The 57,671-nt window shown below is 47.5% G+C and carries 44 protein-coding genes and 1 pseudogene (2 of these 45 running past the window's edge); 38 read left to right on the top strand and 7 right to left on the bottom strand.

Annotated features, from left to right (window positions below; translation table 11 throughout):
- The 12 genes from SNR34_RS03980 to SNR34_RS04035 form a co-directional block, all read left to right on the top strand.
- On the top strand, window positions 1-227 hold the 3' portion of the coding sequence (locus SNR34_RS03980; protein ID WP_486181186.1) for an immunity 26/phosphotriesterase HocA family protein. Its footprint begins 223 nt before the window's first position; 227 of the gene's 450 nt are visible here — the last part of the coding sequence; its start codon lies off the left edge, out of view; it ends in the stop codon at window positions 225-227.
- Window positions 228-285: 58 nt separating this feature from the next.
- Window positions 286-1,326, top strand: coding sequence for a phosphoribosylformylglycinamidine cyclo-ligase (purM, locus tag SNR34_RS03985; RefSeq protein WP_486181187.1), 1,041 nt, complete (start codon window positions 286-288; stop codon window positions 1,324-1,326).
- Window positions 1,326-1,946 carry a phosphoribosylglycinamide formyltransferase gene (gene purN / locus SNR34_RS03990; protein WP_236420608.1) on the top strand — a complete coding sequence of 207 codons (621 nt, stop codon included), beginning with the start codon at window positions 1,326-1,328 and terminating at the stop codon, window positions 1,944-1,946. The genes purM and purN overlap by 1 nt, the downstream gene beginning before the upstream one ends.
- A 240-nt stretch (window positions 1,947-2,186) precedes the next feature.
- Complete coding sequence (gene purH, locus SNR34_RS03995; protein ID WP_236420609.1) at window positions 2,187-3,734, top strand: bifunctional phosphoribosylaminoimidazolecarboxamide formyltransferase/IMP cyclohydrolase; 1,548 nt, start codon at window positions 2,187-2,189, stop codon at window positions 3,732-3,734.
- A gap of 408 nt (window positions 3,735-4,142) precedes the next feature.
- On the top strand, window positions 4,143-5,408 hold the full coding sequence (gene purD / locus SNR34_RS04000) for a phosphoribosylamine--glycine ligase (protein ID WP_486181188.1): 1,266 nt from the start codon (window positions 4,143-4,145) through the stop codon (window positions 5,406-5,408).
- Window positions 5,409-5,912: 504 nt separating this feature from the next.
- Complete coding sequence (locus tag SNR34_RS04005; RefSeq protein WP_486181189.1) at window positions 5,913-7,238, top strand: hemolysin family protein; 1,326 nt, start codon at window positions 5,913-5,915, stop codon at window positions 7,236-7,238.
- 83 nt (window positions 7,239-7,321) lie between these two features.
- A complete protein-coding gene (locus SNR34_RS04010) occupies window positions 7,322-8,404 on the top strand; it encodes a hemolysin family protein (RefSeq protein ID WP_236420612.1) in 1,083 nt (360 codons plus the stop codon).
- Window positions 8,405-8,610: 206 nt separating this feature from the next.
- The gene (locus SNR34_RS04015) at window positions 8,611-9,564 is read left to right on the top strand and encodes a ring-cleaving dioxygenase (RefSeq protein WP_486182394.1); all 954 of its coding nucleotides are present in this window, start codon (window positions 8,611-8,613) and stop codon (window positions 9,562-9,564) included.
- Window positions 9,565-9,575: 11 nt separating this feature from the next.
- Window positions 9,576-10,187 carry an alpha/beta hydrolase gene (locus SNR34_RS04020; RefSeq protein WP_343262224.1) on the top strand — a complete coding sequence of 204 codons (612 nt, stop codon included), beginning with the start codon at window positions 9,576-9,578 and terminating at the stop codon, window positions 10,185-10,187.
- Window positions 10,188-10,382: 195 nt separating this feature from the next.
- Window positions 10,383-11,261 (top strand): alpha/beta fold hydrolase, encoded by an 879-nt coding sequence (locus tag SNR34_RS04025; protein ID WP_486181190.1) that lies wholly within the window; start codon window positions 10,383-10,385, stop codon window positions 11,259-11,261.
- A 79-nt stretch (window positions 11,262-11,340) separates the two neighbouring features.
- On the top strand, window positions 11,341-12,633 hold the full coding sequence (gene ilvA / locus SNR34_RS04030) for a threonine ammonia-lyase IlvA (RefSeq protein WP_236420621.1): 1,293 nt from the start codon (window positions 11,341-11,343) through the stop codon (window positions 12,631-12,633).
- Window positions 12,633-13,226: a GNAT family N-acetyltransferase gene (locus SNR34_RS04035; protein WP_486181191.1), complete on the top strand. Its 594-nt coding sequence runs from the start codon at window positions 12,633-12,635 to the stop codon at window positions 13,224-13,226. The genes ilvA and SNR34_RS04035 overlap by 1 nt, the downstream gene beginning before the upstream one ends.
- Before the next feature lie 90 nt (window positions 13,227-13,316).
- Here SNR34_RS04035 and SNR34_RS04040 read toward each other — a convergent pair whose 3' ends face one another.
- Complete coding sequence (locus tag SNR34_RS04040) at window positions 13,317-14,279, bottom strand: hypothetical protein (protein ID WP_236420623.1); 963 nt, start codon at window positions 14,277-14,279, stop codon at window positions 13,317-13,319.
- A gap of 271 nt (window positions 14,280-14,550) precedes the next feature.
- Here SNR34_RS04040 and SNR34_RS04045 point away from each other — a divergent pair, with 271 nt between their 5' ends.
- Together SNR34_RS04045 and SNR34_RS04050 are read left to right on the top strand one after the other, a co-directional pair.
- Window positions 14,551-17,754: a stalk domain-containing protein gene (locus SNR34_RS04045; protein WP_486181192.1), complete on the top strand. Its 3,204-nt coding sequence runs from the start codon at window positions 14,551-14,553 to the stop codon at window positions 17,752-17,754.
- Window positions 17,755-17,916: 162 nt separating this feature from the next.
- Entirely contained in the window at window positions 17,917-18,804 is an 888-nt protein-coding gene (locus SNR34_RS04050) for an AraC family transcriptional regulator (RefSeq protein WP_486181193.1), read from the top strand.
- A gap of 120 nt (window positions 18,805-18,924) precedes the next feature.
- Here SNR34_RS04050 and SNR34_RS04055 read toward each other — a convergent pair whose 3' ends face one another.
- Window positions 18,925-19,746, bottom strand: coding sequence for a DUF1129 domain-containing protein (locus SNR34_RS04055; protein WP_486181194.1), 822 nt, complete (start codon window positions 19,744-19,746; stop codon window positions 18,925-18,927).
- Between the two features lie 426 nt (window positions 19,747-20,172).
- Between SNR34_RS04055 and SNR34_RS04060 the strand changes: the two genes are divergently transcribed.
- The 3 genes from SNR34_RS04060 (at window position 20,173) to SNR34_RS04070 (ending at window position 22,439) form a co-directional block, all read left to right on the top strand.
- Complete coding sequence (locus SNR34_RS04060; protein WP_486181195.1) at window positions 20,173-20,400, top strand: hypothetical protein; 228 nt, start codon at window positions 20,173-20,175, stop codon at window positions 20,398-20,400.
- 261 nt (window positions 20,401-20,661) lie between these two features.
- Complete coding sequence (locus tag SNR34_RS04065) at window positions 20,662-21,495, top strand: alpha/beta hydrolase (RefSeq protein WP_236420628.1); 834 nt, start codon at window positions 20,662-20,664, stop codon at window positions 21,493-21,495.
- Between the two features lie 158 nt (window positions 21,496-21,653).
- On the top strand, window positions 21,654-22,439 hold the full coding sequence (locus SNR34_RS04070) for a DODA-type extradiol aromatic ring-opening family dioxygenase (RefSeq protein WP_236420629.1): 786 nt from the start codon (window positions 21,654-21,656) through the stop codon (window positions 22,437-22,439).
- 134 nt (window positions 22,440-22,573) lie between these two features.
- Here the strand turns inward: SNR34_RS04070 and SNR34_RS04075 are convergent, their stop codons facing one another.
- Window positions 22,574-22,789 carry a hypothetical protein gene (locus SNR34_RS04075; protein ID WP_236420630.1) on the bottom strand — a complete coding sequence of 72 codons (216 nt, stop codon included), beginning with the start codon at window positions 22,787-22,789 and terminating at the stop codon, window positions 22,574-22,576.
- 180 nt (window positions 22,790-22,969) lie between these two features.
- Entirely contained in the window at window positions 22,970-23,503 is a 534-nt protein-coding gene (locus SNR34_RS04080; RefSeq protein WP_236420631.1) for a DoxX family protein, read from the bottom strand.
- A gap of 353 nt (window positions 23,504-23,856) precedes the next feature.
- Here SNR34_RS04080 and SNR34_RS04085 point away from each other — a divergent pair, with 353 nt between their 5' ends.
- The 4 genes from SNR34_RS04085 to corA all read left to right on the top strand — a co-directional run bounded on the left by SNR34_RS04085 (window position 23,857) and on the right by corA (window position 28,091).
- Window positions 23,857-24,921, top strand: coding sequence for a DUF3048 domain-containing protein (locus SNR34_RS04085; protein ID WP_486181196.1), 1,065 nt, complete (start codon window positions 23,857-23,859; stop codon window positions 24,919-24,921).
- 267 nt (window positions 24,922-25,188) lie between these two features.
- On the top strand, window positions 25,189-25,803 hold the full coding sequence (locus SNR34_RS04090) for a DUF47 domain-containing protein (RefSeq protein WP_236420633.1): 615 nt from the start codon (window positions 25,189-25,191) through the stop codon (window positions 25,801-25,803).
- A 13-nt stretch (window positions 25,804-25,816) separates the two neighbouring features.
- The gene (locus SNR34_RS04095) at window positions 25,817-26,815 is read left to right on the top strand and encodes an inorganic phosphate transporter (protein ID WP_236420634.1); all 999 of its coding nucleotides are present in this window, start codon (window positions 25,817-25,819) and stop codon (window positions 26,813-26,815) included.
- Between the two features lie 316 nt (window positions 26,816-27,131).
- Complete coding sequence (corA, locus tag SNR34_RS04100; protein WP_236420635.1) at window positions 27,132-28,091, top strand: magnesium/cobalt transporter CorA; 960 nt, start codon at window positions 27,132-27,134, stop codon at window positions 28,089-28,091.
- A 174-nt stretch (window positions 28,092-28,265) separates the two neighbouring features.
- On the opposite strand, the gene SNR34_RS04105 is transcribed toward corA, so the two are convergent.
- A complete protein-coding gene (locus SNR34_RS04105) occupies window positions 28,266-29,351 on the bottom strand; it encodes a DNA alkylation repair protein (protein WP_236420636.1) in 1,086 nt (361 codons plus the stop codon).
- Between the two features lie 166 nt (window positions 29,352-29,517).
- Entirely contained in the window at window positions 29,518-30,129 is a 612-nt protein-coding gene (locus SNR34_RS04110) for a tyrosine protein kinase (protein WP_343262201.1), read from the bottom strand.
- Between the two features lie 456 nt (window positions 30,130-30,585).
- On the opposite strand from SNR34_RS04110, the gene SNR34_RS04115 reads away from it, so the two are divergent.
- From SNR34_RS04115 to SNR34_RS04125, 3 genes are read left to right on the top strand one after another with little or no spacing between them, the layout of a single operon-like run.
- Complete coding sequence (locus SNR34_RS04115) at window positions 30,586-30,876, top strand: YerC/YecD family TrpR-related protein (RefSeq protein WP_017690665.1); 291 nt, start codon at window positions 30,586-30,588, stop codon at window positions 30,874-30,876.
- A 4-nt stretch (window positions 30,877-30,880) separates the two neighbouring features.
- Window positions 30,881-31,660 (top strand): sirohydrochlorin chelatase, encoded by a 780-nt coding sequence (locus SNR34_RS04120; RefSeq protein ID WP_339276082.1) that lies wholly within the window; start codon window positions 30,881-30,883, stop codon window positions 31,658-31,660.
- Between the two features lie 23 nt (window positions 31,661-31,683).
- Window positions 31,684-31,836 (top strand): hypothetical protein, encoded by a 153-nt coding sequence (locus tag SNR34_RS04125; RefSeq protein ID WP_486181197.1) that lies wholly within the window; start codon window positions 31,684-31,686, stop codon window positions 31,834-31,836.
- A gap of 1 nt (window position 31,837) precedes the next feature.
- On the opposite strand, the gene SNR34_RS04130 is transcribed toward SNR34_RS04125, so the two are convergent.
- Window positions 31,838-32,554, bottom strand: coding sequence for an NPP1 family protein (locus SNR34_RS04130; RefSeq protein WP_339276085.1), 717 nt, complete (start codon window positions 32,552-32,554; stop codon window positions 31,838-31,840).
- A 485-nt stretch (window positions 32,555-33,039) separates the two neighbouring features.
- On the opposite strand from SNR34_RS04130, the gene SNR34_RS04135 reads away from it, so the two are divergent.
- The 14 genes and pseudogenes from SNR34_RS04135 to SNR34_RS04200 all read left to right on the top strand — a co-directional run.
- Window positions 33,040-33,921 (top strand): diacylglycerol kinase, encoded by an 882-nt coding sequence (locus SNR34_RS04135; protein ID WP_236420639.1) that lies wholly within the window; start codon window positions 33,040-33,042, stop codon window positions 33,919-33,921.
- A 317-nt stretch (window positions 33,922-34,238) separates the two neighbouring features.
- Window positions 34,239-34,433 (top strand): hypothetical protein, encoded by a 195-nt coding sequence (locus SNR34_RS04140; protein WP_486181198.1) that lies wholly within the window; start codon window positions 34,239-34,241, stop codon window positions 34,431-34,433.
- Between the two features lie 251 nt (window positions 34,434-34,684).
- Window positions 34,685-36,307, top strand: coding sequence for a 23S rRNA (uracil(1939)-C(5))-methyltransferase RlmD (rlmD, locus tag SNR34_RS04145; RefSeq protein WP_486181199.1), 1,623 nt, complete (start codon window positions 34,685-34,687; stop codon window positions 36,305-36,307).
- Window positions 36,308-36,779: 472 nt separating this feature from the next.
- Window positions 36,780-36,920, top strand: a complete 141-nt coding sequence (locus SNR34_RS04150; RefSeq protein WP_486181200.1) for a hypothetical protein — start codon at window positions 36,780-36,782, stop codon at window positions 36,918-36,920.
- A 161-nt stretch (window positions 36,921-37,081) separates the two neighbouring features.
- Window positions 37,082-38,869 carry a hypothetical protein gene (locus tag SNR34_RS04155; protein WP_486181201.1) on the top strand — a complete coding sequence of 596 codons (1,788 nt, stop codon included), beginning with the start codon at window positions 37,082-37,084 and terminating at the stop codon, window positions 38,867-38,869.
- A gap of 373 nt (window positions 38,870-39,242) precedes the next feature.
- On the top strand, window positions 39,243-40,121 hold the full coding sequence (locus SNR34_RS04160) for a DUF4007 family protein (protein ID WP_486181202.1): 879 nt from the start codon (window positions 39,243-39,245) through the stop codon (window positions 40,119-40,121).
- A 10-nt stretch (window positions 40,122-40,131) separates the two neighbouring features.
- Window positions 40,132-43,608 (top strand): hypothetical protein, encoded by a 3,477-nt coding sequence (locus tag SNR34_RS04165; RefSeq protein WP_486181203.1) that lies wholly within the window; start codon window positions 40,132-40,134, stop codon window positions 43,606-43,608.
- Between the two features lie 4 nt (window positions 43,609-43,612).
- Window positions 43,613-44,488, top strand: a complete 876-nt coding sequence (locus SNR34_RS04170) for a hypothetical protein (RefSeq protein ID WP_486181204.1) — start codon at window positions 43,613-43,615, stop codon at window positions 44,486-44,488.
- An 85-nt stretch (window positions 44,489-44,573) separates the two neighbouring features.
- Window positions 44,574-45,458, top strand: coding sequence for a DUF6997 domain-containing protein (locus tag SNR34_RS04175; protein WP_486181205.1), 885 nt, complete (start codon window positions 44,574-44,576; stop codon window positions 45,456-45,458).
- A gap of 139 nt (window positions 45,459-45,597) precedes the next feature.
- On the top strand, window positions 45,598-47,436 hold the full coding sequence (locus tag SNR34_RS04180) for a hypothetical protein (RefSeq protein WP_486181206.1): 1,839 nt from the start codon (window positions 45,598-45,600) through the stop codon (window positions 47,434-47,436).
- Window positions 47,429-48,973: a methylation-associated defense system protein MAD7 family protein gene (locus SNR34_RS04185; protein WP_486181207.1), complete on the top strand. Its 1,545-nt coding sequence runs from the start codon at window positions 47,429-47,431 to the stop codon at window positions 48,971-48,973. The genes SNR34_RS04180 and SNR34_RS04185 overlap by 8 nt, the downstream gene beginning before the upstream one ends.
- On the top strand, window positions 48,970-54,300 hold the full coding sequence (locus tag SNR34_RS04190; RefSeq protein WP_486181208.1) for an FtsK/SpoIIIE domain-containing protein: 5,331 nt from the start codon (window positions 48,970-48,972) through the stop codon (window positions 54,298-54,300). Before SNR34_RS04185 ends, SNR34_RS04190 begins: the two co-directional genes overlap by 4 nt.
- A gap of 170 nt (window positions 54,301-54,470) precedes the next feature.
- Window positions 54,471-55,555 (top strand): annotated as a pseudogene (locus tag SNR34_RS04195) (IS3 family transposase).
- Between the two features lie 45 nt (window positions 55,556-55,600).
- On the top strand, window positions 55,601-57,671 hold the 5' portion of the coding sequence (locus SNR34_RS04200) for a sensor histidine kinase (RefSeq protein ID WP_486181209.1). It continues 29 nt past the right edge of the window; 2,071 of the gene's 2,100 nt are visible here — the first part of the coding sequence; its start codon is at window positions 55,601-55,603; its stop codon lies beyond the right edge, outside the window.

Raw genomic sequence — 57,671 nt, forward strand, 5'->3', positions numbered from 1 at the left:
GCGTCATTTTCGCTTCGCCGGCCTATATCCGAAGTGGAGATTGGAAGATCATTGGCAACATTCCTCTGACGCAAGAAAAAGAACAACTGAAAGTGTTTGAATGCGCCGGGCATTTATATTGCGGGGATGAGTATGTTCGGCATTTGCAGCAGGAGGAGTACGGCAAGTTCAACACGCTGGGTGTGGCCGGTTTTGAATTGGTGCAAATTCATTTGTCAGGGATGTAACGGTGGCAAGAACGATTGGAAATGTGATCTATAGAACCAGATGAAGGGTGCGATGGTAGTGTCAGAAGCATACAAAAATGCCGGTGTCGATATCGCGGCAGGTAACGAAGCGGTAGAACGGATGAAAAAACACGTGAAGCGGACCTTCCGTCCGGAAGTGATGACCGACCTGGGGGGATTCGGCGCCCTGTTTGGCTTGAACAAAGACAAATACGAAGAGCCTGTGCTCGTATCCGGCACAGACGGTGTAGGGACCAAGCTTAAAATCGCGTTTGCCATGGACCGCCATGATACCATCGGGATCGACGCCGTGGCCATGTGTGTGAACGACATCGTCGTGCAGGGTGCGGAACCTTTGTTTTTCCTCGATTATCTGGCCTGCGATAAGGTTATTCCCGAGAAAATTGAAGCTATTGTGGCCGGGATCGCCGAAGGCTGCCATCAATCGGGTTGTGCGCTGATCGGCGGCGAAACGGCGGAAATGCCGGGCATGTACAGCGAGGGCGAGTATGATATCGCCGGTTTCACGGTAGGTATCGTGGACAAGGCAAAAATCATCAACGGCTCTGCGATTGCGCCTGGAGACACGGTGATCGGACTGGCGTCCAGCGGCGTGCACAGCAATGGATTTTCCTTGGTGCGCAAGCTTCTCCTCGAGAAAGCCGGACTTGGCCTTCAGGATCACATTGAAGAGCTGGGCGGCAAGCTCGGTGACGTTATTTTGGAGCCAACCAAAATTTACGTCAAACCACTGCTTTCCTTGCTCGAAAAAGTGAACGTCAAAGGCATGGCCCACATTACGGGCGGCGGGTTCATCGAGAACATTCCGCGGATGCTGCCAGGCAGCGTGAACGTGGATATCGAATACGGCTCTTGGCCGATCCTGCCGATCTTCGACTTGCTTCAGAAAACGGGCGACGTTTCGAACCGCGACATGTTCACCACGTTTAATATGGGAATCGGTCTCGTGCTCGTCGTGAACGAGGCGGATGCCGCTCAGGCTCTGGAAGAGCTGAAAGCATCCGGAGAGGAAGCATACGTCATCGGCCGTGTAACTGAAGGGGATGCACGAGTAACCTTCACGGGAGCGGATGTTTAATGGCTCAATACCGCATTGCCGTATTTGCTTCTGGCGAAGGGACGAACTTTCAGGCCTTGGTCGATGCGGCACGGAACGGGGAGATCGAAGCTTCCGTTGACCTGCTGGTCTGCGACAAGCCTGCTGCACGGGTCGTGCAGCGGGCCGAAGAGGCAGGCGTGGCCTGCCATCTGTTTACGCCGAAAAACTATGCATCCCGCGAAGACTACGAAACGGAAATCGTGGATGTGCTGGAATCCCGAAACATCGATCTCGTCGTCCTGGCCGGCTACATGCGCCTGCTGACTTCGGTCATGGTGGATCGGTATGCAGGCCGGTTAATCAACATCCATCCGTCCTTATTGCCGGCTTTTCCCGGCAAGGATGCGATCGGCCAGGCAATGGATTATGGCGTGAAGGTGACGGGGGTTACGGTGCATTTCGTGGATGGAGGCATGGATACCGGGCCGATTATTGCCCAGCATCCTGTACCGATTTTGCCTGGGGATACGCCGGATTCGGTTAGTGATGCCATTCATGCTGCCGAGAAGCAGCTCTATCCTGAAGTGGTGTCCTGGTTCGCCCAAGGTTTGGTCCAACTTGAAGGCCGTCAGGTTACGATTCAATCACGAATGGATTAAACGGATAAGCGGACATTTTGGTACATTGACGCCGAATAAGCGCGCACCAGAGAAATGATGGATTTTTGCGCATTCTCCGGCGTCAGGATTTGATCATCGCAAGAAATTTCCCGTGAGTGGCGGTCTGTCTTCTATGAAAGCACGGCAATCGACGTTTTCTAATATTTCTCGGGAAATAAATCGGCTCACGTTTCACCAAGAAGCGCGTGAAGTCCGGAGACAATAAAGGAGGAGCAAATTGTGAGTATCAAAAGAGCGCTGGTCAGCGTATGGGATAAAACGGGCATCGTGGATTTTTGCCGCGAGCTGTCGCAAATGGGCGTGGAAATTATTTCGACGGGTGGTACAAGCAGCCTGTTGGCAGAGGAAGGCGTGCCTGTCATCGGCATTTCCGACATTACCAACTTCCCTGAAATTATGGATGGCCGGGTTAAAACCCTGCATCCGGCGGTTCATGGCGGATTGCTCGCAGTTCGTGACAACGAGGAGCACACACGTCAGATGGAGGAATTGGGCCTGGGCTACATCGACTTGGTCGTCGTGAACCTGTACCCGTTCCAACAAACGATTGCGAAACCTGACGTATCCTATGAAGATGCGATCGAAAATATCGACATCGGCGGTCCAACCATGCTTCGTTCCGCAGCCAAAAACCATGCTTTTGTCACCGTCGTCGTAGATGCGGGGGATTACGGCAAAGTATTGGAAGAAGTACGCGGCAATGGAGATACGACATTGGAAACGCGCAAACAGCTCGCAGCAAAAGTGTTCCGCCACACGGCGGCTTACGATGCCCTCATCTCCGATTATCTGTCCAATATCAATGGTGATCCGCTTCCGGAGCGCCTGACGGTGACTTACGAGAAAATCCAGGACCTGCGTTATGGCGAAAACCCGCATCAACAAGCGGCATTCTATCGCAAACCGCTGGCAGCAGCCGACACGCTTACATCTGCCGAGCAATTGCACGGCAAAGAGCTGTCTTATAACAACATCAACGACGCGAATGCGGCGCTGCAAATCGTCAAAGAATTTGAAGAACCTGCGGTGGTCGCGGTTAAACACATGAATCCGTGCGGCGTGGGCGTAGGCGCAAGCATTTTCGAAGCTTACGGCAAAGCCTATGCGGCTGACCCGACTTCGATCTTCGGCGGCATCGTCGCAGCAAACCGCATTATCGACAGCGATACGGCCGCGAAGCTGAGCGAGATTTTCCTCGAAATCGTGCTCGCACCAGACTTTACTCAAGAAGCTCTCGAGATTTTGACGAAAAAGAAAAATATCCGCTTGCTCAAAACCGGCGAGCTGAGCGCGGCGCGCCATCGCGAAAGCCAGTTCGTTGTAACCTCCATCGACGGCGGCATGATCGTACAGCAAAGCGATGTTCACTCCATCGAAGCAACCGAGCTGCAGGTCGTGACGGATCGTGCCCCTTCCGAAGAAGAAATGAAGCAGCTGCTGTTCGGATGGAAAGTGGTGAAACACGTCAAGTCCAACGCGATCGTGCTTGCAGCGAATGACATGACCGTGGGCGTAGGCGCAGGGCAAATGAACCGTGTCGGTGCAGCCAAAATCGCGATCGAACAAGCCGGCGATCTGGCCAAAGGTGCCGTGCTCGCATCCGATGCGTTCTTCCCGATGGGCGATACGCTGGAGCTTGCGGCAAAAGCTGGCATCACAGCGGTCATTCAGCCGGGCGGTTCCATCAAAGACGAGGAATCCATTAAAGTGGCGAACGAATACGGCATTGCCATGGTCTTCACGGGCGTGCGCCATTTCAAACACTAGAATATAAACGTCACAATGAAGATGAACAAGCATTCCCGGCTTGTTCATCCTCATTTTCGGCTTAAGGTACGATGTCTGACGACACTAGCGGCCGAATGTGTTTGGACGGGGAACGAGTTGTTTACGAAGTGTACTTCTATATAAGTTGAACTAGACATTTACACGATAACGGAGAGGGCAGAAAGAATCTGGAGAAGCGAAGCGGTCGCTTAAAGCTTTCTGTAAGAAAGCTGCATCGGAAGCATAAGCTTCACCGGATTTTCCCTTTGAACAAAGGGGATCAAAAAAATCTGGGGATAACAGTGATCGGAAGATGGTTCTGACCACGTAGTGACTCCGTGTAAAAATCATCGGTTCAACTTATATAATTTGAATTGATCCTGTTATTTTCATGGAGGGGAACAACGAATGGATATATTGGTCGTAGGCGGCGGAGGCCGCGAACATGCCATCGTGTGGGCTTTGGCTAAAAGTCCCAAAGCAGGCAAAATTCACTGCGCGCCGGGAAATGCCGGCATTGCCGAGCTCGCCGAATGCCACCCGATCGCGGTGCATGAATTCGACAAGTTAACGGCGCTCGCCGTGGAACTTCAAGTGGGCCTGGTGGTCATCGGACCGGATGATCCGCTGGCTGACGGCATCGTGGATGCGTTTGATTCGACAGGCATTCCCGTATTCGGCCCGCGCCGCAATGCGGCAGAGATCGAAGGAAGCAAAACGTTTATGAAGGATCTGCTGCACAAATACAGCATTCCGACGGCGGCGTACGAGAAATTCGACAATTACGAGCAGGCGCAGGCGTATCTTGATCAGCAGCCTGTCCCGATCGTCATTAAGGCGGACGGGCTGGCTGCAGGAAAAGGCGTGACGGTTGCCCAGTCCCGCGAGGCAGCGAACCAGGCGCTGCGCAGTATCATGGTGGACAAGGTGTTCGGCGAAGCCGGAGCCAAGGTCATCATCGAGGAATTTCTGGCAGGCCAAGAAATGTCGATTCTGGCGTTTGTCGACGGGGAAACCGTTCGCCCGATGGCGGCGGCCCAGGATCATAAGCCGGTATTCGACAATGACGAGGGACCGAACACGGGCGGCATGGGAACGTATTCGCCACTGCCGCATATCGCTTCCTCGATCATCGAAGAAGCGGTGGAAACGATCATCAAACCGACGGCCAAGGCAATGGTGGCCGAAGGACGCCCGTTTCGCGGGGTGTTGTTCGCGGGACTGATGATTACGCCGGACGGCAGACCGAAGACGATCGAGTTCAATGCCCGCTTCGGCGATCCGGAAACTCAAGTGGTATTGCCTCGCCTGAAGAGCGATCTGCTGGACATTTTCTGGGCTACCGTGCACGGCAAGCTGGCGGATATCGAGATTGAGTGGAGCGACGAGGCCGCTGTGTGCGTCGTGCTGGCATCCGGCGGTTATCCTGGCCCTTACCCGAAAGGCATCGTGATCGAAGGTCTGGATCAAGTACAGGATGCCGTCGTATTCCATGCAGGCACGGCTCGCGGCGAGAACGGCGAGTGGCTGACGAACGGCGGTCGCATTCTTGGCGTCGTCGGCTTGGGTGCGGACATCGCAGAAGCCCGGAACAAAGCATACACCGAGGCGGATCGCATCCGTTTCGAAGGCAAACATCAGCGTTCCGACATTGCGGCCAAAGCGCTGGTATAGTGAACGAAATGTGAAAGAAAGCCCAGAAGACAAAACGTGTCAAAAACGTTTTGCATCTTTTGGGCTTTCTGCATCGTATAGATAAGTTAAAGATGTTTGGCGAGTGATTGAGCCTTTTAAGTTCTAGAACCATAGGTCATATATATAAGAAAATATCTACATATAGCTGAGGAATTGTGAACAAAATAGTGAACGGATCGATGGAACATTGGCCCAAACCATAACGTGCAACTGGATGGTTTGGTGATGAACATGCTATACTACTCTGAAATAATGAATATGTTTTGGCGAGGAGGTGGATATCCATTGGGTAGGCGATACTGCATACTGTCGAGATGGCTGATCTAGGTTGGCCCCTATGACTTTTCGATTTCATATAGCTTGTAGAACCCATGGTGAAATATTTTTTTGAATAATACAGCCTGTTCTTTGTTAACTTCATGAAGTTAACGGTTAGCGCTGTAACTATATCTGGAGGTGAATCCCTGTCTACCGGGGAAGTCATTGGACATAATTACCGTCATTAATTTGGCATTACTCATTTTTTTGATTGCAGCAACTGCATTTTTCGTAGCATCCGAATTCGCTGTGGTTAAAATTCGGCCGTCACGCGTGGATCAGCTTGTGGCTGAGGGGAACAAAAAGGCCGTGTTGGCCCGTAAAGTCGTTTCGGATCTGGATTATTATCTCTCGGCGTGTCAATTGGGAATCACGGTCACGGCACTCGGTCTTGGCGCTTTGGGTAAACCCGCGGTGGAGAGATTGTTGTACCCGGTGTTTGATTGGCTGAGCATTCCGGCGTCGTTCTCATCGGCAGCTTCCTATGCCATTGCTTTTATACTCGTAACCTTCTTGCACGTTGTTGTCGGGGAGATGGCACCGAAGACGCTGGCCATTCAGTTTGCCGAAAAGCTGACCTTGTTGCTTTCGCCGCCGCTGTATTGGTTCGGGAAAGTGATGTATCCGTTCATCTGGGCGCTCAACGGCGCTTCCCGCGTAATCCTTCGTATGTTCGGCGTCAAGCCGGCAGGGCATGAACAGGCTTACTCCGAAGATGAAATCAAGATCATCATGAACCAAAGCTACGAAGGGGACGAAACCAGCCAGACCAAGCTGGCCTATCTGGAAAATGTATTTGTGTTCGACGAGCGTGTCGCCAAGGACATTATGGTACCAAGAACCGAGCTCGTCACGCTGGATCAGAGAATGAATTATGATGATATTATTCCTTTATTGGATGAATATAATTATTCCCGTTACCCCGTCACCGAAGACGGCGACAAGGACCGGATCATCGGCGTGGTCAACGTGAAAAAGATTTTGCCTGACATGGTTGCCAGCAGGGAACATCAACTTGTTGATTTTCTGCGCGAAATCCCATTTGTATCCGAACTCACCAGCATCCAGGACGCCATGATCAAAATGCAGCAAGAGCGGGTTCATATGGCCGTTGTTGTTGACGAATATGGAGGTACGTCCGGGATTATCACGATGGAGGACATCCTGGAAGAGCTTGTTGGCGAAATCCGGGATGAATTCGATGCCGACGAGGTCGCGGACATTCAGGAAACCGGGGATCAAAAGTATCTGATCAATGGACGTGTGCTTTTGGATGAGCTGGAGAGGCAATTCGGCCTTCAGTTCGAAGGCAATGAAGAATTGGATACCGTCGCAGGCTGGATTCAGTTTCAAAAGGGTGTGCAGGTGGAGAACGGCGACATCGTGGTACAAGGCGAATATGTCTGGACCGTGGTCGAAGCCGACAACTTCCAGATCAAACAACTGATGCTGGAACGTGTGGCGGGCGTTGAAGCCGAGCAGCAAGCCTGATCTTTTTCGGAATAATCACATGTTCACATTAAAAATACGATGGTAAAACTTTGGAGGTGAATCCCTCTGACGGAGGGAAATCATTGGACGGAATAATAGCGTTAAACTTATTTTTGGTCGCGGTATTCATTGGATTGACGGCGTTTTTCGTAGGGGCCGAATTTGCGATTCTGAAGGTGCGGATGTCCCGGATTGACCAATTGATTGCGGAAGGAAACAAACGGGCCGTCGTGGCGAAAAAGGTAGCCCATCAGCTGGATTATTATTTGTCCGCGTGTCAATTGGGAATTACGATAACAGCATTTGTTCTCGGGGCGCTCGGTGAACCCACCGTTGAGAAAATGCTGCATCCGCTGTTCGAGCGGCTGGCCGTGCCTGAGGCATTGGCGACCGTGCTTTCCTATGGTATTGCTTTGGCGGTAATCACGTTCCTGCACGTCGTGATCGGCGAACTTGCACCGAAGACGATGGCCATCCAGTTCGCGGAGAAAATGACGCTGATGTTTGCCGGTCCGCTTTACTGGTTCGGCAACATCATGAAGCCTTTCATCCATGCCTTGAACGGATCAGCACGTTTGCTGCTCGGCCTATTTCGCATCAAGCCGGCCGGGCACGATACGGTTCACTCCGAAGAGGAGTTGAAGATGATCATGGCACAGAGTTATGAGAGCGGAGAAATCAATCAGACCGAGCTTGGTTACTTGAAAAACATCTTCGCTTTTGATGAGCGGCTGCTGCAGGAGATCATGATTCGCAAGGAAAAAATCGTTACGGTGGATAAAGAGATGCCGCTGGAACGCATGCTTGAAATTTTGAATCGGCATGAATATACGCGTTATCCGGTGACCGCGCCCGGCGATTCGAACCGTTTTGTCGGGTTTATCAATACGAAGGAGATGTTGACCAGCGTCGCCGCAGGGCGAGCTTTCGAGATTGATGCATATGTGCATGACATGCCCGGTTTCTCCGAACAGGCTCTGATCAGGGATGTCTTGATTCAGATGCAGCAGAGCCGCGTGCACATCGCCACAGTGCATAATGCAGAAGGGGATACGGTGGGTCTCGTGACGATGGAGGATATTTTGGAGGAAATCGTCGGCGATATTCGGGACGAATACGAACACAAGGATCTCGTGCAGCCTCCGAAAAAGCTTAAGTTGACGTAAAGTTGCGCCAATAAAATCAGGCTCTCGCATAAGGCGAGGGCTTTTTTTTTGCGGATAAATCTTAATTTTAAAATAAATGCTTGCATTCTGATGGAATATGGATTAATATGAATTTAAAGAATCTTAAATTAAAGATAAATAACAACAAGCCATTTGGTTCAAGCTAAGATAACCGATCCATATTAAACCAAACCAAGGGAGTGGAGATTATGTTCAGAACGGCAGGCATTCACCACATTACGGCATTCGTGAACGATGCTCAGAAAAATGTTGATTTTTACGCAGGTGTACTCGGACTCAGACTGGTGAAAAAAACGATTAACTTCGACGCGCCGGACGTGTACCATCTGTATTACGGAAACGAGAATGGGGCACCAGGCACGATCATTACGTTTTTCCCTCATCCTAATGCGATGAGAGGCATCATCGGCTCCGGCCAAACTGGCGTGACCGTTTATACGATCCCTGTGGGTGGTCTGCCATTCTGGGAAAAACGCCTCGCTTCCTTCGATATTCCGTTCGAACGCAAAACCCGGTTCGGCGAGCAGTATATTCGTTTCTTCGACAAAGGCGGTTTGCTGCTTGAGTTGGTGGAACGCGAAGAGGGCGCACCAAGCAAATGGTCGTTCAATGGCGTAACGCCGGAATATGCGATCAAAGGATTTGGCGGCGCGGTATTGTATACATCTGTACCAGACAAAACGATTCAAGTGCTGGAAAAAATGCTCGGTCTGGAACAAATCGGCGAAGAGGACGGCATCATTCGTCTGCGGGCGAGCGGGGACATCGGACAGATCATCGACGTCCAGTCCACCGGCATCCAGCGGGGCGTCGGCGGCGCGGGTACGGTGCATCACATCGCATGGCGCGCCAAAGATTACACTGAACATGAACAGGTGCAGAAACAACTTGATCAAGCCGGATATAATCCAACGCCAATCATTGACCGCCAATACTTCAATGCCGTCTATTTCCAAGAACCGGGAGGCATCCTGTTCGAGCTGGCTACCGATCCTCCAGGATTTGCACGGGATGAGCCCCAGGAAAGCATGGGGACGAAACTGATGCTGCCTGAATGGTATGAACCGCACCGCGAGCAGATCGAACAGCTGCTGCCGCCGATTGAAGTCCGCGAATGGAAAGGAGATTCCCAATCATGAGTACAACTACGATGAAACATATCTATAAAGCAGGTTCCCGCCCCGATGCGCCAACGCTGCTTTTGCTGCATGGCACTGGAGGTAACGAAAATGATCTCATCGGCCTCGCAAGCCTTATCGCGCCGGGTGCAGCCATCCTCGGGGTGCGCGGCAACGTCTCCGAGAACGGCATGCCGCGTTTCTTCCGCCGGTTGGCGGAAGGCGTATTCGACGAGCCGGACTTGATTGCACGGACCGCCGAGCTGGGTAGTTTCCTCGATGCGGCAGCCGAGGAGTACGGCTTTGACCGCGCCAACGTATACGCACTCGGATATTCCAATGGGGCGAACATTGCCGCGAGCCTGATGTTCCATCAGGCGGGCGTATTTAAGGGAGCCATTCTGCATCATCCGATGGTGCCGCTGCGCGGCCTGGAGCTGCCTGACCTGAACGGCCTGCCGGTATTCATCGGCGCGGGCGAGAACGACCCGATCGTGTCCAGATCGGAGACGGAAGAACTCGCTTCGCTGCTGAGCGGAGCGGGAGCTGATGTTGAGATCCATTGGGAGCGCCAAGGGCATCAGTTGACGCGAACTGAAGCTGCTGCCGCTGCCGATTGGTTTAAGGCACAAGCTTCCTCTTGATCTGAATGGAGGGCAAGCTGCGAATACCGTAAATATCGAAACAGCCTGATCCGCACGGATCAGGCTGTTTTTTTTACCGTCCATTTGGCAGCGCGCCTTGTCGTTGATTAGGGAATATTTTATAATGGATCAAATGATAATGATTTTCAATTAGAAGCGGCGAGCAGTGAAACGTCGAATGGTGGGAGGAGAGCCATGGGTCATAATCCAAAGCTGCATTCGTTGGGAACAAGTTCGTTTATTACGACAAAGGATGGGCGCCAGCTTCATTATATGAGCAAAGGGAGCGGGGACCTGACGGTTGTATTCGAATCGGGCATGGGAGCCTCGCGATCGAATTGGGGATTGGTGGCGCCATTGGTCGCCGAGCATTGCCGGACAGTGGTATACGACCGGTCTGGCTTGGGCCGAAGTGACGCGGATTCCGAGGATCGCATTCTTCGCCGGCTGGCAGATGACTTGGGAGAGCTATTGTCGGCTCTTGGGCCCGGACCGTATATTCTGGTTGGACATAGTTGGGGTGGGCCGGTTGTGCGTACAGCGGCAGCGACGGATTTGTCACGTATCAAAGGACTGGTGCTGGTCGACCCTTCGGATGAGCATTGCGGGCTGTACTTTTCCAGGTTGACCAAAATCAGTTTTGCACTGAACGGCCTGCTGCTGCCTTTCATGGCGCGCATCGGTTTGCTTCGGCGAATGGGCAGTGTCCTTGGCGAGGCCCTGCCCGAAGACGTGAAACAGGACCACCTTTTTGAGGATTTTACGGTGCAGGCTGCACGAACGGCGGCAGCAGAAGCGAAAGCGTTTCTGGACGATTTGTCTTCGCTTCAGGTTGCTTCTCCCCGTCTGGGGAATGCGGAGGTCAGCATCATTTCGGGAACGAGGGCAGGAAAAGGCGAGCGCAAGATCAGGCCGGCGATTGTGGAGGCTCATCATCGGACCGTGAGCAAACTGCCGAATGCAAGGTGGATCGAAGCAGCGGAGTCGGGGCATATGGTGATATATACGGAACCTCAGTTAATCGTGGACGAAATTCTGCGCATGGGAAATGTTGCGGGTCTTGGCGCAGAATGAGCCAAAAGTGATACAATAATACGTAAATACAAACAATGCTTGCAGCTGCAAGCCAATATAAGCGGAGTGTGGATAAGAGATGAAACCAGTGGAACAGGAAGCAGCGGGAACGCCAAGCTACGCCCGTGCCCAAGTCGGCATGGAAGACATCGTGCGCGCGCATCATGTGCTTCGCGAAGTGATTGTGAGAACGCCGCTGCAGCGGGACGCTGTATTGTCGGCCAAATATAACTGCAATGTGTATCTCAAAAGAGAAGATCAGCAAGTGGTGCGTTCCTTCAAGATCCGCGGTGCGTACAACATGATTCGCAGCTTGTCTCCGGAAGAACTGGAAAGAGGCATCGTGTGCGCAAGCGCGGGCAACCATGCGCAGGGTGTTGCCTTCTCGTGTAACGCGCTGGGCATTTTCGGGAAAATATTCATGCCAAGCACGACTCCGAACCAGAAGGTGAAGCAAGTTCGACGTTTTGGCGGCAGCAATGTGGAAGTGGTGCTGACCGGCGACACGTATGATGATGCATATGAAGAAGCAATGCGTGCCTGCGACGAGCAGGGCATGACGTTCATCCACCCGTTCGACCAACCCAAAATCATTGCGGGCAACGGTACGGTAGCGATGGAAATCATGGAAAGCCTTGAGGAGAAAGCCGATTATGTATTCGTCACGATCGGCGGCGGCGGTCTTGCCGCAGGCGTGGGCACATATGTGAAGACGGTCAGTCCGGAAACACGCGTCATCGGCGTTGAGCCGCTGGGTGCTGCCTCCATGAGCGAAGCGATGTTCCGGAAGCAGGTCGTCACGTTGGACGATATCGACAAATTCGTGGATGGTGCTGCCGTTAAACGGGTGGGCGACCTCACCTTCGATATCTGCTGTGACACGCTGGATGACATCGTGAAAGTGCCGGAAGGCAAAGCCTGCACGACCATTCTGGAGCTGTATAATGAAAATGCGATTGTAGTCGAACCGGCCGGTTCGCTCACCGTGGCGGCTTTGGACCAGTACCGCGAACAAATCGCGGGCAAAACCGTCGTTTGCGTCATTAGCGGGGGCAACAATGACATCGACCGCATGCAGGAGATCAAGGAGCGCTCCCTGATCTATGAAGGGCTCAAATATTACTTCATGGTTAACTTCCCGCAGCGGGCAGGAGCTTTGCGCGAATTCCTCGTGGACGTTCTGGGACCCGATGACGACATTACCCGTTTCGAATATACGAAGAAACATGACAAAGAAAACGGACCTGCGCTCGTAGGCATCGAATTGCTGCGTAAAGAGGACTATCAGCCGCTGATCGAACGAATGAACCGCAAAGGCATCGCTTATACCGAACTGAACAAAAATCTGAACCTGTTCAACATGTTAATCTGATGAACCATTACGATCCGAACAGGTTGACTGACGGGGTACTGCGGGCTGCGGTCAAGGAAGACGCTGCACAGGTGATTCCGCTTTTGGTGCAAGCGATCGATGATATTGCGTACGCCTTGGCGGGCGAAGGGGATCACGAGCGGGCCATGCACATTTTGCGGGAGCTTTACGAGCAGGAGGACACACGAATCAGCTATCGCAACGTAACCGTGATGGAACGCGAAGGCCATGTTGCGGGCATTCTCGTTGCCTATGACGGCGGAGATGCGGACCGGCTCGATCAGTCGATTCTGAACCGCCCGGGCCGCAGCAAAGACGAGAAGTATCGGCTTGGGAAAGAAACCCGGCCCGGTGAATACTACCTCGACACGTTATCCGTGGACCAGGCCTATCAAGGGCAAGGCATCGGAAAGGCGCTCATGGCTGCTTTCGAAGAGCAGGCCAGGGCGCTCGGGCATTCGCGGACAGCGTTAATCGTGGAACGAGACAATGACCGGGCCAGAATGCTGTATGAACGGCAGGGGTACGTCAAAGACGACGTCTTAATCATTTCGGGTCATGAGTATGACCACATGGTCAAGCCGATCGAATAAACATTTGAATTCATGACGGGTACAAACGATAAAACATCGCCATGCGCCATAATGCGCCGGGCGATGTTTTTTTGAACCGCCAAGGATTCATCACTCCGAAGCCGGTACATGTTTTTCCAGCCAACGTTCCACCGCCGGTGTCTTTTCGAAGTTGGAAGCAGCGGCGACATCCAGGAAATCGGCGAGTTGTTCAAGAAACGGACTTTCTACGGAGGCGAGGCGTTCGATGACAGCCTTGTAACCTTTTTGAGCATTTGCGGTCATTTTGTTGGTTTCATAGTCGAATAAAGGCGTGTTGATCAATCCATAGAATGTATATTGGGTGTAGCTGTCAAACAGGCTTTGCACTTGGGCAGACCGTTTGGAATCCGGATATAGTTTCAGGAAATGCTCCTGACTGAGTGCACGCAACAGCATCTCCTGGTATCCGATGAGCAAATCGCCGTCTTCTGCCGGAATTTTGCGTGTCTCGGCAGCCATGATGTTGATGTAATCGGCGATATCCGGTTTGACGTATTGGTTGTATTTTTGGAATGCAGCGTAGTTCATGATCGGGTACAGCGCGCCTTCCAGCATGATCAGCTTGTACCCGTTATCCCGTGCTTCCTGCAGCAGATTATACGCGGCAGCATCGTCGATCCGGCTCATGAGCTTGGTGAAACTGTCCCCTGTTCGGTAAGCTTGCAGCAGCTTGGCTTGAACGTTGGGAACCAGCATGCGGTCTGTCATGGGCGACAGCGCCTTCAGCCGCGCGTTCTCCAGTTGGAGCACCATGAGCGAGGCGTGGTGGGACGTTACCCGTTTGATATTGGAGGCGAGATAGCGGTCAGCGGCGGGCAGGCCGTTCTTTTTTTTGAGCATGGATTGGTAGGTATTGTATATGGATGCGGATTGGCTTGCATGGGTCTTGTCCGTCTCATTGGACGTTGCGGCAGCGGCGATCCCCGCCACGGAAGCGAAACCGGGCTGCAGCATCAGAACAGCGGCTGTCACGGCGATGAGTGTACGCGTTGCGCGGCCTTTGTCAGATAGAGTAGAGAAGAATGAAGGCATGGAACGGATCCTCCTGTTATTTTCAAGATGATTACTATAACCTTACCCAATATTTGAAATAGGTTGGTCTCGGAATGGTAACAAAATGTCTTGTTATTTTAACCTTTGAACGGTAGATGATGGAAGCGTGTTTCTGCCAAAATATTTTTTGGGCGGGATCGGAAACTTTTGGAGGGATTCGAACGTCTATGAATTGTACAGGAATAAATAGGAATTTTCCGACGAAAACAACGATACACCTTTCAATTAACGGGAGAATGGGGATACAGGTATGAAGAAAGCAGGAGGAAACCAAGTCAAAAAGGTGATGTCCGCACTGGCCGTTTCGGCCATGTTGATGTCCGCATTGCCAGCGCCGGCCATTGATGCCGCAGCACCGATCAGCATTTACATCAACGATTCCGCGCTAAAGGCGCCGCAGCCGCCGGTCATGAAGGCAGGACGGGTGCTCGTGCCGCTCCGGTCCATCTTCGAAGGGCTGGATGCCAATGTGCAGTATACCAACAAAACCAAAACGATCAAGGCGACCCGCGGCGATCAGGAGGTCATCCTGAAGCTTGGTTCCAAGACGGCTTACATCAACGGGGAGCTGACCTATCTTGACGTGCCTGCGAGCACGATCAAAGGCAATACGATGGTGCCGATCCGCTTCGTAAGCGAGGCATTCGGAGAAAAAGTGTACTGGAATTCCCGCATGCAGCGCGTGGATATCAAAACGACGACAACACCGCCGCCAGTGGATAACACTTCGTATGCTGCCTGGAACATTTATGGTACCGTATCCGGAAACAATGGGGATGGTCGCGATGTGACCGTAAGTTTTACGCGTCCTGCTTCCGAGAACGGGGTATCCGAATACCGCGTCATGCTGGTTAAAACGCGCGACGTCAACAGTTTTAACGAATCGGCTGCCACGGCGGTGCCTTCCAGCAATTACACGCGGGTCGTTCCGAACGGCACCAATCCGAAGCTGACGCTGAATGCGCAGACCCGTGACGTCAACGGCGATCTGCTCTCGACGACAGAAACCTATCGTCTGTACGTGCTTACGGTGGGCGGCAGCGGCAACAACTATAAAAACGCTCTTGCCTGGTCTTCGCAGGCGTTGAAACTGTCCAGCGTGAAGACGGAAGTTCAAGCGGTGAACAGCCTCAAAATTGCCGATGTAAGTGACTATGGTGACGGACGCGATCTGGAGATCAGTTTCAATCAGCCGTCCAACACGTCCAATATTACGTATTACCGCGCTTTTGTCGTTAAAGCGAAGGATGCGTCTTCGTTTAATCTGGCAGCAGCAAACAAGGTTTCGAGTTCCAACTCTACGATCATTTATAAGAACAACACGACATCGGTGACAAGCAAGCTGTCTTCCACGTCGCGGGATACATCCGGGGAATTGATCAAAAACGGCACGTCCTATGTGGTGTACATCATGTCGGTAAGTGCGAACACCGCATCGGCGGAAAGCAAATTATCCACCGTTTCATCGTCCCTGACACTGGGCGCGAATACGGCTGCCGCACCGGTCATTACGCAGGTTTTGGACAATTCCGATTATGGCGACGGCCGCGACATTCGAGTGAGCTTTAACCGGGTATCCGACGAATCCAAAGTTGGAAGCTACCGTATTTTCGTAGTGCGCAACTCCGTAGCCGGCAGCTTTAATTTGACCACGGCCAGCAATTTGTCATCCAGCCTCTATTATCAAGTGAACAAAACGGGCGGCAACATCACCGTCTCGCTGCCTTCCAACATGAGGGATACCAGCGGGTACAGCGTAACGAATTTGCAGGATTATCGCATTTACGTCATGGCGGTAGGCAACCAACAGAACAATTATACCAACGCGTTGTCTTCCTCGTCGTCGGTGTTGAGGCTGGCCACGAATGCCAATGCCCCTGCGGTAACCAACGTGGCGGTAGCAGACGTGAGCGATTACGGGGACGGCCGCGATTTACGGGTATCGTTCAATCGGCCTTCTAGTGAAGACAATATCGCTTCCTATCGGATCTATGTTGTACGTAATGGAAATACCGGCAGCTTTAATCTGAGTGCAGCAAATGCGTCCAATAACTATATCCAAGTGAACAAAACGGGCGGCAATCAATCATTGACGCTGCCGTATTACGCAGTAGATACAAATGGCTATACCCTGACTAATAGAGTAAGCTACCGCGTATTTGTCATGTCGGTGAGCACGAGCGGCAATACGAGCCAAAACGCGCTCTCCTCGTCATCGGCAAGCATTACATTATCGCAAAACTCAGCTATAGCAGCACCGACTAACGTGGTGGCTTCCGATGTGGGCGATAGCGGTAACGGCAGTGACTTGCAGGTGTCCTTTACTCGTTCCGTAGATGAAACAAATGTGAATCATTATCGCGTTTTCGTGGTGAAGGCGGATAGAGCCGGCAGTTTCAACCTGTCGACGGCGAATGCCATCAATAGTGCCAATTATACGTATGTGAGCAAAACCGGGAATAACCCGACTTTGAAGTTGTCCGGCACAGCCAGGGATACAGACGGTCAGGCGATCAGAAACGATGTGAGTTACCGTGTGTTTGTGCTCGCGGTCAATACCAATACATCGATTGCCAATGCCCTGTCCTCAGGGTCAACTGCGCTGACGCTGACGTCGGTTAAGGCCGTTTCGCCAGCAACCAATGTGAATGTGACCGTTAAAAATACAGGGCAGGCCGGTAATGCCTCCGATGTCACATTCAACTTCAGCAAACCTGCTGATGAATCGGGAATTTCGGGATATAAGGCGTTTATCGTTCCCGCAGGCCAGGTGAGTTCGTTCAATGTGGCCTCTGCGGAAAGAATCGGCAGCTATGTGGATATTGCCAAGTCGAGTGCGGGGTCAGCTATTCAACTGAATAGCGGCCATGTGGATATTAATGGAGGCACATTGGTTCCTGGAACCAAGTACAACATTTTCGTCATGTCCGTTGCGGATAGTCCTGCTCGCACTTCTGTCCTGTCGGCTCCTTCCCAGGAGTTTACGATTCTTGCCAAAGCGGCAGAGCCGGTGGTTGCGGATAAGGTCTCGGGCGTTTCAGCTACCGTGAATAATGCGACGACTTCTATCGATGTAAGCTTCAACAGAGCAACGAATCAAACGGGGATTTCAAGGTACGACGTTTACCTCGTCAGACAAGGCGATACGTTGAATCTGGGCAATACCAACATCGCCGGAGCAGTGCAAACGAATAGCGAAAACCCTGCTTTTAACATAACAAGCAGCATGAAGGATTCGGAAGGCAGACCGATTGAGGCAGGAAAATCCTACTCCGTATATGTCGTGAGTGTCGCCAACGGGCAAGCAGCTACAGTGAGCTCCATATCGAGTCCTTCCAATTCGGTGCAGTTTCCTTCCGCCCCTGCCAATCCAGCAGGAAGCGGGAACAGCGATTCTCCGGCTCCCGCTATAACTCCGCCTGCAACTGCAGCGCCGGAATCCGGGACGCCTTAAGCCTCAAGTCAATTTATTCAAATACAATAAGCCCCTGTCCATTGGACGGGGGCTTTGTGCTGTAAAAGGGCCATACCCAAAACAGTTCCTGAAACGCTTGCGGGCGGTACCCCGCCGGGAGATAATAAAGGGAAAAGAGCGTGGCCCGAAAGGAAGGATGAAATGCTTGCATTTCGCTTGAGTAGGCTGCCGGATGCCCGGCTGCCTTTATATCTGTATTGCGTAGGTACCCATGAAGAGAGAGCGCTGATCAGAGCGGATGGCTTCCCGGTGTACCAACTGTTTTTGTCGCGGAGCGGAGAAGGGCAGCTTAACGTTTCCGGTGAGGGGACGTGGAAGGTAACCGCAGGACAATTGTTCGTGTTGGCCCCTGACAAGGGTTATGAGTATTGCCCGCGTTTCAAAACCGATTGGGAGCTGGGGTACATCGGTATCGGGGGCGATGCGGCAGCTTCCATCCTGCGGGCCGCAGGTTTGTTGCAATCGGGGCCCCGAACGCTGCATGATTTCGAGCAATTCTGGTCAAGAATGACGGCGCTATGGCACTCCTTGAATCAAGGTTTGGGACCGGATGCGTGTTGGGAAGTTTCGGCCATGCTGTACCAGCTCATTCTGGACTTGTCGCGTTGGATCGATGGGGAGCCAGAGAATGCAGCCAAGAGAACGGGACGGGTTGCCAAACCGGCAATCCAAGCAGGACTCCAGCATCTCGGCCAGTCTGACCCAAGGCAGGAGGCCTTTGACCGGGCGGTCGACTTGATGCATATGCATTACAGGGATGATTTGCTCCTGAAACATGTTGCGGAGGCCGTCGGCTATTCGGTGCAGCATCTTAACCGGATTTTCCATCAAAAGCATGGTATAACGGGACACCAGTACATGCAGCGCCTGCGTTTGCGCAAGGCGGCGGATTGGCTGAACGAGCATCCGCATGCCAGCGTGAAGCAGGCCGCCGAGACGATCGGCATGGAAGTGAACTATTTTATCCGCATGTTCAAGCGGGAATTCGGGGAGACGCCGGGAAGATCCCACACCCACGCAAGAGAATGAATACGGCCTGCGAGAAAGAATATGACCACCTAGGTGGCATCGCAAACAAACGGGCGGACATCCGCGCCTCCTGCGGGATCAGAAAAGGCTGCCGAGTTCCCGGCAGCCTTCTTACAAACACTATAGCTTCTTGTTCCCGAAGATCGGTCTCAAGGTAAACAGTCCCGCCAAGCCGATCAGCAAGCTGACCCATGGCGGGAGCCAAAAGACCGGAAAGCTGTCACGCAGCGGGTATCCCACGAACAAAACAACGAGCACGATGGCGATATAGATCGCGATGCCGCGAAGATTGACTTGCGGACGGGTCGTCAGGTCAGCGCCTTCGTCATCCGGTCGCTCCGCCAGCCGGCGCAGCGTTTCCACGAGAGCGATGCCGCCTACAGCCGCGACGATCAGCGTGAACAGGCTGATGTGGCTGAACGGTTCCGTATCTCCGTCGGTCCAGCCCATGAACAGCCCTGCTGCGCCCTGCATCAGCAGTACGACCGAAATGGCCGCCCATGCGATCATGATATACCATTTGAGCGTACGTTTCGTTCGAGCAGGAGGTTCGGCATCGTCTTGTTCTCCATCGTTTTCCTCGTATTGCTCGGGTTCGGGCGTCCACGTTTGGCTCAGAGAGTTCTTCATGTTTCCGTACCGAGTTACGGGAGCTGTCGTCATTTCTTCCGCGGTGCTGTCTTCTGCACCAAGGCGCGCAAATATATCTTTTTCCAGATCTTCGGCATATCGCGCGCGAGCGGACTCGCCGTTCTTCTGGGCTTGCACGATCGCTTTGCCTTCTTCGAGAATCCATTCTTCCTGCGTTTTCTCGTCAACAGGCGTTTGGCGCGCAATGTCGCTGATCTGGTTGTACAATTTTGCATTTTCGGGAGTCATTTGGCTTAGTTCGGTAATTTGCCGATTCTGTAATTCTTTAAGCTTCTTATAAGAAATCCTCAATGATTGCTCCTCCTGTCTAAACACGCTACGGTATCCGGGTTAGGCAACCCTGACGATATTTTAGTATACGGGAAGGGCTCTCATTTCGCAAAGTCATTCCTTATAGAAAAGCTGTTTGTGATTCACCCACAGGCCGATGAAGGCCAGTACGACACAGGTGCAAAGAAGTGTCAGTTTGCCGTGGCTGCGGATCCATTCGATGAGATGTTCCATGATTCAAATCCTTTCGCCCGAAATCACCGGGTTCGAAAAACCGGCTTCGTTGTCGCTTTCCGTTGATGTATAGAATTCCCTAAATACTGGCAGAGATATACCTGTACATGGAACGTATTGTATTAATATGGTGAAACGTGAATAAAGAACGGCCGCTTCCTGCACAATATAAGCAATTTCCAACAGAATTCAGGGATGGGAGCGTGCGACAGGATGAATCAGAATCATAGCGAATTGACCCGCCGGCTGCTGCTGAACAGCAATTCCCGAGGCGTCAAGGATGAAGTGATTCCTATGGGAGCGGAAGATGCCGAACTGGCAGGCGAATTAACGGAAGATGGCATCCATCAAGAAAGCATTTGGAGCAGTCTGGATGATGCGGCAGATGATTGGCAGGGACGGGTGGAAACGCATGAGATGTTCCGTCAGAGTTATGAGTAACCGGTAACACTTCGGATCGGGTAGGGCCAGCTGACAAGCTGGCTTTTTTGCTATGGCCATAAAGTGATCCCGGATCGAGAATATTCAATTCCTGCAGGCCATTGCCGATAAAAGACGAATACAAAACCAACAAAACAAGCGATGCTTTCGTTGACTTTGTGCAGTGTACAATGATAATATACAGTTAACTTCTTTAATTCACATTAAACTCATCGGATTTATATATTATGAAATTGGAATTTGTGGAAAGGGGCAAGCGATATGGAGCGTCAGATCAGCATACGTCATGGGCAGGAGGAGCTTACGGCTACCATTCATTATCCGGTCGTTCAGGACATCAAGGAGGTTAACGCGCAGCAGAAACGCGTACCGCTCGCGGTGATCTGCCATGGGTTCGTGGGCAGCCGGATCGGCGTGGACCGCCTGTTCGTCAAGACCGGGCGCGAACTGGCCGAAGACGGGTATCTGGTTCTGCGCTTTGACTACATCGGGTGTGGGGAGAGCAGCGGCGAATACGGCGCGGAAGGCCTTGAATCGATGATTGCCCAGACGCGCTCCGTGCTGGATTATGCGGTAAACTGCAGTGACGTTGACCCTAGCCGCATCACCTTGATCGGACATAGCTTGGGCGGCGCGGTTGCGCTGTTGACGGCCATTCGCGATAAACGGGTCAAAAATCTCGTAATGTGGTCTTCCGTCGGGTATCCTTTCAACGATATTGTGAAAATCACCGGACGCGACGTGTACGATGATGGAGTGAAGCATGGTCATGCGGACTATTTGGGATACAAATTCACGCCGCGTTTCTTCGAATCGCTCGCCGAGCATCAGCCGTTTCAGGAAGCGGTCAAATTCAACGGGGATGTTCTGGTCGTTCACGGCACGTCCGACGACGTTATCCCGGTGGATTATGCGTTTCTGTATCAAAAGGTATTTTGGATGCGTCAGGAAGGACGCTGCGACAAGGAGATCATTTTCCAGGGAGACCATACGTTCTCGTCCGGCAAAGAGCGGGAGCAGTTGATTAACCGTACCAGGGAGTGGCTTGGCGAACGCCAGAAGATCGAACAGGATTGGCAGCACTGGATGATCTGATTGCAGAGATGAAACAGGTCCTGAATGCATCAACAAGGCGAATGGAGTGTATCACGGGCTTGGCTTGGCGGCTCCAGGGGATGTAAGCTTGGAAAAGCGCCTTCTTCGCGGTAAAATAGAAGAGTAACCATTCTATCCGTGTCTGGAGGTTGGCAGCAATGACATTACCCGCATTATTCATTGCACATGCTTCCCCCGCCCTGGCGGTGGAAAGCAACGACTACACTCGTTTCCTGAACCAGCTTGGAGAGAGGCTGCCGGCTCCGAAGGCTATCGTGGCATTCACGGCCCATTGGGATTGTCCCGAACCGTCCGTGACCATGGACGAAACGCATCGGACTTTGCATGACTTTTACGGATTTCCAGCAGATATGTATGATCTCGATTATCCAGCCCTTGGCATGCCAAGCCTGGCCAATGAGATTTGTGCGCTGTTTGCACGAAGCAACTTGCAGCATCTTCCGATCACCGGGCGTGGGCTTGATCATGGCGTATGGGTTCCGCTTTTGCATATGTACCCGAAGGCTAACATTCCGGTCGTGGCCGTATCCGTCGATTCCTTGCGTTCCCCGCAGGAGCAGTATGATATCGGTCGGATGCTGGAGCAGCTGAGGCATGATGACGTGTTGATCGTAGGCAGCGGGGGAATGGTGCATAACCTGCGTCTGCTTGGCGACAGCGAAGAACCGCAGGATTGGGCGGTGGAATTTGACGATTGGATGGGACAGCGGCTCGAGCAATGGAATACGAGGGAGCTGTTTCAGTACGACAAAAAAGCCCCGCATGCTCGCATGGCCGTACCTTCCTATGGAACGGAGCATCTGGCGCCATTGTTCTATGCCATGGGCACGGCAGATATGACGCGCAAGGCGAAAAGGCTGTTTCAAGCCTACTCCCACGGAACGCTTAGTCTGAACTGCTGGCAGTTCGGCGACGACGCATAACTTGGAGCAGACGACAGGGAATATGTGGAAACAGACCGCGTTGCGTAGGATGGACTCCAACAAAATGACATTGATCTTGTAAAAAGGTTCCGATCCCATTCATCAAGAAGGGAGGAACCTTTTTTGGCGTTGGATCAAGACTTCCGAATCTCGAAAAATTCGCAGTCGGTACGGGCGTGATAGGCGAGATCGCTTACGCTGGATTGAATGACGATGGTGTTGCTGTCAAAACGAATGATAATGCCGCCGGAATCGATCTGATGATTGTCTTTGAAAACACGAATTCGGTGCTGGCGATCCATCGCTTCCTGAAAATCGGCATCCGTCTCAAGACGGCGGTTAATGGCCATGTTTGCTGCTCCTTTGGCTTGTCTGGTATATGTTCATCATAATATGTCTTTCTACAGAGGGCAAATGCATACGGGTCAATCCATCTGCGTCGGGAGAAAGCTGGCCTTGGCGAAAGTAAGCTCGAATTCATAAAAAAGCCCTGCTCCGAATTGGAGCAGGACTTCCGTATTATTTATGAGTTACGCTGTTTTTTGTGCGCTGCTTATGGTTGGTGTATCTTTTGGACCTTTGTTGCGAGTGAACAATCCGCGGAGGTAAGGCAGTACCCAACGATCCAGGCCGATTTTACCAGCATTTGCGCCAGCGACAACCAGGAAGATTTCCATCAGTACCAATTGGGCGTTCGTGCTCACGGTGCCCGAGAAGAGGAACGCGAAGTTCATGACCATTCCCATCAGCGCTGCCAGCGTTGTGAAGCATCCGAGGATGAGGCCGACACCGACGAGGAATTCACCGAGCGGGATCAGGAAGTCGAACAATCCTGCATTCGGAATCGCGAATTTCTCAAGGAACGTTCCCCACCAAGCTTGCACTGCGGGATGGTCACCCGTTGTTTTTTCCAAAGCGCCTTGCAGGAACCCGCCTGCAGCGAATCCGCCGGTCAATTTTTCCCAACCGTGGGTCATCCAGTCGTAACCGATGTAAACCCGAAGCACCGTCAAAATCCACATTGCCACTTTATTCTCTCTAAGCCATACGTTGAAGCTGAACATATAAACCACTCCTTCAATGGGATGTATTGAATTTTTTTGTTTTTTGGTTTCTCTAAAGTGATCACCTTTGATGTCTTTATTGTATAGTTCCAACGTCATTTTGTTTGTGATTAAAATCACAATCTAATTCAAATTTTAAGTAAGGACGTTTTAGTTCACATTTTATCCACATTGTTGTTCGTTTCCTGCGTTTCATTTCAAAGATTCAAGGGTAGACAATCCCGCCTAAAGCGAAGACAAACCGGGCCGTCTGTGATTAAATGGAAAGAAATACGTGGTAATGGCGATCCGCATCGAGATTGGAGCACCCGGAAATGGAAGCCATATTTCAAACCATCGGGAGGGACCATCGATTGAAGTTATGGAAATGGAATAAAAGCAGAACAGCCGCGTCGCTGCTCATTGTCGCCTTGAGTCTGTCCGCCTGCCAAAACAAGGAGCTTGCGCAGCCGACGCCGGAGCCGGTGCCTGCTCCCGTTCAGGAAGAACAGGTGCCGGAAGAGGAGCCAGCGGCGAAGTTCAAGGCACCATTGACGGGGTTGCCCAGCGACGAAGCGATTACCCGCCGCCCGCTGGCCGTTATGATCAACAATGCGCCGGCCGCTCGTCCCCAATCCGGGCTTAGCTCCGCCGACATTATCATGGAAGTGCTTGCAGAAGGCGGAATTACGCGGTATATCGCCATTTTTCAAAGCGAAGGCGCAGATGAAACCGTGGGACCCGTGCGCAGCATACGTCCGTATCTGATCGAGCTGGGGGAGAGTTATGACGGAGTGCTGATTCATGCAGGCGGCAGTCCGGAGGCGTATTCCATTTTGCAGAAGCAGCAAAAGCAGCATATGGACGAAATTTCGAACGGGGGCCCCTATTTCTGGCGTTCTTCCGATCGCAAAGCCCCGCACAACCTGTACACTTCCTCGGACAAGCTAAGGGAAGGCCTGCAGAAAAAAGGGTATGACCATGACAGCCTATCTCCGGTTTACCTCTACAATGAAGAAGGCTCTACGGCTGCGGGCGAAGAAGCAGCGGCGTTTGACGTGAAATATTTGCTCGATAGTTACCGCGTGACGTATGAATATGATGAAGTTAGCGGACGATATATGAGACTGGTCAACGGGAAGGCCGATGTGGATCAGGATAACGGCGAGCAGCTCGGTGCTGCCAATATCATCGTGGCGGGCGCCGATCACAAAGTGCTCGATAGCGTGGGCAGATTGTCCGTCGACGTGGATCAGGGCGGCGAAGCGATGTTGTTCCAAAAAGGAAAAATGATTCAGGGTCAGTGGGTCAGAAAGTCAGGGGATATTATTCGTTTTATTTATAATGGAAAAGAAGCCAATTTGATCCCGGGGAAAACGTTCATCTCCATCGTGCCGAATTCGCCTGATTTTGCAGGACACGTTCAAGTGAAACAATAGAAAAACCGTATCGCAATGTCGAAAAATATAATGTCGAATAATGTAAAATAATGACTTTGGGTGGAGAAGTGTAAACGCAGTGTAAAATGTGAACATCATTTTTCCACTCTTTCCATATTATTAAGATTCATTTCAGAAATGTGTGATAAGAATATAAAAAAGGATCGCAGGTTTTGTACAAACCGTGAAACAAATATGATAAGATAGCAAAGGTTGTCATTTCATGTTTCAAGGTTATCAGCATTTTCTCGTAAAGGGGATAGAACGATGAAGTTAAAGAAGAAGGATATATTTTTCGAAACATTGGAGAATATGGCGGATACTGTCGTACAAGCGGCTGACTACTTCTCCCAGCATGTTTCCAACCTTCAGGATGTGACTCTGTTTACCAATGAAATGAAGAAATACGAGTCCAAATGTGACGACTACGTGCATACCATCATTATGGAGCTCAACAAAACATTCATTACGCCGATCGAGCGTGATGACATCATGGAACTGACAACAACCCTTGATGACGTATTGGACGGGCTTGAAGCAACGGCTTCCCGTTTCTATATGTACCAGCTGACCGAGCCGGACGAATTCATCGTACAGTTTGCGGAAATTTTGCGCCAATCTGCGTATGAAATCCAAAAGGCCGTTCATTTGCTGTCCCAGAAAAAATTGCTGGCGATCCGCGAGTATACGATCCGCATCAACGACCTGGAGAACCAAGGCGACGAAGTATTGCGCATGTGCATTAAACACCTGTTTGCCACGGTATCCGATCCGATCGAGTTGATCAAACGCAAGGAAATCTACGAGCGTCTTGAGACGACGACGGATGCTTGCGAAGACGTAGCGAATATGCTGGAATCCATTATCATGCGTAATTCTTAAGGAGCCATAGAACATGGAAACAACGATTTTGGTATTAGGTATAGTCGTCTTCCTTGCGCTGGCTTTTGACTTCATCAACGGGTTCCACGACACGGCGAATGCCATTGCAACGTCGGTGTCCACGCGGGCGCTCACGCCAAGACGCGCGATTCTTCTCGCGGCCGTGATGAACTTTGTCGGGGCGATGATGTTCACCGGCGTGGCGAAGACGATCGGGGGAAGCGTGACCGACCCCACGAAGCTGGACAACGGGATCGAAGTCGTCATCGCCACCTTGATCGCCGCGATCATCTGGAACCTCGTGACCTGGTGGTTCGGCATTCCGTCCTCTTCATCCCATGCACTGATCGGTGCGCTTGCCGGCGCGGTATTGGTGGGAGCGGGATCGGACAAGGTCAAATGGAGCGGTTTTATCGATATTGTCGGAGGTTTGATTCTTTCGCCGCTGATCGCGTTCGCGATCGGTTACGTGGTCATGATTATCCTTAAATACATTTTTGCCAGACGCAGTCCGCATACGGTGAACAAAGGTTTCCGTACGGTTCAGATTTTCACGGCTGCATTGCAGTCGTTCACCCATGGTACAAACGATGCACAGAAAGCGATGGGGATTATCACATTTGCACTCGTGGCTGCCAAAGTCCAGGATCACCTGGAGGTTCCGCTTTGGGTCAAAATTTCTGCAGCTACCGCCATGGCCTTGGGTACGTCCATCGGGGGATGGAAAATCATCAAAACGATGGGAACGAAAATTTTCAAAATTGAGCCGATCAACGGTTTTGCTGCCGATTTGTCTGCCGCTTCCGTTATTTTCACCGCAACTTTGCTGCACCTGCCGGTAAGTACGACGCATGCGATTACGTCGGCCATTCTTGGCGTAGGTTCCGCGAAGCGTTTCTCTGCGGTCAAATGGGGCGTGGCCGGGCGCATTGTCGTAACATGGTTCATCACCATCCCGATCTCGGGCCTCCTTGCAGGATTGTTGTACTGGATCATTTTCGACGTCCTTTAAAGGTAGAAGCTGTGAACAAAAATTTCCGCATGCCGCGGAGCGGCTGTTCATAACCGTGTGAATATCGGGATATGTGGACAATTTTTCATCAAAAAAAACGAACGCCTGTGCATGAACGTGTGGACAGGCTGGATATGTGGATAGCCATCCGTGGAATGATAAACCAAAAGCAAATAGATCCTGTGGATACAGGACGCTGTGGATAGAAATGAGAGAAGCCAACAGGGTTGGCTTTTTTTGTTTTGGTTTCGCACGGGACGTGCGGCCGTTCACGTTGTAAAATAACGTCAAGCCTATGAATAAGGACGTGATCAGCATGATTCGTACACTCGCCATTACGCGGGAACACCAGGTCTCCGTTAATCAGCCCCTCACAGACCTTATACTGGAAGACTACGCCTGGGTCTGGGCCGATTTCAGCAAGCCGACGGAAGAGGAGAGCCTTTTGCTGGATACCTATTTTCATTTCCATCCGCTGGCGATCGAGGATTGCTTGCATGTGCTGCAAAGACCCAAGCTCGATTATTACGATAACCTGCAGTTTTTGGTATTGCATGCGCTGAATCCGCAGACGCTCGAGGCCGAGGAAGTGGATCTGTTTTTGGGCTCCAATTTTCTGGTCTCCTATCACCACGGCGAGCTGAAGGAAGTCGATGAAGCATGGCAGCGGATTTTGCAGCATGCCCACGAACGCACCATATGGGCACGGGGGCCGGTTGCAGCGGCGTATACCGTGATGGACAAACTGGTGGATCATTATTTTCCGTCCCTGTTTGCCATCGAAGACGAACTGGCCGAACTGGAAAACCGGGGCGGACAGGAATCGGTGGAAGAACTGATGAACCAGGTGTTCGACCTGCGCAGCCGCCTGCTGAAGCTCAGACGAACGATCGTACCCATGCGCGACTTGCTCTACCGGGTGGTCAACTCCCAGCATGTGCAGCGAACGGGTGAGCATACCGCGTATTTTACCGATATCTATGACCATTTGCTCAAGCTGACCGACATGATCGAGGCAGATCGGGAAATGACGGCAGACTTGCGTGACAGCTACATATCGCTGAATTCCAACCGGATGAACGCCATCATGAAAACACTCACGGTCATTACGACCATTTTCATGCCATTGACGCTGATTGCCGGGATTTATGGCATGAATTTTGCCTATATGCCTGAGCTGCAATGGAAATATGGGTATGGTGCCGTCATGCTGCTGATGTTTGTGCTTGGCGGAAGCATGGTGGCCTGGTTTGTGAAGCGCGGCTGGTTCAAATGAATATCCACATGTGGACAATTCGAAACGTTCCTCAAAGATATGCAGTGTTGATAAATAAACGGAGTGTTGCCTGCTCCGGCGCGAGAAAGACATCTTCATAGACGAAGATGTCTTTTTTGTCGTCTGGATTTGTCGCGGTTGAGCCGTTTTTGGACGAACGATTACTGTACCACATTATTCGCCCAAGGTAAACGTGGTCGAAGCAGCGGGCTGTCCATTAACGAGGATCGTTAAGGTATGTTCGCCGGGATAGTAGACCCGTGTTGTAATAACCTTGAACGATTGTTTGGTGGCCACGCGGGTTTTTCCAGACGAGTAACTTTTGTCCGAACATTTGAAGCGCTTGGGCGCCTGTTTGCCGTTTGCTTTCATATAACCGATCTCATATTCGATGCGCAGCATCTGGGGCTGTCCGCTATCATTCAATACATGAAAGGAGAAATGAAGCTCATCCCCCACGGCGATGCTGTCCTTGGCAAGCTGCAGCTGTTCGATGCGAACGGCTTCCTGCTCATGGTAACCGAAGAGGGCCAGCGCTTTGGGGTGGCCCTTCTTCAACAGGGAACGGCAGGCATGCCGGACGATCCAATCCGTATGCGGATGCTTCCCGTGCCAGTCGGCGGCCAAAGCGAGAACAAGGTCCGGATGGTCCTTCGAAATGTCGTTCAGGTGATTGGCGACGCTTTTGCGAACGTATAACGATTCGTCCTGCTTCAGAGCGTTCAGAATAGGCAGGGCAGGTGTCGGATCGGCGATGAGCGATCGCAATTTGGAGCCCCAAGGCAGGCGAGGCCGGCTGCCCTCGCTGGCGAGCCTGCGAACATGCTCGTCGGCACTGCTCGTCCATTCCAGCATGCGTTTGAGCGTTTCTTCGGGGTACTTCTCGATAAACGGGCGCACCGCGAACTCCGAACTGGAATAGGGTGTGAATGTCGCAAGATATTCCATGGACAGTTCGTAATGCTCGGGCGCAAGCCCGTTGACTTCGATGAAATCCGGCACGAACAGGCATTCCACGCCGCGCAAACGGGGGGCTGCCTGTTCGAGCACATGCAGCGCCTCGGCATAGTCGCCCGGCAGCACTTCGGTCATGGACAGGGCAACGCGCCGAATGCGCCCCTTGAATTCCAATTCGTCCCATCCTTCGGCGAATACCAGATCGCGGAAGCGATGCTGGTCCAATGCCGGGGCAAACTGCTTGAGCAGCATGCCTGTCCGTTCAATCAGGGCAGGGGTGTATTTGTCTTTGAATAGTTCCATGGGCCGCCTCCTTTTGCTTACCATCCAGTATAACCTAAAATCGGAGAAATGAGAACGTCAGTTCCTTTTTTGTTGGGATAGGATGGATTGGGGGAGGCGAGCTGGCGAGGTCCGTGCAGCAAAAGGCATCCCCTTTCCAGGAAAGAGAGATGCCTTGGTATTGTCGTTAACGTTTGCTGCTCTTGGGACGACGTTTAGCGGGATTCGATTTCTGCCGGCGCGTGGTGCCCGATGATTTCTTGCCCGATTTGCGCTTGCGACGGCGGGGCGATGTGTAGTCTTCGTAATCTTTTTCCGCGGCGGAACTGCCGTTGGTGGTTTTGCTCTTGCCGAAGGGAAGCATGCCCATGAACAGCTTCACCATCGGGGCCATCTGCTGAATGCTGCCGACGACTTTTTGCATTTTGCCAATGCCGCTTATGATGCCGTCGATCCCGCCGAAGCGGTCAATCATTCCTTTGAGCTCGCCAAGGTTGGCCAGCGAAAATCCGGTGCTGCCGGAAGCCGAAGAGTTTTGCACGGGTACCGCAGGGCCGGAAGATCCGGAGCCGCCACCGTAAAACGATTCTCCCGGCGCGTTCTGCCCATAAGGCACGATGCTTGATGCTTCCGCTTGGCCGAATGAAAATTGGGGTTCGACACCCGGATACATGGACTGGGTCTCGCCATCGGTCAACGCACGCTGCGCCGGCGCGTAAGCGGAGGTATTCGCCCGATGATGCTTGGAAGACGGACGCTGCCGTGGCGCTGGCGGACGGTGATAATAATGCTGTGGCATACATGATCACGTTCCTTCTGTTATGGATTTTGAAATTGCGTTCCGGCTCCTTGGCCCCAAGAGACCAAGGGGACTGTCGATGCGGAACTCCCTTTTGCTACAATGTATGTCATTCGCGGAGAGACGGCGTAGGCGGATACCCCGAGAAACGGGATATTTGCGGATTTGGGCGCATGAAGCGCCACAGGGAGAAAAGCGCCGGAAGAGCAGTTTTGACACAAAATTGTAACAAATAGGATGGATGAAATCCTACATAATTCATCGGGAATAAATGGGCCAAAAAAGGGCGAAATCCCGCCTATGGCCTTGTATGTCCACTGAGAGTGGACATTTGTATGTTTGTAAGCGATAACATGTATTTTTTCTCTGTAGTGCGTGAAATCGTTAACGCTTGAAATACCAACTCATGCTGAGTACAATGAAGGTACACAGTAACCGCTAGGGGATGATAATAAAATGCAGCTGAAGAAGCTAAATGATAAAAGTATTGAACAACTATTCGAAGCGATTTTGACGTTGAAGGATATCGAGGAGTGCTACGTCTTCTTTGACGACCTCTGCACCGTAAACGAAATTCAATCCATGTCCCAGCGGCTGGAAGTGGCGCGCATGCTTGGCAAAGGGAACACGTATAACCAAATCGAAGCAGAGACAGGCGCGAGCACGGCAACGATCTCGCGCGTAAAGCGCTGCCTGAATTACGGCAACGACGGTTACAAGATGACGCTGGAACGTTTGGGACGCTAAGACGATGAAACCGGGCGTTCTCATCATCAGCCACGGTTCACAGGAACAGAGCTGGGTGGAATCCGTCGATGAGGCGATCTCCCGGCTGCAGCTGCCTGCGGCGCTGCCTGTTGAAGCCGGTTTTCTTGAACTGGTGGAAGGACGATTGATCCAGGACGGTATCGACCGACTGGAGGCAGCCGGGGCAACGGATCTGTTGGTTGTTCCCCTGTTTGTGTCGTCGGGCAGCACGCATGTAGATGAGATCGAGTATGCCATCGGCGCCAAGCCGGCGCCGGAGCGGGAAACCGATCTGGAGCCGTTTCGGGTCTCGGCAAGGGTACATTTCGGTTATCCGGTCGATAGCGATCCCGACATCGCCGTCATGGTATGGGACAAAGTAAAGCCGTTGTCCCGGCACCCGCAGGAGGAAACGATCCTGCTTGTCGGACATGGGAGCGTGCATGACGGATTCCGCCAGCGCTGGGAAGAAGGAATCTCCTCGCTCGCTGGGCGGGTAAGGGATATCAGCGGCGTAGCGCATGCGGATGTTGCTTTGCTTAATCCGGACAGCGTGCACGCCAAGGCAAAGTACTGGAGCGAGGAGCGGGGATGCCGCGTCATTGTGGCGCCGCTGTTTTTGAGCGCCGGTTATTTTACGATGAAGGCGATTCCCAATCGGCTTAAAGGGCTGGACTGCGCATACAGCGGAGAGACGCTGCTGCCGCATCCGCTGCTTGGCGGGTGGCTGGAACGCCAGATTGGGATTTTGCTGCAACGATGCCAGGAGCATCGGGAGACATGATGGCTCAATGAATGAATGAATGAATGAATGATCGAATGAATGGCAAGCTTTTTGTTTCGCAGGCGACATGGAAAAAAGTTTTTTTACGATATACGCATACACAAGGAAAATCCCTGTCCTTCTCAAAGGCAGGGATTTTCCTTGTGCTCAGTATGGCGCGCTTCGGCGGCGAATGAGTCACTTGAACCAGGCTTTGGCCAGGTTGTTCACGAAATTGCTGTCATTCATGGGCACGTTGGCGCTGCCGAAGTCGGTAGTGTTCAGTGCATCTCTCGCTGCGGGGGTCAGGTCGTCCCAGCCGATTAGCGGCTGCTTTCCGCCAATGGTACCGTCCACGCCCAACTCGTGGTTAATGGGCCAAGTGCTGTTATACGTGATCAGGGGGCTGCTGCCGCTCATGCTGGTGCTGCTTGGTGCAACGTTTGTGAATTGGCCGTGGCCCGAATATGCGATGGACAGGACCTTCGGTTCGGGAACGGCGGGATTGTCTACCCAGACGACGATGCCTTCCCAATCATGTCGATGGCCAAGGCCGGGAGAAGGCGAATCTTTGGGGAAGTACCAGGCATACATGATGGCCCAGACGCCGTTGTACCAAGCCGAGCGGGAGTATACTTGCCCGGTGCTTTGGCTGCACTGCCCATTGGATGCGCCGCTGGTTTGCAATCCGCCGCTGGTGTTGCCTGCTGCATCGACTGCAGGGAAGGGCACGCAGCCATGATACACCTTCAGATAGGGCTGAAAGCGCTTGGCTGCCTGCTGCGTGACGGTTATCGGCGTCACTTCCGCAAAGCCGACGACCTGGTCGTGGCCGATCACGGCTGCGGATGCGGAAGGGATTACGGTGAAGGCGGCCATCATGGCCGCAAGAAGCAGCAGCGTTATTTTTTTCATGCACATCGCTCCTTCATTCTGCGTTATAATGTAAGATACTGTATTTCTACCGAAATCATAGCAACGATATGTCAATGGAGACGGGTGGTATTTTAAATTTAACGTAAATAAGACCGGGGGCTCAGGTTAAATCGCTGACGAGCGGGCAGAATGGATGATTGATTGAAGGTTTTCAAAAAGGACGGTACGGCCTGATTCATCGGGCTGGAAGAAGGTTTATGGTGTGGAGATACATATCGGATAACGCAGGGAGACGGAGCCTTGAAAGGCTAGGACATCTTAACATTTGATGATATGATATAACATATTGGCTTTGGAATCAGATGGAATTCCTTGTGCATAGATATAAAAAGAATGATATATATTCGAACGGCATAAACGGAAATGTGTTGTTTCGTAAAATATGCGAAGGTACGGAAGCTCGTGATGATAACGATGAGGCTGGGATCAGCTTCATGGATTATGTGGAATAGGTGGCGTATGGAATGAAAAGAGCTCGATTAATATACAATCCGACCTCCGGCCGGGAGGAAATGAAGAAACGTCTGGCAGACATTTTGCAGCGTCTGGATGAAGGCGGCATCGAAGCCTCGTGCCATGCGACGACAGGCGAAGGGGATGCGACCCGGGAAGCGGCGCTGGCCGTCGAACGCGGGTATGACATGATCATTGCCGCAGGTGGGGACGGAACGCTGTACGAGGTCATCAACGGCATGGCCGAACGCGAGAACCGGCCGCCGCTCGGGGTGTTTCCGCTCGGGACGACGAACGATTTTGCGCGTGCGCTGGGCATTCCGAGGCAGTGGGAAGACTATGTCGATCTGGTGGTCAACCAGCAGACGCGTCCGCTCGATTTGGGCAAGGCCAACGACAGGTATTTTATCAATATCGCCGGCGGCGGATCGTTGACGGAACTGACCTACGAGGTACCTAGCCGCTTGAAAACGATGATCGGGCAGCTGGCCTACTACATGAAGGGCATCGAGAAAATGGCGAGCCTGTCGCCCCAGGAGCTCTACATCCGCGCTGAAGGGCAGGAGGATCTGCATGACGAGTTCATGCTGTTCCTCATTACCAACACGAACTCCGTGGGCGGCTTCGAGAAGCTGGCCCCGGGAGCGACGATCGACGACGGGCTGCTGGATGTGATCGCTATTCGCAAATGCAACCTGGCAGACATGATCCGTCTCGTGACGCTGGCGCTGCGCGGGGAACATCTGCACGATAAAAAGGTCGTGCATTTTCAGACAGATTATATGGAAGTGACATCGCCGGGATACGTGCAGCTTAACCTGGACGGTGAGCTTGGCGGCACGCTGCCAGCGACCTTCTCGAACCTGCGCCATCATCTGATGCTGTATCGGTAAAGGTGTTGGCCTCCTTAAGATTATATTTACCTCCCGCCGCCACCGTATCTATACTGGCAATGGCATTATGCCGCATCTAACCCTAATTCGGTCTAACAAGCTTGGGGATAGGGGACAGGGTAGTGGCGGAGTCGGTTGTAGGGTGGAAAGGTGCAGGCGGGACCGTGGTGCGAATGTCGCTTGTAGAGGATGCAAAGGATAGTTATGGAGGATGGTAGGTGCCAGCGTGCTTTTTCAGTTGCCGCGTGTGGCAAGGATCGCGTATAATCTCATGGTGCCGCGCAAGCGTAATATGCAAGATATATGAGTGAGTGCTCATGAAGTGCGCACGAGATTTGCGTGAGAGTAAGCATGAAGTGCGTGTGAAGACGCATGATGTATACATTGATGAATGTATGGGGTATGCGTGGCAGGAGAAATGGAGTAGGCTTAGTCTCGTTCAAGGCAGCCGTGGACGGCTAACGAATCTAGGAAGCCTTATTTTGGCGAAAACGACGTTGCTGCAGCTCTAACGAACATCTGCGTCGCTATTCAGGCGGAAATGACTCGAAAACACGGTTGTGAAGCGGAATAACGTGTCTGAGGTTCGTTAGAATTTCAGAAGATTGTTTTAAGCGTGAATAAGGTGTGTCAGGTTCGTTACAATTCGAGGACGTGAGATTTGCGTTGGGAATTGCCTTAAGTTGTCGCTGGAATAGTAATGATAGAATCCCTTTGCCTACACAGGCAGGGTCATATATGGATAGAAAGAAGTGAATGTACGTTGTCAAACAGTAACCGCAGCGGTCGTGGAAAAAGCCGCCGGAATTCGGCTGGCCCGCAAGGTAAAGGAAGCGCAGCAGCGTCCCGCCAGCCGCAGAAAACATCTCGTCAGACTACACGCCAGCAAACGAAGGAGGTGCGGCCACAAGGCGCATCTCTTTCTGCCGTTCGTCCGAAGGGGGGCGCGCGGAGCGCTCCGATCGAAGGGCTGCCTGTGAGCAAAAATGAAGAGACCGTCATTGACATCATCGGCATGAACCATGACGGCGAAGGCGTAGGCCGCGCGAACGGGTACACGCTTTTCGTGCAAGGTGCGCTTCCGGGCGAAACCGTGCGCGTAAAGGTGCTCAAAACCAAAAAGCAGTACGGCTACGCCAAACTGCTGGAGATCGTGAAAACCAGCGCGGATCGCATCGCCGCTCCGTGCCCGATCTACGATCAATGCGGCGGCTGTCAGCTTCAGCATATGAGCTATGACGGACAGCTGGCATGGAAGCGCCAGCTCGTCATCGACAATTTGCAGCGGATCGGCAAACTGGACGTGCTCGCTGAGGGAGATGGCGCTGACAGCGAGAGTGAAAGCGGGCCAGGCATTCGCGTGCTGCCGACGCTCGGCATGGAGGAACCTTGGCGGTACCGCAACAAGGCACAGGTGCCTATGGGTGCGGTGGAAGGCGGCCTTGTGGGCGGTTTCTATGCCCGTGGCAGTCACCGCATTATCGATATGGAAGCGTGCCTGATCCAGCATGAGCACAACGATGAAGTGGTTGCCAAGGTGAAGGAAATCGGCAGCCATCTCGGCATCAGTGCATACAACGAGGAGACAGGCCGCGGACTGCTGCGTCATGTCGTGGTCAAAAAGGCATTCCGCACAGGCGAGATGATGCTGGTGTTGGTCACCAACGGACGCGACATCCCGCATCGGGACGAATGGATCGGCAGCATTCGCGAAGCTTTGCCGCAAGTCGCGAGCATTTGCCAGAACATCAACAAAAAACAGACCAACGTCATCTTCGGCGACGAAACCCGCGTCCTGTGGGGCCGTGACGTGATCTATGATTATATCGGCGACGTGCAGTTCGCCATTTCCGCACGCTCGTTCTACCAAGTCAACCCGGTGCAGACCGAAGTGCTCTACGGCAAAACGGTAGAATATGCCGAGTTGACCGGCAAAGAGACCGTCATTGACGCGTACTGCGGCATCGGTACGATCTCCCTGTTCCTGGCGCAGCATGCGGATCAAGTGTACGGCGTTGAGATTGTTCCCGAAGCGATCGAGGATGCACGCAGCAATGCCCGCCTGAACGACATGCGCAACGTCACCTTCGAGGTGGGCGCCTCCGAGGACGTCATTCCGCGCTGGAAAGAGCAAGGCATCGAAGCCGACGTCATCGTCGTCGACCCGCCGCGCAAAGGCTGCGATCCGCGTTTGTTGGATACGATCCTGCAAATGCAGCCGGAACGCGTGGTGTACGTGAGCTGTAATCCGAGCACGCTGGCCCGCGACTTGCGCGTACTGGAGGACGGTGGGTATCGGACGCTTGAGGTGCAGCCGGTGGATATGTTCCCGCATACGGTGCATGTGGAGAGTGTGGCGGTGTTGGTTAAGCAGTATTTGGAGTAAGTGAATAATTGAGTTAGGAACGAAATGGGGACGCGAGCTCGCTCGCGTCTTTATTAATTTCATGAGAGGTTCTGCTATTCTCTCAACCTGGCTCAAAATGGTCAAGGATTTATGTGCTCAATGGAACGGATGCTTTGTAGACACTCAATCTTTTTAATTCTTCTTATGGTAAAATATCGGGTCTATGTTTTGATAACGCCCCTTTGGAAGGATAGAATAATATGATATAGAATTTCATTCTAAGTAAGAATATTTCTGATTTTCAAATTCAGTGATAGATTTTAAAATGAAGTAAAACATCTCGAACTGAATACAAAAAGCTCAGAGAGTCAATAAGCATCAGAATTTTGCAGTGTTGGTATTGCTGCAGAGCTTGGATGCCTATTCAATTTTAGGTAAAGAAATTTATCCTAGTCTACTGGGGCAGAATCTGAACGATTTATAATTAAACCTTTTATGAAGGAGTATCTTTATGGAGATAGAAATTTACGGAGAACAAACAAGTGCTGAATACCAAGCTGCTCAGCAACTAGCGGAAATCATTCGGAGAGATACTAAACCATTTGAGAAAGGGAAGATATTAATTGTTTCAGGCCTTACTTGTTTTGGTTAAAAAATAAAGGATATCGATCTGGTTGTTGTTGGACAGTTTGAGAAAGGATTCAAAAGGATTATTCGGTCAAAGGAAATCGGCGATAACAAAGAAATTAAAAAAAGGTTTATTTTAATAATTTTTGTTTCTGTATCGAGGTAAAGGATCATCCTCCAGGGTTCGTGTCATTTCAAGGAGGAAGAGCCTTAGTTAAATACAAAGGAAAACTTCATGATGCCACATATCAATCAGAAGGACAGAAATATTCATTGAAAAACTACTTTCAAGAAAAGGTAGGGTTGAAAAGAATACCTCATATTAGTAACTTTATCTGGTTTAGAAACGTAGAAAAATCAAATCAAGTTTCATTACCCCACAATTTTTTATGGTCCAACCTCACATTTGAAGATATGTTACAATTAGCATGTGTAGACTGGCCTCCTAGTCTGTATAGAGGCTACTATTTGTTCTCTGCTTTTGGCAGACAGGGAAATTTTGTGGATGAACTACCTAAATTAGTTTCTTTTTTTTCTACTTCACGTACTGCAGTTGGGCAACCAACGAGGATCCGCCTTGAACGTATGACTAAAACTCTTTTAAAAGACCAACAGTATGCACAAGCGATTGGTAGTAAACTTGTAGTCATACGCGGTAGAGCTCGAACTGGAAAGACTATTGAACTGTTACATATTGCATATGAACTTTGTGAGAAAGATCATCGATGTCTGATACTAACCTATAATAAGGCATTGGTTTCAGACATCAGAAGATTAATTGCACTTGCAGGTATTAAAACTGACATTGCTGCAGCAACAATTGAAGTAAAAACTGTGCATTCATTTATATATGATTTACTTGTTGGATTTGGTGTATATAAAACCTCATTAAATGAAGCTCTAAAAGATTACAAAGAACATTTAGTGAATGAGCTGAGTTCAAAAAATAAAGATCAACTAGAAAAAGAGTTACTAAAATTCGAAGAACAATTCTTCCTAAAAGAATATGATCGATTAAAGGCCGAACTTATAACATATATAAGAGAAGGACTAGTGACTGAGGTAGATGTACAAAAATTAATGAAGAAACAACAAGATCAGGTGGATTGGGATTACATCTTTATATATGAAGCTCAAGATTGGCCCGAAGATGAAAAGAAGATCCTATTTACTATATTTAATACCGATAAGTTTATTGTGGCTGATGGAGTTGAGCAGTTAGTACGCGGGATTCGCCGTACTCAATGGACTCGTAATATTGAACACCACATAAATGCAAAAGGTCAGCGAAAATCTCTCAGACAAAAAGCGAATTTATGTAGCTTCGTTAGAGCATATTCAGATCACTTTGGATTAAACTGGGACGTCGAGCCATCACCCGATTTGCCTGGTGGAAAAGTACGAATTATTACAACTGACTACGACAAAGTTCACCATGAGCAGTTGATGAAGCAGTGTGAAATAGACGGTAATAAACCATATGAGATGATGTTTTTGGTTCCTCCAAGTTTAATAGCCAAAAAGAAAATTGTCTTTAAAAGACGGGGAATAGAATATACCAAGATGGTTAGTCATTTTAGTTTAAAGGATTCATGGAATACTATGGGGATCGAGATTTGGGATGGAACTTCTTCAGATCTACGATCAGACTATCCTAGCAAAGTTGAAGAACATAGGGTTTTGCAATATGATTCATCTCGAGGATTGGAGGGATGGATTGTTGTTTGTATGGAAATGGATGAGTTTTTTGAATATAAATTAAACACTTATAAAGATGATCTTGAAGGACAACAAAGTTTAGCTTTGTTTAGTGAAGAAGAAAAAGCTTTGGAGTGGGTACATCAGTGGATTTTGATTCCTGCAACGAGAGCTATTGATACATTGGTGATACATATTAAAAATCGTGAATCGAGATTCGCGAAAATATTGCATGATATTTCAGTTAATTTTCCAGATTTTATAAATTGGGAGTAACAAGAATGTTGTTATTTAATCTTTGTTAGCGTCGTGCTTGAAAAAGTACTGCAGAAAAAACAACATCAGTTTAGTTTGGACTGCTATGCTACACCAACCGAAAGAGTTTTCTTTTAAAAAGAGTTGAAGAAATCATTAACCAAATTCGAATAAATTTATAGCGTACAGAAATACTTAGGCGAATTAAGAGTAGCTACAGGGAAAATCCAAATTTAAAAAGGCGATTTTACAATAAGAAAAGAAGAAGTGAATTGAATGGGGAACACATGTTTTCTTTTTCAGTTGTCCTTTTCTTGCGTTTTATTGTATAATTACTCCTGGAGATAACTCTCCAGGAGTAATTTTGTATTTTGTGAAGGGAAGATCCATAAATATGGTCTATGCTAGACATCAAAGTTTCTATATAAGAGATAAATGGTTTAGTAAGGGATTGAAGGCTGTTAAGCAAAATAAGAGATTCTTTTTTGAAGAATATGCTTTTGAGACAATTGGCTTAGGCAAAAACATGCTTGAGTCTTTGAAGTATTGGTTGCTAGCTCTTGACGTTCTTGAAGAAAGAACAGAAGAGGGTCAGCGAGTAAATGTATTGTCCGAACTTGGTGACATTTTGTTCGATAGTGATCGACTTCTTCAGAGAAACGAATCGTTATCCATACTTCACTATCATTTGGTGAGGAACAAGAAGGATCTTTCGACTGTTTTCGATTGGTACTTTAACAAGTACAAAGAAACGATGGTTAGTAAGGGTGATTTGTTTAATTCGTTTTCCACTTGGGTTAGCCAAAATGAAGTGAAAGAAGTGTCGCAGAATTCTCTCAAGCGAGACATAGATTGTTTGATCCAATTTTATACGAAAGTACCTGATGTGAATGATCCGGAAGACGTGTTGTTCTGTCCATTCTCCAAATTATCCTTAATGAAAAGCGAACGTTCGGGAGAACGGGACGACACAATTAGGAAAGTCACTCCTGAAGTTTCTACAATAGGTATCTCGTCTCTTTACTACGTTCTACTCGACTATGACCGGATATCAGAGGATCACCTTATTAGTGTTGATGAGATTGTGAATTCTGACAACCTCTGGGGAAGAGTATTTAATTTAACTCGTAATAAGGTTGTCGAAGTCCTAAATAGTCTAACCACCCATGATAAATATCCGATAGAGTACATTAGAACAAATAATTTGGATTATGTTAGAGTGCCGGCGATTTCATCTGTTGATTATATAAAAGGCGAGCTTTTGAAAGGATGACCTACTAGAGATGGCATTCAAGTCAAGTATTAACATTAAATTCGATATTGGAGATGCAGAGTTATTTAAACGTTATATTCCAACACCTTCTCACGCGGAGGCCATGGAAGGGATCATTGATGGGTTCGCTGAAGGGGCTAACCGATCACATATTATGATCGGACCATATGGTACTGGGAAGTCGTTGTTAGCTAACGTTATCGGAAGTATTGTTTCAAAAATGGCGAGTTCTATGGAAGTGGACGCGTTAATTGAAAAGCTTGAACATGTCGACGACCATGTTGCATCAAAGATAAGAGATGCAAGTAAACTAACGATACCTTACCTGCCAATCTTATTGAGTGGCAACGAAGGAAGATTTAGACATTCGATTATATCTAGCATTGTTAAGAAACTCAAAGAGAAGGGCATTGATATTGTATTACCCGGACTGGCAGCAAAAATAATTAAATCTATTGTTTTATGGGAGAAAGACTTCCCCGATACGTATGACAAGTTTCGTCTACGGTTAGAGCAAGATGGGAAGCAACTCAATCAATGGTTTGAAGAAATAAAAAAGCAGAACGAAACCGAAATAAAATATTTTTCGGAAATGTACCCGCTTCTCACAGCTGGTGCTTCGTTTGATATCGATTATGATCATAGTTTTTTGTCGCAGATGGAGTACTTGGCAACCGTTTTACAAGAAAATAACTTGGGGATCTTTATTGTATATGATGAATTCGCTCGATTTTTGCAGGGCCTGAATGCTACAAAATTCAATGAGTCTATGCAAGATATTCAAGATCTTGCCGAGTTGGCAAACAGAACAAATTCGATACATTTTTTATTAATTACACATAAAAGTTTAAGGTCATACTTCAATGCTTCTAATGAAGAGGTGGCCAGAGAATTTCAGCGTATTGAGAAGCGATTTAATCAATATTTGGTGAAAAGTGACCAAGCCACCTTTCTCAGAATTTCGGAATTAATACTGACGGAGAATATTAATCAGAAGCCAGTTATTAGCGATGTAGCTTTCACAAAAACACGTGAAATGCTGAGAAAGTACCCCCTCTTTCCGAGTATTAATCAGACGGAACGAGATGAATTGGTTGTTCGAGGCATGTTCCCGCTTCACCCGGTATCGATCTTCCTTCTGCCGCACTTAACTCGAGTGATCGGACAAAATGAGAGAACGTTGTTTACTTTTCTAGAAAGTCAAGAAACGGGCGGGTTATTAAATCATATAGGCAAAAGCAATGAGTATTATTTAGGCCATCAACTGTTTGATTTCTTCTTTCCCGACTCTAATGATTTTGGGAATGATGATGTTTCGGAACACATTCTTCTTTATAAAAAAGCGATGGCTCGTCTTCCTGAGGAGCTCTTAAATAAAAAATCGGCAACGAACTTAGTAAAGTTCATAACTCTTTGGAACTTGTGCGCAGTACAAAGCGAACAGAAGCTCAACACTGAATTCTTACAATTTGCGACACAACTGAACGAAGATGAACTCTCGGATATTTTACCCGTACTAGACAAACATAAAGTGATTAGGTTTAACAGAGTAAACGACTACTGGGAGTTATTTGCAGGAAGCTCAGTTGATTTGCACGAACGGTTGGAACATGAGAAACAGTCGCTAAAAACAGATCAATCTAAAGAGATTGAAGTTCTATACGATAATCTCGTAAAGAGATTTTATTTTCCAGAACGATACAACGATGACAAGGGAATGACAAGATTCGCTGCAGTAAAAGTTGTCTATGGGAAAGAAATTATTGAAGGAAAGTTGATTCAAGAGACTCAACAGTCCGATCTTTCAGTCTACTATGTTCTAGCGGAAGATGTAGAGACTCACGAATCACTAGATCCCGTCTTACGAGATTTGAGTCAGGAAAACGATAGGACGCTATTCTTCCTCCACTCCAAACCTGTAATAAACATAATACCTGAGGTTTACAATTATCTAGGTTTGGACTCATTGAGAAGGAATAAGACTTTACTAGCGGAAGATAAGGGAGTTAAGGAAGAATTAGAGATCTTATTCAATGAAACCAAGTATAGAATCTCTCAATATTTATCAGAAATAGCTTCGTACGAAGATGGGAGAGCCTGGTACATTGCAGGAGATCAAGTGACAATACGTTCAGAACTTGATGTTACGGAAATGTTGTCCGATAAATGTTATGAGTTGTTCAAGTGTACACCTGTGATTTTAAATGACTCCTTTAATAGGAACGCGGTTACAGGTGTACAAAGAAATGCAGCAATTAAGCTGATTGAAAAAATTATTGAGGATCCACGTAAACAGCAGTTTGGAATTGAAGGCAATGGGCCTGATTATGCTTTGTTTGCAGCCATCTTTAAAAACAATAATAGGCTTGATGAGAATGTCAATAAGTTAGACTACTCTAATATTAGAAATGAATCTTTCGCTACGCTTAGATTAAGACTAATCGAGGTTTTAGAAAGTAACCCGACTGGTAACTTCAAAGATATTGTTGAACTGTTTTCGGCTCCACCGTTTGGAATTAGGAAGCCATTGATCCCTATTCTTTTTGTTGCATTGCTGAGGGATCGTTGGAACGAATTTATGTTGTATCGCAACGGTATGTTTGTTCCCGGTATCGATGGTGAGACGCTCTTTGAAATCATAGTGGATATAGGGGCGGAGTACTACCAGTACGCATACGAGCACATTAATAATAGTTATGTTGAATTCTTTAACAGTATTGAAAAGTGCTTTGCTGATTCGCTTGAAACGCGCTTAAACAACCAATCTAGACTGATCTTTATTTGCGGTACATTATTGAAATGGCTGCGGTCGCTCCCTAAAATTGCGCAAACTTCGGTAAACGTGGATAAAGAGTTTGGAGAATTTAGGGATCTCATAAAGAGGTCGGAGGTAGATCCTCAACAATCGGTCGCAAAGCTATTAATGCTCTACCAACAAAACATGGATAAGTTATTAGCCACTAAGCAATACGCAGAAAACTTTACTGTACTGCTAAAGAAAGAACTGGCTAAGAAGTTGTTGCAAGTTATAGGGGTTAGAGACTTCAAAGAGTTAAAGAATTGGGTCGAGGAACAGCGTGACAACGGTTCTTATTCGATTAATAAGCTGCCAGAAAAAATTCACAACTCTCTTTCCAGTGATAATGAAGATATTTGGATAGAGCATTTTTTCGGAAATTACGTCGGAGTTAAAGTGGAGGATTGGTCTGATACCACTTATGATTTATTCTTTGCACAACTACGTCACGATTTAGAGGAACTAAAGCTTACTGAGCAGAAGATTGAACAAAGCAACCTAAATGTAGTCTCAATCCAACTTAACAATAGTAGGAAATTGATTAATAAGGTCGATCTGTCTGTGAAATCGGCGACTGTCTATTCAAATTTAGAAAGAATGATTAACGCGGCAGGGAAAAATGTGCCGCGGCAAGAACTTGAGTACCTTATCTATCAGTTGTTTGAAAATTACGTAGTCAAAGCGGAGTGATACGATGGACACCCAAGAGAAAAAGGTTGTACATGTGGCAATGTTTAGCGGCGGGGCTGGGAGTGCGTATGTCGCTTATCATATGGTGCAAACCTACGGTAAAGAGAACTGTATTTTGTTTTTCACAAACACTTTATGGGAAGATGAAGACAATTACCGGTTTATGGAGGAAGTATCAAACCATATTGGTTTGGAAATTACGGAGAGACTCGATGGAAGAACTCCAGAAGAAGTATTCTACGACGAACGATTTCTTGGCAACGCGCGTCTGGCTAAGTGCTCAGAAGAGTTAAAAGTAAGGCAGACCATTATCTTTTTGGAAGATGAGCTGAGAAATGAAAGGAACCTAGAACCCATTTTGTATTTTGGGATAGGCCCTCACGAAAAGCATCGGGCTGAGAACTTGAAGGATTTTTATGCTCATTTTCCATTGGAACCTATTGAGACTCGCTTTCCGTTGATCGATTTGTTCAGGGAGGATCTAGACGCCAAGGGGATTATACGTGACGAATGGGGTATCCAGTTACCTCGAATGTATAATATTGCTGAGCAGCTAGCGGATGAAGGAAATGAGAATGCAAAAGTTGTTTTAAGAAATGGTATCAAAGGATTTTCCCACGCGAACTGTGCGGGTAGGTGTGTGCGTGGAGGTTATCAGCATTATGCTCTATTATACGCGATTTGGCCAGAGCGCTATCGGGAACAAGAAGAGATGGAAGAGCGGTTTAGGGCCAGCCTTCAAAAGGATGTTTCCATTCTAAAAAAGAATGGTGGGTCTTATACGATGAAACAATTTCGCGAAGTGATGGAAGCGGAAGGTTTCGAAAAATTCTTGTTTAAAGCAGATGCAGATATTCCTTGTGTATGTTCATTTTCATAACACAAAGCCTTCCCTTTCGCCGGAAATATTCCGGCGATTTTTATTTTCGTGTAATATTATATTGGAAAGAAAAGGGGGGAAATTCATGGAATTTGTAAACAAACAGCAAGGGATAAGTGACGTTTTCGAACCGGCTTTTAATACTATAAAAGACAAGCAGGTTGCTACCTTCGGACCAATTTCATTCATAGATTATTTGAAAAATAACGGAATATCTAAGATGGGGGCAACACCCGCAGCAATATCGATAGATTCATATGAACGTTTACATCAATCTGCAAAAGAAAATTCAGCAATGATTATGAGATTAGGGCAAACACCAGGTGGGACAGGCACTCAATTTGCTTTAGTTAAAGTACAAAATAAATTGGATGATTTTTTCCTAAAAGATGATGAGATTTTTAAGTCAGAAGGAATTGAGTATATTCCGACTGTCAATATTGATCAGTTAAGAGTTTTTTCAATCATGCCGTCTTTAACCGAAAAATCATATGTAAATCTAGGATTCTCATCTGGTTTAATAAGCTACGCTCTCGACGTTGACCATTTAAGACCAGTATTTCCCCCAGCAAGTTGCAACTCGACATTCACTTTTCAATTTAGACCTCATAGTCAACTAAGGGACATATTTATTCATAACAAAGGTCAAGTTGAGATTGACGCCATGTTTCTAGAAAAAAGAGGTGGAAAAGAGACATTGTTTGTTGTTGAAGCAAAGAGCGATACCAGTCACAAATCGTTGGCAAAACATAAGTTACTATATCCTGTTCTCGGAATTTCAAGTAGTGTCCCTAAGACCATAGAGATAGTTCCTGTGTACATTAAAATAAAGACGTCGCAACTTGGGGTCCACTACCACATTGTAGAATGCAGTATTCCGGATCCTAGATTACAGATTGTAGCTTACGATGAATTAGAGATAAAGAAATATACACACCTCATTCTTGATTTAGAGTCAATTGTAATTTAATTTTTGCCTCACTTAGAAGAATAAATTTTCTTGTCAGATCTTCATCGTAATATTAAAAAATATTTATAAAACAGGAACTTACTTGGAAGGTGTCGAATGAAGCAGAAGGACCATTTTCTAATTAAGGCGGTAGTATATAATGACTATAGTTCAATCGGAATGGATTGGGTTTCTCCGACAGTATGGCCCAATTCCGCGTAATGATAACATGTATGATGAAGCGATTCACAGAATCATAAAACGGAAAAATATCAAGCCAATTATAGTTGATGCGGTTTACTTGAGTGAGCTTATTGAGAATTATAATTCGCCTAACCCTAAGTCTGTAATACTCACCGGAACGGCTGGGGATGGGAAGACATATAACTGTAGAGAAGTTTGGTTAGCGTTAAACGGCTCGCTACAGGTGTGGCAGAATGACGATAAGGTAAAGGAGTTAGATCTGCCAAATTCTAAGAAACTTTATGTTATTAAGGATTTAAGTGAGCTGAAGGATGAGGAAAGAGGTATCTTAAATCAGTTTGTTAACTCGGTCCTTAATCCAAATGATGGTAATGTTTTTTTAATTGCTGCAAACGATGGGCAGCTTATTGAAGCCTGGAAACATCTTGGCACCGACCCACTAACTGTACTAGTAAAACAGTGTGTGGAAGATTTGTTGGTTGCTGAAATTAAAGAAAAAAGAGGGTTCAACCTAAGACTATACAATTTAAGCCAAATAAGCGCGGCGAGACTTTTTCCTCAAATTGTGGATGTTGTACTGCAACATCCCGGATGGAATGATTGTAACCAGTGCTCTTTGAGAGAAAATGCTCAAACGGGCAAGACGTGTCCTATATGGGAGAACCGTAATCGTCTCGAAGGGAATAAAGACGAACAGCTGATTCGGTCGCGAGTCACCGATCTTTTGGATTTATGCGAGTTAAACGGTGTGCACCTTCCTATAAGACAACTACTCCTCTTAGTGTCAAACATGCTTCTTGGTCATCCGGAGGCCAAGGATCGACTTATGTCGTGTTCTGATGCTGCCAAAATAGTTGAGGAAAATAAAACATCGCTTGCGAGTGTTTACCGAAATATTTTGGGTGAGAATCTCACAGAAAGACGTCGCGAATCTACTGATGTATTTACTGCACTCGGAAAGTTTGGTATTGGTTACGAGACAAGTAATACGATCGATAATATCTTAATCTTTGGTGAGGACGACCCTGAACTTCTACCGTACTACGAAGATCTTGTGCTAAACGATACATACTACGGTGCCGACCAGACTTTCCGTGCTAATCAAAAAGAATACCTAGAAGGCGTATTAGATAGCGGTGAAAACTTTTTAGAATCACTCCGATCCCAAAGGCAAAGGTTGTTTTTTGTAATCCCTAGAGAAAAAGAGAATGACCTTAAACTTTGGCATCTTACAACCTTCCAATACGCTGGGGAATTTTTGTCTGATGTTTACAGAGTGGCTAAAGACGGCAAAGTAGCTACTCAAATAACTTCAAGGATTTCCCAGGGGTTAAATCGAATTTTTACAGGTCTGTTAGCAAAGAACAATGATGAGTTGATTTTGGCTACGTCTGGAAGTCACTCTCAAGCAAAGGTAAGTAGAATTTTTGAAGAAAGTATTTCGGTACCGAAAAAACGCGGGGAAAGCATGCAGATCCGAATGAATGTAAATGGCAAGCTCGTGATAGAAGTGAAGTTATCATCTTCTGTTGCTACAGTTGAACTACCGCTCCAGTTGGTTCGCTATGAGTTTCTTTCTCGGGTTGCCGAGGGTGCATTGCCGGGGAGTTTTTCCAGGGAATGTTATGAAGATATCCTGGGTTTTAAAAGCAAGCTTCTTAAAAGATTAGAGGAGCGCCGTAGAATAGATGAAGAAGAATCGGATGATGAAAGTGATTTATCCTTTAGAATCATTCGATTAAATCAAGACGGCTTGATTGACGACAGAATCGTGGAGGTTAACTACGATGAATAATGAAAGACTTCCGCGCTCGACAAAAGTTGACGCAGATATGTGGGTAGATGAGGCGATCTGGGGCCACAGATTATATGATGAGCAAACCCCATGGCTTTGTTTTATGGAATTTTTAAATGTCCTTCAATCTGAACTTGAGTCTGGCCAAGCATTTGTTGAATCCGAACCAAACAAATTGGCGTATTCACCCAAGTCAAGACTCTACTTACGGAACATCTTGTTTAATAACCCTCAATTAACTCTAATATCAAGTAAGTATAGATATGATGATAAAGAAGCCTGGTTACAGTGGTACGAGGTTATGGGAAAGGGACAAGCTGGTATCGTTAACGCTGACTTTAAATACCTAGAGAAAAGGTTCTCGAACTTTGGGGATTTCGCTTCGGTGATTCAGTTTCTTCGAGAAACAACAATTGAGGGCGAGAACAACAAACGGTGGAGTTCACAATTCATTTTTCCATACGGGCCGGACTGTTTGTATGAAGACCTTAATGTAAAAGATAAAGGCTTCACGAATGATCGAAGATTTTTTGGTAGAACTGGCGAATTATTGTATTTAATGTTGACGAGAAGCGGCAAAGGGGTTCAAATACTTTCAAACCTACAGAAAAGCGTCTTAAATCCATCAAATAAGTTTAATCGTTTAGTTGCAGCACTAGAACCGAAAGATGCGGTAAGTTCATCTCCTATTCGAACAGGTGTTTATTTGCCTTATCGAGAATTGGCTGACTATGAGTTGCTCGCGGATGATTGGTTACGTTTGTTAGAAAGCAATATTCCAAATTACGATGTTATTCCGCATCTTGTAAACATAACGGGACTTCACATGATAATGTACAGTTTAAATCGGGCGAAGGCCGTCTTAGGTGATACAAACAAACTCACCTTTATATTAGAGATTGTTTCTCCTAAAAAAACAATTATCAGAGAATTATCTTCAGACTCTTTCTTCGAACACAACAATATGTCTCGGAGAGCAGTAGAGACATATATCAGAAAGGTTGTCGAAACGGACTCTTGGAATCAAGTTACAGATATACATGAGGCGATCGCTTTGCTGCAAAATGAATATGCTTGGCCGAAGAATAACAAAGAGAGTGAGGTAGAATCAGCAAATTCACCCGATGATTTAATTAATATGTTTGTTTCTGCAGCAATTAATAGACACAAACAACACGTGGATAAGTTTCACGGTGTCTGGGGAAAAGAGATAGGACTCTCGTCAAGAAGAGGCGCACGAAGACTTCGTTATGCTCCCCAAGATATGCTTTTGAAGTCTTTGGTACTGTGCATTGTTCCGAAAAGAATGGAGTTTCAAGACTTTTTAGATAAATTATATGAGAAATATGGTTTTATCATTGGCGATAAACAGGCTCTTGCATTGACGGAGGCTGGGAGAGCAGATTTAGAAGCGTTCTCAGACAATGCAAGACGACTTGAGCAACGATTGGCAAGTATGGGGTTGCTACGAAGATTATCTGATGCATGCGCATATGTGGAAAATCCCTTTGGGTTTCAGGAGGAGGTCTTATCATGAATCAACTAGAGTTAATTGGAAAGGTAGCGACTGAATATCTTCGTCGACAATTACAAAATAGCCAATCCGAAGAGGGGATCGCTCGTTTCTTATTGGATCGCCTTACTGGAGATCAGGTCACCAATATATGTAAAATGATAAGCCAAGATATGCAGCTAGTCTCGACTATGTCCATAAAAGTCCCCAGGAAATTAGTTGAAGGCGGCGGTTTGCCTTTTGAAATGGTTACTGACGAGAAGACAACGTATTGGAGAAATGCGTCTTGTGATAAGCCTGCAATTTTATTAGCGAATACGAACGATGATCAAGGGCAATCGCTAAGAGATATAACAAGGGTTGGGGCGAGGGATCTCAAAAATAACCCAGATATATGGGTTCAAGTGGCAAGTAACGACCTCCCTCTAAGCGATGAGCAAAAAAAGCATTGGCAAAAAGCGTTGAAAGGTTTGCAAGAGGCAAATGAGTGCAGTCTTGAGGAATTTAGTGAATTTACTGTAAAAGTACGTGAAACAATTGCGGAGAATGGCATTCCTGTTGTTAGGGCGCTTGGTTGGGCGCTACCTGCACTTCGCATTCCACGTGATTCTTATTATTTTGATGCAATCCCAGAAAATGCTTTGGGTCATGCTGGTAGGTGGAAGAAACTCTTTACAGATGCATATAACAAAAGAGCTTGTTATCTATATAAGCAACATCCGAATCGTCAAATCATCGAGAACAGTGAGATTCAGGCTTCTTACGAAAAGGTAAAAAGCCAAATTGATCCGTCTGTTCAGCCCATTATGGAGCTGTTCATTGAATCCAATGTGAGTTGGTCCACCGCTGCGGAGAACCTTTCGGAGTTAGAATGGGAGACGGATAAAGTCAACCTTCTATTTTTCGAATTGAAGCCGATGAAAGTAAATTTGGCAGAAAAAACTCGGCAATTATATGATGATGAGTTTCCAGATACTTTAACGGATGCGGAGATTCTTTATCTAAATAATTTAAACGAACTATTTAAAAAGAAAAAAGCGAAGGAGGCTACTGAGGAAGACAAGGAATTTTACGATAAGCACCGTCATAACTTGGAGACAGACAAGGCACTAAAAGCAGAATGGGATCGTTTCGTTTATGGAAAGGCTATTGAATGTACTGATTTTTTAGTCGGTTTATTAGAGGCAACTGAGCGCCTCTTTGCTCAATGCGATAGTTTTATAGGGGAGAAGGCTCTAAGAATCCGGACACAGAAGACAACGAGTAAAAAAGCTTGGTTGGAACTAAATGAAGATATAGGTATGGCGTTTTGCACTGCTTACAGGGGGCTTGAGAAGTTAACCAACTGGCAAGTGAAATGGGAAACTTATCATTTGTTTAAATACGATGAGTTAGTATCAGAGGCTAAACAGAAGAAAGGCTACAAAAAGAACACCTCAACGGCAAAAGCGGCTATTCAGATCGTATTCTACATAGAGCTTAGTTACCTTGACTTGCAGGGATCAAAGCAAAAAAATGAAGTGAAACTGGTGTGGCAAGGTAACCCTCAAGAGATTGGGCTTGAGCTTCACGATGATTTAAGGAGACTTGCTGAGCACCCTTTCTCTTATTCTAGTGTATCACAAAATCCTGTTAGCAAAAAAGGTAAGTTACAGGGGTTATCTTTGAGCGATGTCGGTACAATACAAGCGGTATTCGGACAAGATAGGGGTTCCCTAGTTGGGGTATATGCAAAAACAACTGACTTGCAAAAACTTATCTTAAATAACCTAAAGAAGTTGCTTGAAGAGGCCAGACTTTCTCAGAGCGATTATGATGCTCTAAAAGAAACGTGGGCTAACTTTTCAACTATATACAAGCAGTCTATAAATGATTGGCTAGTCGATGGTATTAGTTCTGATTCAATGATTGAGCAAAGTGAACTGTACAATAAGTTCTTACGTGCCCTACAAGAGCATGCTTTGGGTGATATGAATCGAATCCATATCGTGCAGCCTGTTTTGGATATTGGGAACATTAGGGTGGATGGAGATAAAAATAAGCCGATGACTATTGTGGCTCCATGGCACCCGATGCGAATGGCAGCAAAGGCAGTTAAGGCTCGGCAAGTCATAGGTTTACTAAACTATGTTTTAACGTCGGACCAAGTTGACTTTGGTGATCAACGCTTGTTCTTTACGGATCTCAAAGAAGAAATAGTAAGTCCGTATTATCCTGAAGTTGCAATAGGGTATAAGGGCCATGAACCGGTGCTTCTTTCGATTACAGATGCTAAGAATGATTACACCTTAATGGAAAGCCCAGTACGTACTGAAGAAGAAATGCAGACGAATGAAGATCCAAAAGAAGCAAGCAATAAGCTTCTTAGCCTAGTTGAACGTTACTTGGATCTTCAACCGCACGAAAAGACGAATCTAAGCTTAGTCTTGTACAACTGTGATTCCACAAGACTTCCGGAGACAATCGTAAATTCGCTAGCCGCAATGCACGAAGTTGAAGATGAAGTTCGCTGTCAGGTGATTTTGAGGCATCGGGATACAAATAAATTAAATGAATTATATATGAAAATGATAGAGAGTACGGATAGTGATGCCGATTCCTTTGTTGCGAGCGAGGTTACCCGTGATTTTATGGCACGCCTTCGTGTAGGAGTCATGGCACATGAGGCTACTGCAATAGACCCCAAAGAGGGAAAGCTAGCTGATATTGTATTCTTGCAAGATGTTATCTCGCGGCAAGCTAACCTTGAATGGGATGAAGTTCAGGTGAGGCAGATGCCAGAATTACTTAATCACTATCCTCCACGGTGGGCAAAAAGAAGGTCTGCGGCGAAGGATGAACTTAAATCCACGGTGTACTTGACATGCCCAAGTCAACCTTCTGTTGGATGGTCTTATTTATCGTCGGTTTATTCCGTTGTAAAGGGAAAAGACGTTAACCCAGGAACATTTTTTTTGCCGGCAAGGCAAATCTCTTTCCAGAATGATAAGGTGAAGGCCATCTTCGATGAAGCTCACAAGCTCGGCGAGTGGGTAGTCAATTATGATCAATTATTAGAACGAAGACAACTTAGGAATCTTGGGGTGAAGGTAATAAAATACCAGCACAATAAATCCCACGGTTCAAACGTTGTTGTTTCGTCAAAATCTCAATTAAACCTTTTGAATGTACTCGTAAAAAGAAGATTGAATGCTTTAGGCCTGGGATTAACTGAAGCGGAATTGGTGCAGCTCACGGAGCGGTTTATTGATGATGCCAACGCAATATCAGGCGACATTGTTCTTCGTGCTGCAAAACGAGGCGTGTTTGCGGGTGAATTAATTGGTGTCGTACTAAGTAAGATGATCCTTCAGTCTGAGATGGGAACAGAACAGGCAGTAGGTTGGTTCTTCCTTGATGATTATGCAAATTGGCTTGGACAAAAAGAAGAGCAGATCGCAGATATTTTAGCGCTTGCACCCAAAATGGTCGGAAATAAGCCGCATCTTCAAGTATTTGTTTCTGAGGCAAAGTATGTTGATGCCAAAGGTGTATCTGAGGCAAGGAAAAATTCTTCAAAACAGTTGCGCGATACCGTCTCAAGAATGGATAACGCACTTTTTGGAGATCCAGGACGACTTGACCGTGACTTATGGCTTTCTAGATTAAGTGATCTGTTAAATGACGGTATTGAATTAGCTCCGAATTCCCCCTTTACTGTTGAAGAGTTACGTGAGGGTATTAGGGCAGGGGAAATTCCCATTGAGATCAAGGGTTACTCCCATGTATTTATGTCTACGTTACCTGACATAGCTGTAGATAGTGAAAGAAATTCCATTACGAATGCTAAGAACTCCTATCAAGAAGTGTTTACTAGGGATCTTGTGAGAGAGTTAGTCTTAGCCTATCATCACGGGAACTTCATCATCGAAGTCAGGGAGAAGCTTGACGAAAGTAAGCCTTGGGAGTTAAGCAATGCGAAATTACCCGCCCCAAGCATCAACTTTGTTGCTGCGAGTAATAATGGACTTGCCGCGGGGCAAAGTAATGCCCCTAATAATTCCGATGACGATCAAATTGAGTTCAACTTTGAGGCAAATGAAGCTCAAGGAAATACAGAGGAAAACGATCTCGTAAACGAGGGGGAAAGAACGGAAGCGGTGAACCCAGAGGGAATGGGACCCATCGGAGAAATGAGCAGTGAAGTTCCTTGGGCGAGTGCTCAGTTAGCAACGTGGATATTACAGAATGCTCAAAGCGAGGAAGAAACCAGTGAAGACCAATCGTGGGTTAGTGAAACAGTAAATAAACTTAGGATGGCTTTGATCAGCTATAACTTGCAAGCTAAAGTAATTGGCCATCGATTGACTCCTAATGCTGTTGTTATAAGGCTAAAGGGATCGGACCAGTTGAAGGTAGATGATATCGAGAAGAAGAGATCAACCCTCCTTACGACACATGCACTTGACGTCATAAGCGTCATGGCCCAACCTGGAGAGATTGTTGTTTCCTTGGCCCGCCCGCAAAGGCAAAGCATATCGTTAGCAGATGTATGGAGGGAAAGGAAGGTTCAAACCAATGCATCCGGATTAAACATGAGCTTTGTTATAGGTGTCAAAGAAATCGATGGGGAATTGCTTTACCTAAATTTGGGCGGCGAGTTCAAAGGCGGAGCTCAGCATGCTCCTCATACACTCATCGCGGGTGCAACAGGTAGTGGTAAATCTGTATTATTGCAAAATCTAATCCTTGATATTTGTGTAACCAATAGCAAGGATCTTGCGCACATTTATTTAATTGATCCCAAGTATGGTGTCGACTATATGCATCTTGAGGAATTACCACACCTTGTCGAAGGCATTATCGATGACCAGAATAAAGCAACACAGATACTAGAAGACCTCGTCGTTGAAATGAATGATAGGTACCAAAAGTTTAAGGGGATCAAAGTAAACAACCTGAAAGACTATAATACCAAGGTATCCGACAGCGAAAAGCTTCCGCTGATATTCTTAATACACGACGAATTCGCTGAATGGATGCTCGTCGATGAATATAAGAGCGCAGTTTCCTCCATCGTTCAGCGTCTTGGGGTAAAAGCACGCGCGGCGGGAATTCATTTGATTTTTGCAGCTCAGAGACCTGACGCGAACGTTTTACCGGTTCAATTAAGGGATAACTTGGGGAATCGGTTAATACTTCGGGTTGAGAGTGTAGGGACCTCTGAGATTTCTCTTGGGGAAAAGGGTGCGGAGAAGCTGCTCGGGAAGGGGCATTTGGCTGCAAGGCTTCAAGGGGAAGCAGGATTGATTTATGGGCAAGTTCCTTTTTTATCTAGTATCCAACTTGCTAATTTAACCGACCTCATATAATAATTGTGTATGACGGATTGTCAAGCCAAGTGCGACAGTTCCTCTGAAAAGGATTCGTGAGCGGTTCCCCACCCCAAGCATTTACATGGTTGGATCGGCTACACTTAGTTGGACAGAAAAAATAAGGGCTTGTAGAATAGAACTATCATATTAAGGAGCGGATCTCTACAATGCCTAAACAACAACGACGCACATTCACAACGGAGTTTAAAAAACAAATGGTAGAGCTCTATGAAAACGGCAAGCCCAGGGCCCATTGTGGAGGAATACGACCTCACTGCTTCGGCTCTAGACCGTTGGATCAAGCAATCGCAGGACACGGGCTCTTTCAAAGAGAAGGACAATCGTTCACCTGAAGAAAACGAATTAATGGCTATGCGTAAAGAGCCTGAGCGTCTACGGATGGAGAACGACATTTAAAGCAAGCCGCGCTGATCATGGGACAAAAGTAGCTATCATCCAGAATAACCGTGATAAATACTCGGTATCAGCAATGTGTAACGTCCTCGAAATGGCCAAAAGCACCTTCTATCATGAAGCGAGGAAAAGCCCAATGAAGATGAGCTCACGGAAGCTATTGTGGACATATTCCACAACAATCGAAAAGTCCACGGTACACGAAAGATAAAAGCCAAGCTTCAGGAACGAGGACTCATCGTCTCTAGACGTCGTATTGGTCGAATCATGCAAGATCAAGGCCTCGTCTCCGCGTACACCGTTGCCCAGTTTAAGCCTCACAAAACGGCCTGTAATGAGGCAACAACGGCGAATGAACTGGGTCGTGAGTTTAATCAGACGGAAGCAAAGCGCTTCGTGGTAAGCGATCTCACATATGTGAAGGTCGAGTATCGATGGCATTACGTTTGCGTCCTCATTGACTTGTTCAATCGCGAGATCATTGGCCATAGTGCAGTTCCACATAACGGTAGAAGGCGACTTGAGCCAAATCCAGTGGTTTCATACCGATCGTGGGAGTGAGTTTAAGAACCATACGATGGACCAGCTTTTAGACACGTTTGGTATTGGCCGATCACTCAGCAAGAAAGGATGTCCCTACGATAACGCCGTGGCCGAAGCCACCTACAAGATCATGAAAACGAAGTTTATTTACCAGACGGAATTCCGAAACCTCCGTCATTTGGAATTGGAATTATACGACTACATCAACTGGTTTGACAGGCACCGAGTTCATGGATCACTGGGGTATTTGACGCCTGTTCAGTATCGTCAAGCAGCCCTTAAAAAAGTTGTCTGATTTAATGTTGACAATCCAATGATTATGAATATAAGGAGGATTGAAATGGCTCAGTTTAGACCAATGGCTAGGATTATATCCCATCTAGGGGAAAGATTAATCAGTAGCGCTAAGGTTGCCCTTTTAGAATTAATTAAAAATTCCTATGATGCTAAATCTAAGTTTGTTGAAATTACGATTGACCAACAAAAAAAAGAGATGATAATTTACGACGAAGGTCACGGAATGGATGGTATCAAACTAAGGGAAAATTGGCTAGTAGTAGGAACGGCTAATCGTCTTGAAGGGAAAGAAGAGCACAGTAATGATGATATCCCTTTAGGTGAAAAAGGGCTGGGGCGGTTTTCTACCATGAAGCTGGGTAATCAACTTCTCTTAGAAACTTCAATGGAAAGATCAAATGAAATATGGAAATTAGAGATTGATTGGAATGAATATGGATACAGAAGTCGAAAGTACCTAGATGAAATCGATAATAAGCTATATCCTGAACCGAAAATGGAACATGGTAAATCATTTACACGAATCACTATAAGGGATTTAAAAGACTTTGTTGATGACAAATGGGATGAAGTGAGTATCAACGATTTTATTATGTCTACTGCCGGAAAATATATGAATCCTTTTTTAAGTTTGCCGAGAACATTTGATATTAGAGTAGTCGTTAAAAACAAATTAGGGAAAACGACTAAAACAAGAGTTGGCGACAAAGACCTAGAATTATTTAAACAAGCACATCATGAAATTGAAGGTTTCTATGCTGATGGGAAAATTAACATTGGGTATGTAATAAGGCGAAATGGTCAAATAGTGGAGTCAGGTACAGATTCAATATTATTAGATTCAAAGATTAGTATTTTAAATAAAGATGAAGAGGGATATGTGGGGGAGTTCTCATTCCATTTTTTTGTATTCAATAGAAGTAGATTGAAAGAAATAATGGGGTTCGAAAGTATTACAAGGATAAGGGAAGTATTAAACAGGTATACCGGCGGACCTATGATTTTTAGGGATGGATTCAGAATATTTCCTTATGGAGAGTCAAGTGATGATTGGTTAGAGTTAAATAAACAGCGTTTTCGTAAAGGAAAGACCAGTATTATTGGAGAACAAACAGCTGGATACATTACAATAAACTCTAATAAGTCGCCTTATTTAGTTGATCAAACCAACAGAGAAGGGTTAGTTAGAAACAAATCGTTTGATAATTTTCGAAATATAGTTTTAAATGTTTTTTCAACCCTTTTAGAAATCCTTATAAGGAATGAACCTAAAGAAACGTCAAAAACTATTACACAAACAGCTCGAGCTTCGGCCATTAATATTGAAAGTCTGGTTACCAAGTTTCAAAAATCGGGGAAAATATCTGATAATGAGGTTAAATTAATATTAAATGATACTAAAAAAATAGAAAAGGGAATCAAAGAACTGAAAAGAAGAGAACAAGCATTAGTTGAGACTGCCGCTATTGGTATGACATCCATGCAGGTTGCTCATGAAATCCATAATTTTTTGCATAAGATAATGTCAATACTATATGATTTAAGAAATCGCAATCAATCTAATAAAAACGATTTTGAATTACTCGAAATGCATCTTAAATCATTGAGAACAATGGTTTCACAAATAGATGAACAGGCCGTTACTCTTAGACGTGCAAAATCATCAATAGATCTAGTTAAAGAACTAAATAATATTGTAGCTGCGATGCAGCCAGTAGCGAATAACTCTGAAATAAGTACGAAAATATCCATTTGGTCGGAGACTAATCAATTAAAAATAAAAGCAAATAAAGGAATGTTAATACAACTTTTTGATAATCTTATTCTGAATTCAATATATTGGATAAACTCTCTTAAACCTTCAGATGGTTCAAATATTGGAAAGATTACTATACATGTAGAAGAAGACGGAAGTATCCTTTATTCAGATAATGGACCCGGTATTTCAAAAACTGACGCTGAAGCAATTTTTGAGCCTTTTTTTAGTAGAAAAGAAAATGGAAGAGGACTCGGTCTTTTCATTTCAAGAGAGATAGCTGCCTTCCATAATATTGAGTTAGAACTTTTAAAAGAAACAAACGAGCTTAATCGATATTATTCTTTTAAAATTGATA

The sequence above is a fragment of the Paenibacillus sp. XP01 genome (genome assembly GCF_057364885.1).

Bases quoted from the DNA above. Each gene is read 5' to 3' on its own strand.
- SNR34_RS04025 (WP_486181190.1), top strand. From the start codon at position 10,383: ATGGGTCATAATCCAAAGCTGCATTCGTTGGGAACAAGTTCGTTTATT.
- SNR34_RS04170 (WP_486181204.1), top strand. From the start codon at position 43,613: ATGGACACCCAAGAGAAAAAGGTTGTACATGTGGCAATGTTTAGCGGC.
- SNR34_RS04095 (WP_236420634.1), top strand. From the start codon at position 25,817: ATGGAAACAACGATTTTGGTATTAGGTATAGTCGTCTTCCTTGCGCTG.
- SNR34_RS04190 (WP_486181208.1), top strand. From the start codon at position 48,970: ATGAATCAACTAGAGTTAATTGGAAAGGTAGCGACTGAATATCTTCGT.
- SNR34_RS04125 (WP_486181197.1), top strand. From the start codon at position 31,684: ATGAATGATCGAATGAATGGCAAGCTTTTTGTTTCGCAGGCGACATGG.
- SNR34_RS04090 (WP_236420633.1), top strand. From the start codon at position 25,189: ATGAAGTTAAAGAAGAAGGATATATTTTTCGAAACATTGGAGAATATG.
- SNR34_RS04040 (WP_236420623.1), bottom strand. From the start codon at position 14,279: ATGCCTTCATTCTTCTCTACTCTATCTGACAAAGGCCGCGCAACGCGT.
- SNR34_RS04180 (WP_486181206.1), top strand. From the start codon at position 45,598: ATGACTATAGTTCAATCGGAATGGATTGGGTTTCTCCGACAGTATGGC.
- SNR34_RS04065 (WP_236420628.1), top strand. From the start codon at position 20,662: ATGGAGCGTCAGATCAGCATACGTCATGGGCAGGAGGAGCTTACGGCT.
- SNR34_RS04050 (WP_486181193.1), top strand. From the start codon at position 17,917: ATGCTTGCATTTCGCTTGAGTAGGCTGCCGGATGCCCGGCTGCCTTTA.
- SNR34_RS04175 (WP_486181205.1), top strand. From the start codon at position 44,574: ATGGAATTTGTAAACAAACAGCAAGGGATAAGTGACGTTTTCGAACCG.
- SNR34_RS04185 (WP_486181207.1), top strand. From the start codon at position 47,429: ATGAATAATGAAAGACTTCCGCGCTCGACAAAAGTTGACGCAGATATG.
- SNR34_RS04135 (WP_236420639.1), top strand. From the start codon at position 33,040: ATGAAAAGAGCTCGATTAATATACAATCCGACCTCCGGCCGGGAGGAA.
- SNR34_RS04110 (WP_343262201.1), bottom strand. From the start codon at position 30,129: ATGCCACAGCATTATTATCACCGTCCGCCAGCGCCACGGCAGCGTCCG.
- purN (WP_236420608.1), top strand. From the start codon at position 1,326: ATGGCTCAATACCGCATTGCCGTATTTGCTTCTGGCGAAGGGACGAAC.
- SNR34_RS04075 (WP_236420630.1), bottom strand. From the start codon at position 22,789: ATGGCCATTAACCGCCGTCTTGAGACGGATGCCGATTTTCAGGAAGCG.
- SNR34_RS04120 (WP_339276082.1), top strand. From the start codon at position 30,881: ATGAAACCGGGCGTTCTCATCATCAGCCACGGTTCACAGGAACAGAGC.
- SNR34_RS04140 (WP_486181198.1), top strand. From the start codon at position 34,239: ATGAAGTGCGCACGAGATTTGCGTGAGAGTAAGCATGAAGTGCGTGTG.
- SNR34_RS04060 (WP_486181195.1), top strand. From the start codon at position 20,173: ATGAATCAGAATCATAGCGAATTGACCCGCCGGCTGCTGCTGAACAGC.
- SNR34_RS04080 (WP_236420631.1), bottom strand. From the start codon at position 23,503: ATGTTCAGCTTCAACGTATGGCTTAGAGAGAATAAAGTGGCAATGTGG.
- SNR34_RS04160 (WP_486181202.1), top strand. From the start codon at position 39,243: ATGGTCTATGCTAGACATCAAAGTTTCTATATAAGAGATAAATGGTTT.
- SNR34_RS04115 (WP_017690665.1), top strand. From the start codon at position 30,586: ATGCAGCTGAAGAAGCTAAATGATAAAAGTATTGAACAACTATTCGAA.
- corA (WP_236420635.1), top strand. From the start codon at position 27,132: ATGATTCGTACACTCGCCATTACGCGGGAACACCAGGTCTCCGTTAAT.
- SNR34_RS04020 (WP_343262224.1), top strand. From the start codon at position 9,576: ATGAAACATATCTATAAAGCAGGTTCCCGCCCCGATGCGCCAACGCTG.
- ilvA (WP_236420621.1), top strand. From the start codon at position 11,341: ATGAAACCAGTGGAACAGGAAGCAGCGGGAACGCCAAGCTACGCCCGT.
- SNR34_RS04070 (WP_236420629.1), top strand. From the start codon at position 21,654: ATGACATTACCCGCATTATTCATTGCACATGCTTCCCCCGCCCTGGCG.
- SNR34_RS04165 (WP_486181203.1), top strand. From the start codon at position 40,132: ATGGCATTCAAGTCAAGTATTAACATTAAATTCGATATTGGAGATGCA.
- purD (WP_486181188.1), top strand. From the start codon at position 4,143: ATGGATATATTGGTCGTAGGCGGCGGAGGCCGCGAACATGCCATCGTG.
- SNR34_RS04035 (WP_486181191.1), top strand. From the start codon at position 12,633: ATGAACCATTACGATCCGAACAGGTTGACTGACGGGGTACTGCGGGCT.
- SNR34_RS04105 (WP_236420636.1), bottom strand. From the start codon at position 29,351: ATGGAACTATTCAAAGACAAATACACCCCTGCCCTGATTGAACGGACA.
- SNR34_RS04045 (WP_486181192.1), top strand. From the start codon at position 14,551: ATGAAGAAAGCAGGAGGAAACCAAGTCAAAAAGGTGATGTCCGCACTG.
- SNR34_RS04130 (WP_339276085.1), bottom strand. From the start codon at position 32,554: ATGAAAAAAATAACGCTGCTGCTTCTTGCGGCCATGATGGCCGCCTTC.
- SNR34_RS04150 (WP_486181200.1), top strand. From the start codon at position 36,780: ATGGAGATAGAAATTTACGGAGAACAAACAAGTGCTGAATACCAAGCT.